59 protein-coding genes and 1 pseudogene (2 of these 60 running past the window's edge) are annotated in these 55,983 nt (G+C 56.1%); 47 read left to right on the plus strand and 13 right to left on the minus strand.

Features of this window, described 5'->3' with window-relative positions:
• Both OHL19_RS19300 and leuS read right to left on the minus strand, forming a co-directional pair.
• Window positions 1-255, minus strand: partial view of a hypothetical protein gene (locus OHL19_RS19300; RefSeq protein ID WP_263359461.1) — the 5' portion only. 705 nt of this gene lie to the left of the window's left edge; only the first 255 of its 960 coding nucleotides appear in the window; the start codon lies at window positions 253-255; its stop codon lies beyond the left edge, outside the window.
• Window positions 256-371: 116 nt separating this feature from the next.
• Window positions 372-2,942, minus strand: a complete 2,571-nt coding sequence (gene leuS, locus OHL19_RS19305; RefSeq protein WP_263359462.1) for a leucine--tRNA ligase — start codon at window positions 2,940-2,942, stop codon at window positions 372-374.
• A 426-nt stretch (window positions 2,943-3,368) separates the two neighbouring features.
• On the opposite strand from leuS, the gene OHL19_RS19310 reads away from it, so the two are divergent.
• A complete protein-coding gene (locus tag OHL19_RS19310; RefSeq protein WP_263359463.1) occupies window positions 3,369-3,713 on the plus strand; it encodes a hypothetical protein in 345 nt (114 codons plus the stop codon).
• 161 nt (window positions 3,714-3,874) lie between these two features.
• On the opposite strand, the gene OHL19_RS19315 is transcribed toward OHL19_RS19310, so the two are convergent.
• Window positions 3,875-4,738 carry a deoxyribonuclease IV gene (locus OHL19_RS19315; RefSeq protein WP_263359464.1) on the minus strand — a complete coding sequence of 288 codons (864 nt, stop codon included), beginning with the start codon at window positions 4,736-4,738 and terminating at the stop codon, window positions 3,875-3,877.
• A gap of 123 nt (window positions 4,739-4,861) precedes the next feature.
• Between OHL19_RS19315 and OHL19_RS19320 the strand changes: the two genes are divergently transcribed.
• Both OHL19_RS19320 and nagA read left to right on the plus strand, forming a co-directional pair.
• Window positions 4,862-5,146, plus strand: coding sequence for a hypothetical protein (locus OHL19_RS19320; RefSeq protein ID WP_263359465.1), 285 nt, complete (start codon window positions 4,862-4,864; stop codon window positions 5,144-5,146).
• A gap of 251 nt (window positions 5,147-5,397) precedes the next feature.
• Window positions 5,398-6,558 carry an N-acetylglucosamine-6-phosphate deacetylase gene (gene nagA, locus OHL19_RS19325; protein WP_263359466.1) on the plus strand — a complete coding sequence of 387 codons (1,161 nt, stop codon included), beginning with the start codon at window positions 5,398-5,400 and terminating at the stop codon, window positions 6,556-6,558.
• Window positions 6,559-6,582: 24 nt separating this feature from the next.
• Here the strand turns inward: nagA and OHL19_RS19330 are convergent, their stop codons facing one another.
• Together OHL19_RS19330 and OHL19_RS19335 are read right to left on the minus strand one after the other, a co-directional pair.
• Complete coding sequence (locus OHL19_RS19330) at window positions 6,583-7,509, minus strand: N-acetylglucosamine kinase (protein ID WP_263359467.1); 927 nt, start codon at window positions 7,507-7,509, stop codon at window positions 6,583-6,585.
• Between the two features lie 96 nt (window positions 7,510-7,605).
• The gene (locus OHL19_RS19335; protein WP_263359468.1) at window positions 7,606-8,910 is read right to left on the minus strand and encodes an alkaline phosphatase family protein; all 1,305 of its coding nucleotides are present in this window, start codon (window positions 8,908-8,910) and stop codon (window positions 7,606-7,608) included.
• A 161-nt stretch (window positions 8,911-9,071) separates the two neighbouring features.
• Between OHL19_RS19335 and OHL19_RS19340 the strand changes: the two genes are divergently transcribed.
• Both OHL19_RS19340 and OHL19_RS19345 read left to right on the plus strand, forming a co-directional pair.
• Entirely contained in the window at window positions 9,072-10,487 is a 1,416-nt protein-coding gene (locus OHL19_RS19340; RefSeq protein ID WP_263359469.1) for a glycoside hydrolase family 27 protein, read from the plus strand.
• Between the two features lie 173 nt (window positions 10,488-10,660).
• On the plus strand, window positions 10,661-11,587 hold the full coding sequence (locus tag OHL19_RS19345) for a proline dehydrogenase family protein (RefSeq protein ID WP_263359470.1): 927 nt from the start codon (window positions 10,661-10,663) through the stop codon (window positions 11,585-11,587).
• A 71-nt stretch (window positions 11,588-11,658) separates the two neighbouring features.
• Here the strand turns inward: OHL19_RS19345 and OHL19_RS19350 are convergent, their stop codons facing one another.
• From OHL19_RS19350 to OHL19_RS19375, 6 genes are all read right to left on the minus strand, one after another.
• Window positions 11,659-12,618, minus strand: a complete 960-nt coding sequence (locus OHL19_RS19350) for a DUF3106 domain-containing protein (RefSeq protein ID WP_263359471.1) — start codon at window positions 12,616-12,618, stop codon at window positions 11,659-11,661.
• A gap of 100 nt (window positions 12,619-12,718) precedes the next feature.
• On the minus strand, window positions 12,719-13,270 hold the full coding sequence (locus OHL19_RS19355; protein WP_263359472.1) for an anti-sigma factor family protein: 552 nt from the start codon (window positions 13,268-13,270) through the stop codon (window positions 12,719-12,721).
• Complete coding sequence (locus OHL19_RS19360) at window positions 13,263-13,922, minus strand: RNA polymerase sigma factor (RefSeq protein WP_263359473.1); 660 nt, start codon at window positions 13,920-13,922, stop codon at window positions 13,263-13,265. Before OHL19_RS19360 ends, OHL19_RS19355 begins: the two co-directional genes overlap by 8 nt.
• Window positions 13,901-14,170 (minus strand): hypothetical protein, encoded by a 270-nt coding sequence (locus OHL19_RS19365; protein WP_263359474.1) that lies wholly within the window; start codon window positions 14,168-14,170, stop codon window positions 13,901-13,903. Before OHL19_RS19365 ends, OHL19_RS19360 begins: the two co-directional genes overlap by 22 nt.
• A 534-nt stretch (window positions 14,171-14,704) precedes the next feature.
• Complete coding sequence (locus tag OHL19_RS19370; RefSeq protein ID WP_263359475.1) at window positions 14,705-15,925, minus strand: tyrosine-type recombinase/integrase; 1,221 nt, start codon at window positions 15,923-15,925, stop codon at window positions 14,705-14,707.
• A 55-nt stretch (window positions 15,926-15,980) separates the two neighbouring features.
• The gene (locus OHL19_RS19375) at window positions 15,981-16,313 is read right to left on the minus strand and encodes a helix-turn-helix transcriptional regulator (protein WP_263359476.1); all 333 of its coding nucleotides are present in this window, start codon (window positions 16,311-16,313) and stop codon (window positions 15,981-15,983) included.
• Window positions 16,314-16,469: 156 nt separating this feature from the next.
• On the opposite strand from OHL19_RS19375, the gene OHL19_RS19380 reads away from it, so the two are divergent.
• From OHL19_RS19380 to OHL19_RS19505, 26 genes are all read left to right on the plus strand, one after another.
• A complete protein-coding gene (locus OHL19_RS19380) occupies window positions 16,470-16,751 on the plus strand; it encodes a hypothetical protein (RefSeq protein ID WP_263359477.1) in 282 nt (93 codons plus the stop codon).
• Window positions 16,744-17,664, plus strand: a complete 921-nt coding sequence (locus tag OHL19_RS19385) for an AAA family ATPase (protein ID WP_263359478.1) — start codon at window positions 16,744-16,746, stop codon at window positions 17,662-17,664. Before OHL19_RS19380 ends, OHL19_RS19385 begins: the two co-directional genes overlap by 8 nt.
• Window positions 17,661-18,134 (plus strand): lytic transglycosylase domain-containing protein, encoded by a 474-nt coding sequence (locus OHL19_RS19390; RefSeq protein ID WP_263359479.1) that lies wholly within the window; start codon window positions 17,661-17,663, stop codon window positions 18,132-18,134. The genes OHL19_RS19385 and OHL19_RS19390 overlap by 4 nt, the downstream gene beginning before the upstream one ends.
• 4 nt (window positions 18,135-18,138) lie before the next feature.
• Window positions 18,139-19,086 carry a hypothetical protein gene (locus tag OHL19_RS19395; protein ID WP_263359480.1) on the plus strand — a complete coding sequence of 316 codons (948 nt, stop codon included), beginning with the start codon at window positions 18,139-18,141 and terminating at the stop codon, window positions 19,084-19,086.
• A 17-nt stretch (window positions 19,087-19,103) separates the two neighbouring features.
• The gene (locus OHL19_RS19400; RefSeq protein ID WP_263359481.1) at window positions 19,104-20,405 is read left to right on the plus strand and encodes a hypothetical protein; all 1,302 of its coding nucleotides are present in this window, start codon (window positions 19,104-19,106) and stop codon (window positions 20,403-20,405) included.
• Window positions 20,406-21,642: 1,237 nt separating this feature from the next.
• Window positions 21,643-22,077: a hypothetical protein gene (locus OHL19_RS19405; RefSeq protein WP_263359482.1), complete on the plus strand. Its 435-nt coding sequence runs from the start codon at window positions 21,643-21,645 to the stop codon at window positions 22,075-22,077.
• A 15-nt stretch (window positions 22,078-22,092) separates the two neighbouring features.
• Window positions 22,093-22,755, plus strand: a complete 663-nt coding sequence (locus OHL19_RS19410) for a hypothetical protein (protein ID WP_263359483.1) — start codon at window positions 22,093-22,095, stop codon at window positions 22,753-22,755.
• Between the two features lie 10 nt (window positions 22,756-22,765).
• Complete coding sequence (locus OHL19_RS19415; protein WP_263359484.1) at window positions 22,766-23,215, plus strand: hypothetical protein; 450 nt, start codon at window positions 22,766-22,768, stop codon at window positions 23,213-23,215.
• Window positions 23,216-23,225: 10 nt separating this feature from the next.
• On the plus strand, window positions 23,226-23,567 hold the full coding sequence (locus tag OHL19_RS19420) for a hypothetical protein (protein ID WP_263359485.1): 342 nt from the start codon (window positions 23,226-23,228) through the stop codon (window positions 23,565-23,567).
• 4 nt (window positions 23,568-23,571) lie between these two features.
• On the plus strand, window positions 23,572-23,775 hold the full coding sequence (locus OHL19_RS19425; protein ID WP_263359486.1) for a hypothetical protein: 204 nt from the start codon (window positions 23,572-23,574) through the stop codon (window positions 23,773-23,775).
• Complete coding sequence (locus OHL19_RS19430; protein ID WP_263359487.1) at window positions 23,772-26,414, plus strand: VirB4 family type IV secretion system protein; 2,643 nt, start codon at window positions 23,772-23,774, stop codon at window positions 26,412-26,414. The genes OHL19_RS19425 and OHL19_RS19430 overlap by 4 nt, the downstream gene beginning before the upstream one ends.
• On the plus strand, window positions 26,411-27,253 hold the full coding sequence (locus tag OHL19_RS19435; RefSeq protein ID WP_263359488.1) for a hypothetical protein: 843 nt from the start codon (window positions 26,411-26,413) through the stop codon (window positions 27,251-27,253). The genes OHL19_RS19430 and OHL19_RS19435 overlap by 4 nt, the downstream gene beginning before the upstream one ends.
• An 11-nt stretch (window positions 27,254-27,264) precedes the next feature.
• Window positions 27,265-28,176, plus strand: coding sequence for a hypothetical protein (locus tag OHL19_RS19440; protein WP_263359489.1), 912 nt, complete (start codon window positions 27,265-27,267; stop codon window positions 28,174-28,176).
• Window positions 28,177-28,183: 7 nt separating this feature from the next.
• Entirely contained in the window at window positions 28,184-29,590 is a 1,407-nt protein-coding gene (locus OHL19_RS19445; RefSeq protein WP_263359490.1) for a type IV secretion system protein, read from the plus strand.
• Window positions 29,591-29,600: 10 nt separating this feature from the next.
• A complete protein-coding gene (locus OHL19_RS19450; RefSeq protein WP_263359491.1) occupies window positions 29,601-30,341 on the plus strand; it encodes a hypothetical protein in 741 nt (246 codons plus the stop codon).
• A complete protein-coding gene (locus OHL19_RS19455) occupies window positions 30,338-30,640 on the plus strand; it encodes a hypothetical protein (protein WP_263359492.1) in 303 nt (100 codons plus the stop codon). Before OHL19_RS19450 ends, OHL19_RS19455 begins: the two co-directional genes overlap by 4 nt.
• Window positions 30,641-30,875: 235 nt before the next feature.
• Window positions 30,876-33,452, plus strand: coding sequence for a hypothetical protein (locus OHL19_RS19460; protein WP_263359493.1), 2,577 nt, complete (start codon window positions 30,876-30,878; stop codon window positions 33,450-33,452).
• A 78-nt stretch (window positions 33,453-33,530) separates the two neighbouring features.
• On the plus strand, window positions 33,531-34,376 hold the full coding sequence (locus OHL19_RS19465) for a TrbG/VirB9 family P-type conjugative transfer protein (protein ID WP_263359494.1): 846 nt from the start codon (window positions 33,531-33,533) through the stop codon (window positions 34,374-34,376).
• Between the two features lie 2 nt (window positions 34,377-34,378).
• Window positions 34,379-34,615 (plus strand): hypothetical protein, encoded by a 237-nt coding sequence (locus OHL19_RS19470; RefSeq protein WP_263359495.1) that lies wholly within the window; start codon window positions 34,379-34,381, stop codon window positions 34,613-34,615.
• Window positions 34,612-36,408, plus strand: a complete 1,797-nt coding sequence (locus tag OHL19_RS19475) for a type IV secretory system conjugative DNA transfer family protein (RefSeq protein ID WP_263359496.1) — start codon at window positions 34,612-34,614, stop codon at window positions 36,406-36,408. The genes OHL19_RS19470 and OHL19_RS19475 overlap by 4 nt, the downstream gene beginning before the upstream one ends.
• Before the next feature lie 2 nt (window positions 36,409-36,410).
• The gene (locus OHL19_RS19480) at window positions 36,411-37,169 is read left to right on the plus strand and encodes a hypothetical protein (protein ID WP_263359497.1); all 759 of its coding nucleotides are present in this window, start codon (window positions 36,411-36,413) and stop codon (window positions 37,167-37,169) included.
• A gap of 10 nt (window positions 37,170-37,179) precedes the next feature.
• Window positions 37,180-37,854: a hypothetical protein gene (locus OHL19_RS19485; protein ID WP_263359498.1), complete on the plus strand. Its 675-nt coding sequence runs from the start codon at window positions 37,180-37,182 to the stop codon at window positions 37,852-37,854.
• 517 nt (window positions 37,855-38,371) lie between these two features.
• Entirely contained in the window at window positions 38,372-39,151 is a 780-nt protein-coding gene (locus tag OHL19_RS19490) for a replication-relaxation family protein (protein ID WP_263359499.1), read from the plus strand.
• Between the two features lie 255 nt (window positions 39,152-39,406).
• Window positions 39,407-40,228, plus strand: coding sequence for a phosphoadenosine phosphosulfate reductase domain-containing protein (locus OHL19_RS19495; protein ID WP_263359500.1), 822 nt, complete (start codon window positions 39,407-39,409; stop codon window positions 40,226-40,228).
• 162 nt (window positions 40,229-40,390) lie between these two features.
• Window positions 40,391-40,648, plus strand: coding sequence for a hypothetical protein (locus OHL19_RS19500; RefSeq protein WP_263359501.1), 258 nt, complete (start codon window positions 40,391-40,393; stop codon window positions 40,646-40,648).
• Between the two features lie 33 nt (window positions 40,649-40,681).
• A complete protein-coding gene (locus tag OHL19_RS19505) occupies window positions 40,682-41,047 on the plus strand; it encodes a hypothetical protein (protein WP_263359502.1) in 366 nt (121 codons plus the stop codon).
• Window positions 41,048-41,085: 38 nt separating this feature from the next.
• Here OHL19_RS19505 and OHL19_RS19510 read toward each other — a convergent pair whose 3' ends face one another.
• Window positions 41,086-41,337 (minus strand): hypothetical protein, encoded by a 252-nt coding sequence (locus tag OHL19_RS19510; RefSeq protein ID WP_263359503.1) that lies wholly within the window; start codon window positions 41,335-41,337, stop codon window positions 41,086-41,088.
• An 80-nt stretch (window positions 41,338-41,417) separates the two neighbouring features.
• On the opposite strand from OHL19_RS19510, the gene OHL19_RS19515 reads away from it, so the two are divergent.
• From OHL19_RS19515 to OHL19_RS19570, 12 genes and pseudogenes are all read left to right on the plus strand, one after another.
• Entirely contained in the window at window positions 41,418-42,365 is a 948-nt protein-coding gene (locus OHL19_RS19515) for a TOTE conflict system archaeo-eukaryotic primase domain-containing protein (protein ID WP_263359504.1), read from the plus strand.
• 9 nt (window positions 42,366-42,374) lie between these two features.
• On the plus strand, window positions 42,375-43,025 hold the full coding sequence (locus OHL19_RS19520; RefSeq protein WP_263359505.1) for a hypothetical protein: 651 nt from the start codon (window positions 42,375-42,377) through the stop codon (window positions 43,023-43,025).
• Window positions 43,022-43,273 carry a hypothetical protein gene (locus OHL19_RS19525; RefSeq protein ID WP_263359506.1) on the plus strand — a complete coding sequence of 84 codons (252 nt, stop codon included), beginning with the start codon at window positions 43,022-43,024 and terminating at the stop codon, window positions 43,271-43,273. Before OHL19_RS19520 ends, OHL19_RS19525 begins: the two co-directional genes overlap by 4 nt.
• A gap of 24 nt (window positions 43,274-43,297) precedes the next feature.
• The gene (locus tag OHL19_RS19530) at window positions 43,298-43,588 is read left to right on the plus strand and encodes a hypothetical protein (RefSeq protein WP_263359507.1); all 291 of its coding nucleotides are present in this window, start codon (window positions 43,298-43,300) and stop codon (window positions 43,586-43,588) included.
• A 96-nt stretch (window positions 43,589-43,684) separates the two neighbouring features.
• On the plus strand, window positions 43,685-44,155 hold the full coding sequence (locus tag OHL19_RS19535) for a single-stranded DNA-binding protein (RefSeq protein ID WP_263359508.1): 471 nt from the start codon (window positions 43,685-43,687) through the stop codon (window positions 44,153-44,155).
• A gap of 63 nt (window positions 44,156-44,218) precedes the next feature.
• Window positions 44,219-45,127, plus strand: a complete 909-nt coding sequence (locus tag OHL19_RS19540) for a Rad52/Rad22 family DNA repair protein (RefSeq protein ID WP_263359509.1) — start codon at window positions 44,219-44,221, stop codon at window positions 45,125-45,127.
• Between the two features lie 52 nt (window positions 45,128-45,179).
• Complete coding sequence (locus OHL19_RS19545; protein WP_263359510.1) at window positions 45,180-45,407, plus strand: hypothetical protein; 228 nt, start codon at window positions 45,180-45,182, stop codon at window positions 45,405-45,407.
• Between the two features lie 68 nt (window positions 45,408-45,475).
• Entirely contained in the window at window positions 45,476-45,862 is a 387-nt protein-coding gene (locus tag OHL19_RS19550; RefSeq protein ID WP_263359511.1) for a hypothetical protein, read from the plus strand.
• Window positions 45,863-45,908: 46 nt separating this feature from the next.
• Window positions 45,909-46,661: pseudogene (locus OHL19_RS19555) on the plus strand (SDR family NAD(P)-dependent oxidoreductase).
• A gap of 69 nt (window positions 46,662-46,730) precedes the next feature.
• A complete protein-coding gene (locus OHL19_RS19560) occupies window positions 46,731-47,384 on the plus strand; it encodes a peroxiredoxin-like family protein (RefSeq protein ID WP_263359512.1) in 654 nt (217 codons plus the stop codon).
• A 120-nt stretch (window positions 47,385-47,504) separates the two neighbouring features.
• Entirely contained in the window at window positions 47,505-48,356 is an 852-nt protein-coding gene (locus tag OHL19_RS19565) for an SDR family oxidoreductase (protein ID WP_263359513.1), read from the plus strand.
• Between the two features lie 89 nt (window positions 48,357-48,445).
• Window positions 48,446-48,751 (plus strand): ArsR/SmtB family transcription factor, encoded by a 306-nt coding sequence (locus OHL19_RS19570; protein WP_263359514.1) that lies wholly within the window; start codon window positions 48,446-48,448, stop codon window positions 48,749-48,751.
• 257 nt (window positions 48,752-49,008) lie between these two features.
• Here the strand turns inward: OHL19_RS19570 and OHL19_RS19575 are convergent, their stop codons facing one another.
• Entirely contained in the window at window positions 49,009-51,345 is a 2,337-nt protein-coding gene (locus tag OHL19_RS19575; protein WP_263359515.1) for an SIR2 family protein, read from the minus strand.
• A 307-nt stretch (window positions 51,346-51,652) separates the two neighbouring features.
• Here OHL19_RS19575 and OHL19_RS19580 point away from each other — a divergent pair, with 307 nt between their 5' ends.
• From OHL19_RS19580 to OHL19_RS19595, 4 genes are all read left to right on the plus strand, one after another.
• Entirely contained in the window at window positions 51,653-52,726 is a 1,074-nt protein-coding gene (locus tag OHL19_RS19580) for a class I SAM-dependent methyltransferase (RefSeq protein ID WP_263359516.1), read from the plus strand.
• On the plus strand, window positions 52,692-53,372 hold the full coding sequence (locus OHL19_RS19585) for a hypothetical protein (RefSeq protein WP_263359517.1): 681 nt from the start codon (window positions 52,692-52,694) through the stop codon (window positions 53,370-53,372). Before OHL19_RS19580 ends, OHL19_RS19585 begins: the two co-directional genes overlap by 35 nt.
• Window positions 53,373-53,465: 93 nt before the next feature.
• Window positions 53,466-55,766, plus strand: coding sequence for a helicase-related protein (locus OHL19_RS19590; protein ID WP_263359518.1), 2,301 nt, complete (start codon window positions 53,466-53,468; stop codon window positions 55,764-55,766).
• Window positions 55,767-55,861: 95 nt separating this feature from the next.
• Window positions 55,862-55,983: the 5' portion of a hypothetical protein gene (locus OHL19_RS19595; RefSeq protein WP_263359519.1), read on the plus strand. It continues 109 nt past the right edge of the window; only the first 122 of its 231 coding nucleotides appear in the window; the start codon lies at window positions 55,862-55,864; its stop codon lies off the right edge, out of view.

The following is a 55,983-nucleotide window of genomic DNA, read 5'->3' on the forward strand; positions in this document are numbered from 1 at the left end:
ATTCTGGCCGTCAAGACGATCGAGCCCTGCGCTTTCCGGGGGAATTTTGATGAGGATTTGCTGCGCCTGAATCCGAAGAATATAGAGAAACGGTATCCCAAAGAGCCAGCGCCAGCCCACCTCGATGGCGACCAGGGATGGATGGCTCCACGCAAAGCCCATGAAGCTCACAATGTTCTGAGTCGCGCGCAGCTTCCGCATATCTGACTGCGAAGGAATGTCGCCGCGATGGCCGGATGCGGAGAGAGAATTCATCTTGCCCCGAAATTCCTGAAACGGTGATTCGGAGCCTCTGCGCCCCAATTCCTCGCATGCGGATACTGAAACGCCGACCGCCCCAGTATCCGCACGACAATACCTACTTCACGACACTACTTAACAACCAGATTGACCAGCTTTCCCGGCACCACGATGATCTTCACCGGAGTCTTGCCCGCAAGCCACTCCACCACTTTTTCATCAGACAGGGCCGAGGCTTCAAGCATAGCCTTATCTGCTCCCGCAGGCAGACGCACCAGCGCGCGCAGCTTGCCATTTACTTGAACAGGGACCTCGATTTCATCCTCCCGGGCGAGATCGGCATTGGAAACCGGCCAGGGCTCGCGCAGAACTTCGCTGGTCTCGCCCAGTTCCGACCAGAGTTCAGCCGTGAGGAACGGAGCGAACGGAGCGAGCAGCAGGACAAGCGAACGCAACAGCTCCGCCACAACCGCAGGCGGCACTTCGCCGGAGACGATCTGCGCCTCAGCCGCATAGTATTCATTCACCAGTTCCATAATCGCTGCAATGGAAGTGTTGAAATGCCAGCGGCCAGCGAAGTCCTGCGTGATCTTGGCAATGGTCTGGTGCAGCTTGCGAAGCAACGCGAGCGAAGCCCCGGTTGAGACTTCTGCAGCAGTTGCATCCGTAGAATTAAAAGCTGTGCCGACTTCGCCTTTATGCACGCTGATCGCAACCGGCGCAAAGCGATTCACAAAGCGAAAGACGCGGCCCAGGAAGCGGCTTATGCCCGCAACACCATCTTCCTGCCAGTCCAGATCGCGATCCGGTGGAGCAGCAAAAAGCGCATACATGCGCGTCGCATCGGCTCCGTAGCGCGCCACCATATCGTCCGGCGAAACCACGTTGCCCTTGGACTTTGACATCTTCGCGCCGTCTTTGATTACCATGCCCTGCGTAAACAGTCGGCGCGCCGGTTCGTCGTTGGTAATAAGGCCAAGATCGCGCATCACCTTTGTGAAGAAGCGCGAGTAGATCAGATGCAGAATGGCGTGTTCGACGCCGCCGATGTACTGATCAATCGGGAACCAGTACTGCGCCTTCGCCGGATCGTATGGCGCTTCGCTATTCTGCGGATCGGTATAGCGGTAAAAATACCAGCTTGAATCGACAAACGTGTCCATCGTATCGGTCTCACGCGTTGCAGGACCTCCACATTTCGGGCACGTCGTGTTGAGAAAGCTGGGCACGCGGCTGAGCGGCGATCCGCCTTCCTGCGTGATCTCGATCTGCTCCGGCAACAATACCGGCAACTGATCGTCCGGAACAGGAACCAGCCCATCGACAGGGCAGTTGATCATCGGGATAGGCGTACCCCAATAACGCTGGCGGCTTACGCCCCAGTCCTTGAGCCGGAAGGTGACGGTAGGCTCGCCAAAGCCTCCTCTGACTGCAATCTGCTGCAAGGCTATCTGTGCCTCTTCGCACGTGTAGTCGTCGAACTCACCTGAGTTGATCAGCACTCCATCTTCTGAGACGAAAGGCAGCACTGCCTCTTCGGCATCGGCTGATTCAGGATTCGCGACCGGTCGAATAACCGGGCGAATCTCCAAGCCGTACTTGGTCGCAAATTCAAAATCGCGTTCGTCGTGCGCTGGCACGCTCATGATCGCGCCGGTGCCGTAATCCATGAGGATGTAGTTAGCGACCCAGATCGGCACCCGCTCCTGGTTATAGGGATTAAGTGCGTAATACCCGGTAAAGACGCCGTGCTTCTCAATCGCTCCAAGATCGCCCGACTCGCGGGCCTTCTTCTGCTGATCGATGAGCGCATTGACTTCATGCAGCAACATTCCATTGGTTGCAGTGAGGCTCGCGACCAGCGGATGCTCAGGCGCAAGCTGTACACTCGTGGCGCCAAAGATCGTGTCAACGCGCGTAGTGAAGACGCGGATTTTCTCTGCGGCTGCGCCGGGCTCGTGAGTGCCGCCTTCTAGTGTGAAGTCGACTTCCGTGCCTTCGCTGCGGCCAATCCAGTTGCGCTGCATGGTGCGAACTTTTTCAGGCCAGCCGTCGAGTTGGTCGAGACCTTCGAGCAGTTCCTGCGCATAAGCCGTGATGCGATAGAACCACTGCTCAAGGTTGCGCTGCTGGACGATGTTGTCCTCATGGCGCCAGCAGCAGCCGTTCACGACCTGCTCATTCGCAAGCACCGTCGCGCAGAGCGAACACCAGTTCACCTTGCTCTGCTTGCGGTAGACAAGCCCCTTCTCATACATGCGTAGGAAGAACCACTGGTTCCAGCGGTAGTAGTCAGGCAGGCAGGTCGTAACTTCGTTGGCCCAGTCGTAGGCCAATCCGAGGCGCTGCATCTGGCGCTTCATGGCGGCGATATTCTGCAGCGTCCACTGGCGCGGAGGAGTGTTATTTTTCAGCGCAGCATTTTCCGCCGGCAGTCCGAATGCGTCCCAGCCCATCGGGTGCAGCACGTTGTAACCCTGCATCCACATGTAGCGGGCAAGGGCGTCGCCAATCGAATAGTTGCGCACATGGCCCATGTGCAACTGGCCACTAGGATAGGGCAACATTTCGAGCACGTAGTACTTAGGCTTGGGCGTACCTGCCGGTTCCGCTGAATAGAGCGCCGGATTGGCCGCCCAAATATCCTGCCAGCGAGGCTCGATCGTCGCCGGGGTGTAACGAATCTCTTTTTCTTCCGCCATAAGTCTCTAGTTTAAACGGGCGGAGAAGATGAGCCAATTTGAAAGAATTTCCGGCACTTTCCGGCACTGGATCAGTCCACAAAACAGCACAGCAATTCCGAACTTTGTTCCCGCCCTTGCCTCAGCCGTTGATTAGCTTTTGCAGTTGCCCTTGCAGCTCTGGCTGTCATTCCCGAAGGGAATCTGCTTCTCCCGTTTCCCACCCAAGGACAATCACTAACCCAAAACCAAATCTCTGCGCTGAACTCAAAAACGACACAAGACAACATCAACCAATCTCAACAGTTGTATTGGAAAACCCACGATCACAAATCGCAGATTGAATTCAGCACAGAAAACCAGCCGAAGTGCATGACCTGGCAGTCACACGCCGCTCTGAAATAAAACTCAAACTCAACCGATAAACCCTTCTTGCAAGGCTCACCTATGATGAGCAGTTCCGTGATTCATTGGATGATGCGCCGCACGACCAGCCAGGTACGCGACTTGCCGCATCCCCTTGGGCACAGCGAACGCCGGTGGTTCCGGATAACATTCGTCGCAGAAAGTCCCGTAGCGACTACGACGAACATGGTTTTCGCAGACGTAGTGTTCACACGCAAACGAGCACTCAAAATAGCCCGCGCATTTGTGAAGGGGAGTTCCGGCCGGGCTGCAGCCGACGCCGTGGTGCAGACAGGATTCCATTTCACCCTCACTTTCAACCACGGCACAAAGCGTAACATGATTTCAGCGAGAATCCTGACCAAAGTTACTCATTTTTATTACTAATTAGGGATGAGATCAAAAGAAATCTAAAACCCTATAAAAAACCTAAGAAACCCGAAGATCGTAGCGCCAGGCGCACCGTTGCGCTAAGTCACCTCTCCGGCATCGAGCGAAATATCGGGCGAATAGTTAGGCATTTTTAATTAAGTTCAGTTCAGTTCAGTTCACTTCACCAGACTGCGCAACGTGCTTACATTGCGCAAATCATCTCCCGGCTCATCGACAGGAGTTTCAGCAATAAACGCCGAGTGTGCGAATCGCGGATCATTCAACAGTCGGCGAAAAGGTTCGAGGCCCATCGTGCCTTCGCCGATGTTTTCATGACGATCGAGTTTCGATCCGCGCGCCGCTTTCGCATCGTTGCAGTGCCAGACGCGAACAGCCTGCGTTCCGATCGTCGACTCGACCAACTGAATCGTTGCCTCATAACCCTCTGGCGAAACGAGATCGTATCCAGCCACGTGCGTGTGGCAGGTGTCGAGGCACACACCGACAGGAGCGGTGGCCTGCAAGCGGGCAACGAGTTCCGCCACCTGCTCAAAGCTGCCGCCAAGCGAAAACTCCGCTCCGGCGGTGTTTTCAATAAGAATGTGAAAACCAGTCCCCTGCCAGGGCAATCCGTCAATGGATTCGGTGATGGATTCAGCGGCAAGCTCCAGCCCGCGATCGCGCGTGAGCCCTTTCCATGAGCCCGGATGCAGCACAAGATATTCCGCGCCAAAAGCCAGCGCGCGCTCGATCTCGCCCCGGAAGGCGACAATGCTCTTCTGGCGAACTTCCTCGTTCTGGCTGCAGACGTTCACCAGGTAGCTGGTGTGAATGACCAGCGGCCCTACATCAAATTCAGCGCGCAACGTAGCCATGCGTTTGCACTGCTCCGGAGCAGGCTTGGGTGACTTCCACATGCGTGGGCTCGAGGAAAAAATCTGGAAAGTATTCGCGCCGATTTCGCGGGCGCGCTCGACTGCAGTCGATGGACCGCCAGCCGTTCCAAGGTGAATGCCGATGCGCTTGACGTTAGCTTGCATAAACTTCAGTTTAATTGGACCGGCTACGATCTCATCACACGGAATGCATTAGGATTTAACCCCATAGGACAACAGCACTTTAGTAATGATGAAAAAGTACGAATTAGGCATAGAATTTCTTCCATGTCAGACATGTGCACACAACTTTATCGCCTGATCGTGGACGTAGTTCTGCCGAATCTCAAAGAGATTGAAGCAAGCCTGCTCCGCCAGCAGGCACAGACCGAGCAACTGCAGGAGAGCCTGGATCAGTTAGGGCTTGAGACGCGAATGCGCTTTGCCGAGATGCGAGCCGATCTCACCTCCTGTCGAATCGAGGTCGAGGACGCACTGGTAGTCCTGCGCGAACGCGAAGCAGTCGATCCGGACGAAACGCAAACCATCGCCAAAAAGAGCTTGATTCACTAAACCCAGGCAAAAGCAGCAATGGGTGTGTTAACAAACAGCATTCCACTTCTGAACATCGCCTTTGTAGTCTTAGTTGCCCTTGCCTTAGCCGGTGCCGTTGTAGTTGCCGTTCTGTCTATCATTCCCGAAGGGAATCTGCTGTTAGCTTTTGCTTTGCCTTTCTGTCTGTCATTCACAAAAGCACCACCCCACCAGCCAACACCAAAGCAATCCAGTAGACTACCCAGCGGCTCTGCTGCGATGATTCGACTATGCGTACTCTAGTGACTGCGGCGTGGCTGTGGGACAGCGATATTCTGACTCCCAGGCCGGTAATTGAGATTGAAGATGGCGTGATCGCGAGCATCCGCTCTCTGGCTGATGGCGAACTTCCCTCCACATACAACCGTCTGGATTATCCCGACGCAATCCTCGCTCCTTCATTTTTCGACGTCCACATGCATGGCGGCGCCGGGCATGATCTGATGGAAGCCACACCCGAAGCGATGAGTGCCATAAGCAGCTTCCTGGCAACGCGCGGGACAGGATCCTTCCTGGCTACAACCGTCACCGCGCCCCTGGACGACACGCTCAAATCCCTGTCTGGATTGGCCACGCTGCTCGGCAAACAACAGCCGGGCGCAAAGCCGCTGGGCATTCATCTCGAAGGGCCGTTTCTTTCGCACGAAAAGCGCGGTGTACATCCTCCGGAGCATCTGCTGAAGCCGGAGATTCCAGTCTTCGACCGCATGTTCGAGGCAGCCGAGGGCAAGATCCGCCTGATGACGCTCGCTCCGGAGATACCCGGCGCAATCGAGCTCGCCGCACATGCAACCAGCAAGGGCGTACGCGTTTCAATGGGACACTCCAATGCAACCTCGGCCGAGGCTCATGCGTTGCATGCGGCTGGCGCAACCTCGGCGACGCACACCTTCAACGCCATGCGCGCTCTTGACCATCGTGAGCCGGGAATTCTGGGCACCGTGCTTAGCACCGACTCGCTCTATGCAGAACTGATCTGCGACGGCATCCACGTACACCCTATGCTGGTCAAAGTGTGGTGGCGAGCCAAGGGCCGCGACCGCGGCATTCTCATCACCGACGCGATGACCGCAACAGGCATGCCCGATGGCGAGTACAGGCTCGGTGGAATGACGGTGCAGGTAGCCAATGGCCGCGCATCCCTGGGGGATGTACTGGCAGGCAGCGTGCTGACGCTGGATCGCGGGCTCAAAAACTTTGTCGCGTTTACCGGGGCGACGGTAGAAGAAGTGCTTCCTCTCGTCACCCGCAACCCCGCCGCCATGACCGGATTTGCCGACGGCGTAGGTCGCTTACGTGTGGGTGATACAGCCAACCTGGTTGCGCTCAAAACCGATGGCAGCCTGATCGCTTCAATCAATCACGGCAAACTGGCAATCGCAGCAGGTTAGCGTAACGGCTTTGGGCTTTTTGAACTAGCTCTCAGCCAGCCGACGTGCCCGCCAGAGAGCGCCTTCGACGGCAACTACGCCCTCTTGCGCTACTGGCAGATCCGGTGCGGCCTGCTTCAAAAGCTCGGTAAACCGCACGCGAACGATGCCTATCTTTTCAAGCACGCTGCCGGTAAAGGCCACTGGAACTTCCTCTGTGATGCCGTGATGCTGGCGCAGCTTGCTTCGCACCAGCAGTACAAAATCTGCGAGATCGGCAGCGGCCTGATGCAGCACGCGAATAGCGACTGAATCGCCCTCTTCGGCTGCAACGGACATAAGCGGCGCCAGCGCGGAAAAGTCCGGTCCGGGCACTTGATTTCCGACGCTGACCAGCTCTTCAAGGGTGTTCGTGCCCCACTCTGCGGCAACGCGCTGCAGGATGGTGCAGGGTTCGCCATGATCATGGGCCCGTAATGCCTGGCGAACACCATAAAGACCGATCCAGTAACCGGAGCCTTCGTCGCCCAGCGTCGAACTGTAACCACCGGCGTTTTCCCGCGCGCCGTCAGCACTGCGGCCAAAGCAATTGGAGCCGGTGCCTGCAATCTGCAATATCCCCGGACCTCCGCGAACCGCCGCATCGAGCGCGATCACTTCGTCGCCTACTACCTCTGAGTTGCAAATGCCGACATCTTCAAAAACAGCGGTGATCCAGTCAGCCACTCCCGGCAGCGATGCACTGGCGATACCCGCGGAAGCCGCATCGACTCGCGTCACATCCGCGGCAGTGAAAACATCCCTCAAAAGGTTGCGCAGGTTAGCTTCCGCCGCTTCCGCTCCCACGCGGAGGCGCTTGATTGAGCCGCCCTTCGCGCGTCCCAAAACCGTTGTTCCTCTGGATATAACGGCGCGGGTATTGGTTCCGCCACCGTCAAGTCCCAACACAATATTGCGTGACCCGGTACTCAAGTGCTCTTGCTCCTCAAGGTATTTGCCTTGCTCGAAACTAGTATTTGCCTTGCTCAAAACTATGGACGCATTCCTGCCTGTATCATTCGCAATTACTCATTTCGCCTCTGCACTTCCCCCGTTATCGCGCAGGGTGCCTGCAAGAATGCTGAGATTCCCGTCTGATTTAGGAGCCTGTAATCCAAGCATATGGGTAATCCACGGATAGATGTTTACATTTTCAAAAGGCGCAACCGTTTTCCCATGAACGATGTCTGGCCCGACAGCAAAAAAACTGGCCTTCATCTCTGGCATGATATGCGGATCGAAGCCATGTTGGCCAGCGATCGGCGGATTGTCCGGCTTACCCGCCGCAGGTGCACTCGCGCGAATTGAATATGGACCAGTCGGCACGATCACCGGGTCACCCTCGCGTGCATTTTCGTTGTAATGCAAATCGTAAGGTACGTCCTTCAAGCGGTAGGCATGGAACTTGTCCGAAGCCTTCTTGAGCTGGTTATAGACGCGAACCCGATCTTCCTCCGTCTTGCCATAGAGCAGAGCACCGGCCGTATCGAAATTTTTGAGATCGGCAAACTGATCCAGCGTGACCCACGGGCCTTGAATCCTGACCATGCCGTGATCGCTGACCACCACCAGATCAATGGGCAAACCGGTTGCATCCAGCTTCGAACGCAGCTTGCCGACCAACCCATCCACTCGAATGACAGCGTCCTTTGTCTCCGGCGCATCAGGGCCATACTCGTGCCCTGCATGATCGACATCCGAATAATAAAGTGTGATGAAATGTGGCCTCGTCGCTTCAGGCTCCTTGAGCCACGCAAACACCTGGTCAATGCGAGCGCTCTCGTCGACCTTGTCATCAAACTTAAGGTAATCGGTAGGGCGCTGGCCGGCGATCTCCGCTTCCGAACCGGGCCAGAACAGGCAAGCCGTGCGCATCCCCTGGCTCTCCGCCAGAGACCATAGCGGCACACCCTTGTACCAGCTTCCATCGGTCACAGTAGCATCGTCGCCAAGACGGTAGCGGGCATCCTTCTGCGCGTCATAGAAATAGTTCGCGACCAGCCCATTATGCTCCGGATAAAGACCCGTCACGATCGCATAGTGGTTAGGAAAAGTCAGCGACGGATAGCTCGGCAATATGCCTTCCGGAGCCCAGACACCCTGCCTGCCGATACTCAGCAGATGGCTGGCTCCATACTTCTTCGTATAATCCCAGCGGAAACCGTCCAGCGACACCAGAACAACATAATGAGCCTTCTGCGCCTGCGCAGAATTAGGCCCATGATCAGTATGAATGACCGGGAGTGTGCTCTGGGCCGTTGCCCGCTGCGAGACGCAGAGGAGCGCCAATACAGCACCGATGGCGGTTACACGGAAAATCTGCTGGATACGCATTTCGGCTTGTCTCCAAGGAACAGACTACCAGCCGGACAATAACAGCCCGGCTAACGGATTGTCACAATCCAGTCTTAACAGACGTCAATGGAGCTCGAACGTTGGCCATATTCATACGTGCCGCCTGTATTCAAACCCGTCGCCGTCCTATACGATTTCCCATGTTTTCGCGAAGACTTTTTCACGCATTCTGCGCCGCCTTCTTCGGCGTGTCCATCGTTGCCGTAGTTGTTGCCGGGACTATTACCGTGGCCAGCGCTCAGCCCCCGGCAAGAATTGTTGCGCCGATCGCAGCGCCTACGCCGCCTATGGGTTGGAATAGCTGGGATGCATACGGATTGACCATCAATGAAGCCGATTACAAAGCCAACGCGCAGGTACTCGCAAGCTTCAAGAGCTATGGCTGGAATTACGCTGTCATTGACGAGGGATGGTTTCTCGAAAACCCTCTCAACGCAGGTAAGCCCGATACGCTCAAGTACACCATCGATGCCTACGGACGAGTAACTCCAGCGCTCAATCGCTTCCCTTCCGCAGCCAACGGCGCGGGCTTCAAGCCCATCGCCGACTACGCGCATTCACTCGGACTCAAGTTCGGCATTCACATCATTCGTGGCATTCCGAAGAGAGCCGTGAAAGAAAATCTGACTATTCTCAACACCAGCTTGCACGCCTCAGATGCAGCAGATACCACCGATACCTGCTCGTGGAATCCGGATAACTTTGGAGTAAAAGAGAATGCAGCAGGGCGCGCATACTACGACTCCCTGATTGCCTTGTATGCAGGCTGGGGCGTGGATTTCCTCAAAGTCGACTGCATCGCCGACCACCCTTACAAGGCCGATGAAATTCGCATGATTTCTGCTGCGATCCAAAAGACGGGGCGGCCAATCGTACTAAGCCTCTCGCCCGGACCAACGCAATTGGAACACGCGGCTGAGATCGGCGAGCATGCACAGATGTGGCGCATAGCCGACGATATCTGGGACGGCTGGGAATTCCCCGGACAGAAGTGGCCCAATGGATTGCTGTCTGCTTTTGACAATCTCTCCAGGTGGTCAAGATACGCGAGGCCCGGTAACTGGCCAGATGCCGACATGCTTCCATGGGGCTACCTCGGCCCCGAACCAGGATGGGGAAAAGCCCGTCAATCCGCACTGACTCAGGATGAGCAGCGAACACAATTTACTCTGTGGGCCATCGCTCGAACGCCCATGATCCTGGGCGCGAATCTTACTCGGCTTGATGACTTCACCAAGTCACTCCTGGCGAACAAGGAAGTCATTGCTATCAATCAAACCGCCATCAAAAGTGAGGAGCATTCCACGTATCCCGAAGACCCTCTGCGTCCGCGACGGTGGTCAGCAATAACAGGTGGCACTCATCCGCAACACTACGTCGCAATCTTTAATTTGCATGACAAGCCACTTAAGGACGATGAGCCGTGGCTCCTGTTCGGACTTGCAGATAAGGCCCATGCCGGTTATGACGTGTGGAATAAGAAACACCTGCCGCCCTCTGCAAAGCTGCATGTGGAGATTCCCGCTCACGGCTGCATGTTAGTGCGCGTGGAATAGCGAACGGGACGCACCTATCTACCATATTGTCATCTACGCCCGCTACCTCGTTGTGAGCACTGACGAGCGGTGATTTCCACTGCCCCCTAAGGTCGATATGCGAAACTATGATTTCAGGCTAAGGCACAATCAAGGCTGTGCCAGATCCCTAATCCCCGGGAGAATCGACCTCCATGCCGTTGCTGCGTTCCCTGCTGATCGGACTTTCCACGAATAAAACTTTGCGCCGGTCCATTGAGAACTCAGGTGCGGGGCGCAAGCTCAGTTCACGCTTTGTCGCCGGTCTTGAAGTAGAAGACGCTCTGCGCGCCGCTGAAATGCTGAATAACTTCGGCATGACCGCCACACTGGATTCCCTGGGCGAAAGCGTCGCCACCGAGGCCGAAGCGAAGACCGCAGCCGAGGTCTATCACCGGCTGTTGGACGCCATCGCCACACGCAAACTCAGTGCCAATATCAGCGTCAAACTGACGCAGATCGGCCTCGATCTTTCGCCGGACCTCGCCTACACCATCGCAGCAGGCCTCACCGAACACGCACGTGCGACCAGCAACTTCCTGCGCATCGACATGGAAGGGTCAGGCTTGACCCAGGTAACGCTCGACATGGTCCGCCATCTGCACGCTCGCGAGGAGTATCGCGGCCACATCGGCATCGTGATCCAGTCCTACCTCTACCGCTCCGAAGCCGACATACAGCAGTTGATTGAAGAAGGTATTCGCGTCCGCCTCTGCAAAGGCGCCTATCAGGAGCCGCCCTCCGTAGCCTTCCCACAAAAAACCGACGTAGACACAAACTACGTGCGCCTCTCCGGAATCCTGCTTTCAAGCCCCATCTATCACGGGCTCGCCACACATGATGAAGCCATGATTGAGGCCGCAAAAAACTACGCGCGCAACAAAGGCGTCGCACCCGATCAGTTCGAATTTCAAATGCTCTATGGAGTTCGCCGCGACCTGCAAAGACGCCTGATTCGCGAGGGCTACAACGTGCGCGTCTATATCCCGTTTGGCCGCGAATGGTATCCCTACTTCATGCGGCGACTGGCCGAGCGACCGGCGAATGTAATCTTCCTGCTGAAAAATCTCGTCCGCTCGTAGCCATCTGAAATCCAAATGCAATAACGAAGCGCCGCATAGTTATTGCGGCGCTTCGTTATTGTGGGCAATTTTTATTGAGGAGCCTCGTACGGCTCTATACGCAGCATATTTGAAAGAATCCCACGCTCTTCCGGCGAAAACGTCGAAGTGTAGCGCGCTGAATTCAACACCGTCTCCCGTTGCTCCGGCGGAACACCGCGCAGGTCGCGGAAAGCTCCGTGCACCATCAGTTGCCGATCTGGAGCAAGCGTTTGCATCCGGCGCACAGCCTGCTTTACCTGCATCTGCTGCGCTGGCGACAGCCGTTCCAATGCCTCCGCACGCGCAAGGCGGCGTTGGCGTTGTGCCTCAGGCAACTGATTCATGCGATGCAGTTGCTGGACAAGACGCTGTTGATCTCCCGGGTTCAGTCGATTAAAGCCCGGCTCCTGCCGCAACAATTGCTCCTGCTGGCCGACTGGCATATTTTGATGCTGCGCCATCCACTCCGGCAGATGCCCCGTATTTCTATCTCCCGCATAAGGCCGCCCGCCGTATGGATTAGGATTTGCGCGCAGTGAAGGAAACTGCGAAGCGTTATACGCCGGACGCGCAGTATCTCCACCCGCTCCGTAGCGTCCCGCTGGATAACCAGGCTGGCCACTCACCCCACCCGCTCCATTGGGACGAACATATTGCGGACGCGCTCCCGTATTTGGTCCAGCGTTCCCAACATTCGGCCTCGCATACGGATTGCCCTGGGGCCGCTGCGGTCCTGTCTGCATACGCCCCGGAGCATTGTGCTGAATAACATGCTGCCCATTCCCCTGCACCGTTCCAGGCCGATAATGAGGCGCAGGCGCAGAGTGCGGAGCCTGCCCGCCGAAGCGCATGCCGCCAAACCCACCGCCAAATCCGCCACCACGCGGGACAGCAAAAGGGCGTGCAAACGCAAGCGGCGCCAGAGACAAAGCAATCCCCAGAAATGCAGCCATCACTGCATAGCGAGTAATCGCCGCTCTGGAAACCGCTTTGGTCTGCTTCGTCTTCATCGCCAATCTCTTCTAGCTTCTTCTTCCCTTACAACCAACGCGGATAAATGTGTTTCTCATCCTAATCGACGGAGCTGCAACCACTCAGCCTCATGCCGGATTAGTCGTTCTGATCCGAGATCGACTCAAGCTGATCGAGCAGTTGCGCATTGCTATCGAGCGTCTGCAGATCGTTCACCACCGCTGCCTGCGCAGGCGGCGGTGGCGGCTGCGTCCAATCGGTAAATCCCAGATAAGCCCCACCGCCAAGCAACAACGTGACCGTCATGGCCATCGCCGCTACCGGCCTCAACGACATGCGTGAGCCATAAGCGAACCGGGCCCGCATTCTCTCAAACCAGCTCGCCGGAACCGCCTGCCGCTCTTCCTCAAGCCGCGCGTTAAACCGGGTCAGGAAGTACGGGTTCGGCTCCGGAACCTCCCAGGCATCCAACAGCGCCATCGTCGCCCGCAACTCATCCAATTGGGTGCGGCAGTTGTTACACTCCGCCAGGTGAGACGCAGCCTCGGAGTTGCCCTCGCCATCCCCCTGTTCGGGATCGAGCAGCAGATCTGCCATCTTCGAGTTCATATCCTTGCAGTTCATCTCGGTACTCCCTTCTGTGCCGGTGTGCCCCGGCTTCGTACTTTCGTGCTTCTTGCTCTCAGGCATATGCTTTCAGGCTCTCGCGCAATGTCTGATAAGCGCGGAAGAGGAGCGACTTGGTAGCCGATTCGCTCAACTTCAAAACTTCGCCAATCTGGCGGTAATCCATCTCCTGGTACTTGTGCATCAGCACCGCCATGCGTTGCCGCTCAGGCAGTGCTGCCACTTGTGCCCGGATGGCCGCCATACGCTCCTCGCGCAACATCCGCTGCTCCACGTTGGGATCGTCATCGGCAACCTCCGGCGTGCTGCCCGTCTCCGAATCCGGTTCATCCAGATTCACCGTCTGCGCGGTTCGTTCATACTTCGTATCCCGCGCATGGTTCACAGCGAGATTGGTCGCAATCCGATACAGCCACGTACTGAACTTCGCCTCGGCCCGGTAACTTTCCCGCGACCGGTAGACACGCAGAAAAACCTCCTGCGCCAGTTCCTCTGCAACCGCCTCATTGCGAACCATCCGAAATAAAAAGTGGATGATCTGGCGGTGATATTTGCCCACCAGGTACGTGTACCCAGCCTCATCGCCGGCGGCAACAGCCAGCATGATTTCGGCGTCCGTCCGCTCCGCAGAGGCAGACGAAACAGCCTCAGCGCCTGACAGTTCCCGATTGGATTCCCTTGCTGAGGCGTCATTCACCGTGCGATTTCGTCCCAAACGCGATCTCTGCCCCGAATCCAATCCCCGCGAAGCCACTCCCGGATTGTCGATCGCCAGGGTTGCCATATCTCCTGAAACACCACCGTGGACAGAAGGTTGCGCAGATGAGCCGGCGTCCTGCTCGGAATCCGGCTTTTTTGAATGATTTGCACCAGAATTGCCGCTTCCTGAATCGCCAGTCCCAGCTTTACCCGCTCCAGCCCCGGCCCTGCCAGTCCCGGCACCTTCTCCAGAATGTGCCGCACCCAGCCCCCCTTGATCAGGAAACTCGGCCGCGTGACGGATTGGGAGCAAGCGTAAGCGCATCGTGCGAAGCGAACCGTTCGGGGGATCAACAGCGGATACAAACTCCGCAACCAACTGGCAGATCGAGCAGAAGACCGCCCCGCGAAGGGCAATCCAGGCAAACACAAGGGCAATTCAAGCAACCGCAAAGAGCAATTCGAGCAAGCGCGAAGGGCAATCCAGGCAAAAAACTCAATTCCACTGCGAGTCTATTGCAGGATTGTCCGACTCGTAGAGTATCCCAGGTTTCCCATGTGCAGACCTGCATCCTGCCAGACCCACTCCACCAGCCCCAGCCCATCTGCCCAGGCCAATTGAAGCCCGCGGCTCGCTGATGATACTCTACCGTAGTAGACCCCGCCTGAGTCCTTCAGTGCTCAGTACCCGTTTGGACCTCCTCCAGACGTGCTCCAAGGGGCGATTAACTCAGCGGTAGAGTGCCACCTTCACACGGTACTGATCTTCAACAGTGACCGCTTCTAACTAACATAAAATCAAACACTTACAGGCACCGTTTCGAAGCCGTTGTTGGCGTTTTGCGGCAATTCGTCAGAAACAATTTTTTCCTCTCCTCCTTTCGTCAACATCAGGTACACCGAGCCGACCATCTGCTGCACGCTTTCCGGCAGCTCCTGCATGTACTCGTGCGCCGTGGTATCGGGACGCGAGTGCCGCAGATGGGCTTGGATGTCCTTAACCGACCCCATCTTCTGGGCCTGAGTCGCCATCGTCCGACGAAGGATCTGGAAGTTCAACTTCTCCAATCCCAAATCTTCCGCCATAGGCTTCAACACCCGATAGAGGTAGTTGTTTACATGCAGGAAGCCGCCATCCGCGTTCGGGAAGATGAACGCGTCCGGTGAGACCTCCTTGCCATCCTCTCCTTTGCCGTCCTCTTTCCACTGCCGGAGTTCCTCGGCAAGACCGTCCGGCAGGTGGACCTTGGTGAGGCTGCCCGGTGTCTTGCCATACGGACGCAGCTTGGCTCGATAGATGGTCTCAGTAAGAACGAGGGTGTTCTCCCCGTCGAAGGAACGCCAACGGAGAGCGAACAGTTCGCTCGGCCGTAACGCTTCCGTCATATCGAGGGCCAGCAAGAGACGGTCTCTCCGGTTGGCCATGGCTAGCACTGACCACAGCTGCCCCCAGGTCAACACCCGCTTGTCCTTGGGCCGAAGATTTTTCGGGATCTTCAGCTTCCGGGTCGGGTCCTTGATCAGGAACTCCTGCTCCAGGGCTTCGTCGAAGATGGATTTCAGATACGACCTCGCCTGCTTGACGCGATCCTGCGAGTACCGCTCCGCTAGATGGTTCACATGCGTTTGCAGCATGAACTTATCGAACGAATCGAGCGGCTGCCTGCCGAATTTGTCTATCAGGTCGAATTCGATCTGGGCCATCTTCGTTACCGCCGTATCCGGCCGCCAATCCCCTTTCCGAAGTGGGAAGTAGCGGTTACGGACAAACCACTCGAAGGTCACAGAGCTGTCTTTCAGCACCCTGCCTCCGAGGTTTTGACCAGTTCGCTTGGTGATTTCGGCGCGCAACGCATCGCGCGCCTCGAACTTGGTCATCTGGGACTTAAGGCCGAGCTTAATCCCGAGCTTTCTGACTCGTTGCGTATCGGCCTCAGGATCAAGTACGGTTTCTCGGAAGTAGCCGTACCATTGCTTTCCGCGCAGGGATATCCACCCTGCCTGGTGTGACTTGCCCATGTGTTCCTCGTATTTCTGTGGTGGAAGAACCGCGGGCTTCCACCATTTTATGGCTTTATTTGCGTCTCCGGCGCGCGGCGGAGAGCTGCTCCTGTTCGCTGATGAACCCCTCGATCCCGCTGAACCGATACCGGAGCGTTCCGTCTCCCATGCGGATCACCGGGAGGTGCGGCAGCTTGCGCGAGGAGTGATCCCAGACCCAATCCCTGCTTACATTTAGCCGCCGAGCCACATCGTCCACGGTAAGCAGAGGATCGTGATCGGATTGGGATTCTAGGGGAGGTCCCGCATTGACACTGCGCACCGGCATCGGTCGGCTGGGGTCGTTGGAGGGAACCGGCGGACGTTCCATCACGCGAAGAGTTGAGCTTGGTTGGGGCTGAGGCATATGTCCTCCTGCTGGTTTTCGAGACTGTCGAGCAAATGCTTTGTATGTCGAACTCGAAACTCGGTCAAAAACGCATCCGGCCGTGCCGACAACTTCCAAATTTGACCGAGTTTGCGAATCACCCCATGCTGGCACCGCGTTTGACAGGAGGTGTATATGGGCAAGCCAACGAAGTGGATCGGTGTTGCAGTATCCGTCACCATGCTCGACGCTGTAGCGGTCACCTACTACGGCGGTGTGGTCTGGAAGGCATTTGCCGTAGTCATCTGGAGCAGGTTGTTGTTGCTCCTCTTAGCCGCCGTGTGGGCTACGTCACTCCTGCACATTTGGGCTCACGCATGTTCCCACTTGCGGCGGGCAATACGGGAACATCGTTTTGCAGTCTCGATCCCAGTGAGCGGCCTATCGGCTGAGATGGCGGAGGAAATCGATGTTTGATTCCCTGGCTGACCTATCGACCAAGTTATCGGCCACCGGATACTTCATTGACCCGGTGATGGTCCAGGTCGTTTTTCTTGCTGCCAAGCTGAAGAAACCTCTCCTGCTCGAAGGTCCGGCCGGTTCTGGGAAGACGCAGCTTGCCCTCTCCGTTGCCGCGGCAGCGGCTACTCATGTCGAGCGGCTCCAGTGCTATCGCGGCGTCACGGAGTCCCAAGCCATCGGGAGCTTCGACGAGGGGCTGCAACGGCTCTACATGGAGTTCTCGAAGAGCCAGCACGAGAGCTGGCAGATCCTCCAGGCCAGTCTGAAAGGGCGCGATTTCTTTCGTGCCGGACCATTGATGCGCGCCCTCGAATGCGAGCGGCCATGCGTTCTGCTCATCGACGAACTCGACAAGGTAGATGACGGTTTCGAAGCGATGCTGTTGGAAATCTTGTCTGCCTGGCAGCTTTCGATTCCGGAATTTGGAACGGTCGAAGCCAGAAGTATTCCGTTCGTAGTTCTCACCAGCAACGAAGAGAGGCGTCTCGGCGATCCGATCCGGAGACGCAGTCTCTATGTGCGAGTTGAGCACCCAACGCCACAGCGTGAGTCGGAGATCATCGCGAGCCGTACGCCTAACGCCAATGCAGAGTTTCACCGTGAGATGGCCGGGATCGCCCTTTCATTCCGTAACTACTCATTGGAAAAGCCGCCTTCGGTGTCCGAGATGATCGACTTTGCCAACGCTCTGCAATTGCTAGGCGCCGACCATGTGACCGAAGAACATCGCGACGTTCTTTTGCCCTTTCTTGCGAAGACCGAGAAAGATCGTCGACACCTCCTCCTTCGCGAAGGCTTCAAGAGCCTCCTCGATGACGGAGCACGTTTCGCCCAGAAAATGGCGGTTGAAGGAGGGCCTCACTCATGAAATGGCTGCTCCCGCTATTGCTCTTCTTACCGATTCGTTCCGCTAAAGCCGACGTTCCTCCCTCGGAGGCGGAGCGATGCGTCCAGCATTATGCAACGTACTACCGGGTGCCACCGGAGTTGATTGGTGCCCTGATCGATGTGGAATCGCGATGGAATCCTCGCGCGCTTTCAAATAAGGGCGCAATGGGGTTGATGCAGCTCATGCCAGCAACGGCCCATCGCTTCGGCGCGATGCAGCCATTCGATGTGGAGCAGAACATCGCAGCCGGCACCCGCTATGTGACGACCTTGATGTGGGAGTTTCGTGGCGATCTCCGCCTAGTTGCGGCGGCCTATTACGCCGGCGACCGATGGATAGGAAGGAAGCAACTCAACTACAGCAACCCTGATGTCATCGCCTACGTCGAGGCGGTTCGACGTCAGTACCTGATGCGAAAACAGGCGGCCAAACGGCCGCCAAGGAGATAGACAAATGAAACTTCGTTGGCTCATTCCCATTGCAATATTGCTTCCGCTCCGACTCGGAGCCGCCGCACAAGCCGTGAGCGCACGCGTTGCCACGATCACGATCAATCCAAACGAAGTGACTTCTCTCCATCTCAGACCTGAGTTTGAGTCGACGATCCGCATGCCCGAAGAGATCACCTCTGTCATTCTCGGAAGCCCGACTTCCTTCAAAGCCGAACATAGTGAGGGCGAGCCCGAATATGTCTACGTCAAACCCATCACTAAGGAACCCGCGCAATCAAACCTCTTGATTGCAACAAAGTCCGGTCAGCATGTCACGCTGGAACTTGTCAGCGACGGGGCTGTCAACAATCCCACCCAACCGGTTGACTTCCTGATCCAGTACCGCACTTCGAGCAGCTTCTTGGTCACATCGGACGAGCCGCTGCCGGTCGCGAAGAAGCCCGCAGATCATCCACGTCGATCTGAAGTGGCCGAGGAGCACTCTCCGTCCGTTGTTCCTTCGGCTCTCGATCAGGAGTTCGAGCAGCAGACCAAGCTCAATGCACCGAGTTGGAGCAAGTGGGAGGGCAAACAAATCGAGACCTCGATCGGTGACATTCGTCAATGGAGCAACGAGACGGTCGTCTCGTATTCGGTTTACAACAGCTCGGACCAGCCGGTTGAGATCGTGCCACCGCAGATACAGATCACCGGACGTAAGACGGAGAAGAAGAAAAAGAAGCAAGGTAAGGGCATCCTCTCCGACCAGCTCGAAATCCGGGACTACAAACTCAGCTTGACGAGGCTGGAACCGGGTGGGCGCGCGGATGGTGTCGTGGTGTTCGACCGCCCGAACTTCAAGCAGTCGACGGAGAAGTTATTTCTGCAGCTTGCGCAGGCGGATCAAGTGGATCGTCCGATCTTGGTTCGTCTACCGTTCACCCCGCCCATCGCGGCACAACGCCAATAGAGAGGATCGTGCAGAGTATGAACGTTCAGGACAAAGATTTAAACGGCAATCGCCTTCAGATAGATGAATCTTCCGATCAGATGGCCCCTCACGCAGCACCTCCAGCGCCAAACTTGATCGATCCAGAATTCAAGGACGTGCCTGAGATCGCCAACGTTGACGGCTTCGCGACGCGGGCAGGCATCAACGGAATAACGGGAATCGGCAAGAACAAGCTCATTCTTCTCGGCGGCGGTCTCGCGGTCGCCGTATTGTTCTTTGTCTTTACTGCGCTCGTGGGAAAGTCCCCGAAGAAGCAGAATGCCGCGAAGCCGAACACTCTACAGACAAGCTCGGCGGCGGCAAAACAGCCCAAAGGCAGCGTGACACCTGTGATGGAAACAGTCCGCACCCCAGCCCCAGACAACTCGAGCGGTCAGCTTGGCCCGGGAGACATCAAGCGCACCCGCTCCCTGGATGGGAAGGTCACGCCTACAACGAACTCTCAACTCGCGCAGAAGCCGGCGACGGGTGGCTCTCTCGGGAGTGTCCCCTCATTCGCCGACACGCAGCAGAAGTGGGAAGAGCCTCAGCCCTACGGCGAGGCTACACCAGCCAGCGCTACTTCCCAGACGGCGCAGCAACAACAACAAAATACTCTCAAAGAACCTTCGCTCATCTTCGTTCGCAATCAGGTTCAAACGCAGGTTTCGTCAGCGACCAAACTTACCTTCGACGGTGACGACGCGCCATCGTTGGAAATGACGCCAGGCATGCGCATCCAAGCCAAGCTCGAGACTCAGATATCGAGCGCCGTTCAGGAACCGATTGTGGCCGTGGTGGAGTACACCTACGCTATTGGGGATAAGATCGTCGTTCCCGCCGGAGCCCGTATATACGGCAAGCTGGTACAGGCCGATCGGACTGGACTCATCAACGTCCAATTCGATGAAATTCGGCTGTTGGATGGAAACCGGGATGAGAAGCGGGAGAAGATCGATGCGATTGGTCTCGGGCTCGATCTTGGCCCGATCAAAGGAAGCGTCTCCGGAAAAAACACAGGCAAGAACTTTTTAGTGCGGGCGGCATCAGGAATGGGTTCGGTGCTAGCGGAGATCGCCGGCAACAACAGCAGCGCCGCGTTCTCAGAGGATGACATGTTGCGAGAGCGGCTGGCGGAAAATATCGGAACTGCCGGCGATTCGGAGGTCATGAACCTCAGCGCCAACAGTCGCATCGTCGTCTCCGTTCCTGCGGACACGAAGATCTACGTCGTGTTCACAAAGCATCAGGAGAAGAGCTCCGCCGAGCTACACAAAGTTGCCTCTGCGACTCAATAAACGCGACGTGGACGTTCTCTCAGCCCTGGCCGACGGCCAGGGTTTTTTTGCGTGCAGCAGGTGCCGATGTTTCGCCCCGTGCGCCATTGGAGTGCGGGGCTTCGTTCGATAGAGGCCGTGAGGTCGGGATGAGAGTCGGACACGATTTGGATTGTTCGCCCGATGAGGTCTCACGCTAGAACTTGAGCCGAGAACGATCCCCACTACCCGATCCGAAAGCGAGCAGATAGCCGCTGCTGACCCTTCCCAAGAATGAGCAAACGGCGGTCCGTGGGGCTCAGTGCGCATGTGGGCACTCTCGGCCGATTGCCCTTTGCTCAAATGAGTCAAGATTGTGCGTTGTCCTTGGTTGAGAAGGGGAAAGATAGACTCCACAACCCCATAATGCGAACGGGCAATTGGCGATCTCTATATCCTTTTGGAGTTGAGTCAGGGGCGTTCCCAATGGCTTTCTATGCGAACGGGCAAAGCGCCTCGCTGAATATCCCGTTGGAGCGGGATAGCGGAGTGAGGAGAAGCTATGAGGGGATCAGACGAAATTTACCGCAACGACGGCACATGTAAGTATGACTCCAGTCCCAACGGAGCCTTGGGTAGACTTCGCGGTTATATCGAGCGGTTCGAAGGAGATTAAAGATCAAGCCAGCCAAACAGATCAGGCCAAGAACAAGAAATAATCCGACGGCGTGACCTAAGTTCGATCTGGTAGATGGTTCCTCAACGATCTTGCTGAAACCCGCCCCGCCCCAAAAGACGAAGAAAAAGATCGCGAATCCCCAGAGTACGAAAGGCCGGATGTAACCCCTCGGGTTGGGAGGAGCTGCAATCTGTGCGGAATAAGACTGGCTGCTTCCGTGACTAAACGTGCTCGAGAAAGTCCGTGTGCCTTGCTGATACAGAAGCGGGACAGCTACGATCTCGCCAGTTCCACACTGGTCACAGCGATACGAGTTCTGGTGGGGTAGTGTCGCCATTGCCTGAGCCCTGAACCGGCGAAAGTTTCATACGCGGTCTACTCAATCCTGACGGAGATTTTAGCTCTTTCGTTTGAACACAGCCACTTCGGGATTTACTTTCAAGGTCGCCGAAAGCGCTACCATTTCGCAAATCTTACGAAGGATTGGAGATAACTCATCCTTCATCGTTTGGCACGTCAATTTGACCGAGTTTCGGATTCAACCGATTCTCTTCCTCGACGCGGAGGCCTTGAGCAGCCGAGTCCAGGAGAGATAGAGATATGAGAACCGCACCAGTCTTCTGGCGTCGCTCCGAAGGGGCCGCCCAACCACTCACCACCGTCATTCATCGTCCCGATGAAACCAACTGGGTTCGAGCCGCTCTGATGTTCGCGTTGGCTCTCGTGCTGCTCGGAAGCCTTCTCACTCCAGTCGCTGCGATCGCTCAGAACCTCGGAACGTCTCCACAATTCGGTCAGGCGGTTCAAGGCCAGCAAGCGACCACAGTCGAAGGCACTGTCCTCAACATCGTGAACTGGGGCTGCAACGTCATCGCTCCGGTCATTGCGGTGGCTTGCCTCGGTATCGCTGGTTGGCACTTCAAGAGCGGCCGCGGATACATGGGCTGGGGCGTCAGCGGTGTCGCACTGATGGTGATCTCCGGTCTGGGACGTATGGCCGAAGGATTTATCACTCAGGCGCAGGGAATCCAGTAACGAGGTCTCATCGTCATGCCAGTGCCGCAATTCCTTCTCGATCTCCTCCAGATGCTGCTCGACCTCGCTGTACCCGCGGCGTTCCTGACGCTGACCGCCGCGGGCGTGAGCTTGCGGCATGAAGGAGGGACCAACTTCCATGTGAATGGCAGGACTGGAAAGTGGGTGTTGTGGACCGTGGTCCTTCTGACGCTTCCACAACTGTTGTCCTGGATTGCGGCACAAGGCATTACCGTTCCCTCCGGGAGCGGTTCGGTAGGAACAAGCTGGATCGCAAGTATGGAGACGGTGTTCAAAGCGTTCGTCAATCAGATCGTAGTCGCCAAGCTGGTTCCGGTACTCGCGGCATATTTCGTTTTGAAAGCGACGCTCGATGGAGCTGCTGGAGAAAATCCGCTTCCCTCGATCATCGCCGCTCTTTTTCTGATGTCACTTTCCGCCACCATGCAGCTCATGCAGGGATGGAATTCGGGAGACCAGTACGCAACGACCGATATGCTTACGTCCCTTTGGAATTACATCGTTGGGCAGATCATGCCAGCGGCAGCAGGACTGGCATGCGTAGGAGCGGTCATCAATTTCGTTAGGCACAGACCGTGGACGCGGATGGTCTTCGCCGCAATTTCATTTTTGAGCGTGAGTGGATTACTCACACTCTTTCAGGCCATGGCGGCCTGAGGAGCGACCGATGAGTTTGAATGGCGCAATCACGAATCTCGCCTCATGGGCCGGTAACACCATCATGCCGACGATGGCCGGCATGTTCTTCGCGGGTGCTGTTTACCGCTACAGCAAGAGTCATCCGTTTGAGCACCTGCTCTATGGCGGCTTCGCTTCGCTGATGTGCTCAGGCATGCTTCGCGCTCTTGAGGGCTTCGTGCAAAACGCAGGTGCGACCAGTGCCGACGGATTCTGGATGGCAACGATGAGCCTGGTGAATTGGACGGCCAATGTGATTCTGCCCATGTTCGCGCTCACGCAGCTTGCAGCAATGGCCCTACATATGGGTGGCGTGCTCGATCAGATCTACCCAGGCTCAAGCTGGATTCGCAAGTTCATCGCCGCAGTAGCGGCGTTGATGGTCTCCGGCATACTGCGCTTCGCCGAATCGATGGTGACGCAGGCACATGGGATTTGAGGAGAATGTCATGAGTCTAGATCTGACCCCTGTTCATCGCAATTTGCATACCAAGGTCACATTCCTTGGTCTTGAGTTTGAAGACCTCATCCTCGTGCTCGCGTTGGCGGCACTCATGAATCTTCTTGCTCACTTTGCAGGCAACAATGCTCATTTTCTGGGAATGCCACTCAACATCTTTATGGAGTTCGTTGTTCCGGTTTTGACTGTTCCGTTCCTGATCCTGTTCAAGTACGGCAGGCCACGGGGCTATCTGACAGATCTTCTGCGTTCGTTCTTTGCTCCGCGGGCGTGGTGCGCACTTGAGCGAGATTCCCAATTGCGAGATGGTTACGTGGTCGAGGAGGAGTAGCAGTATGCGGGCTTCGATCAAGACAGAGGCGGACGGGATGGTCAACTTGCGGCTCGACCCAGAAGCAGCCCAGGCCGTGTTCGCAAGCGTGGTCTTCGCATCCCGATTTCACGAAGGGATTACGCCTCTCGCGGTGATGGCGGCCGAGAGGTTAGATGGCGACGGCAAGCCCCCCGTGACCAAATGGAGAAGAGAGCTATGCCAATGACATATGCAGAACACGAAAAGAAGCTTAAGGCTCCAGCGGTCTGCGAACTGCTGCCGCTGCGCGATCTTCCCAGTGGCGATAACGTGATGGTGCGAACAAACGGCGCCTTGGCCGCGGGATACGAGCTGCGAGGCATTCTGGCCTACTTCGCTACCGACGGCGACCGCAATCAGACCAAGTCGATGCTCGAAGCCCTCTTCCGCAGCGTGCCCGATGTCAGTATGCGCATCCAGTTCCGCTACGAGATCTCCGAACACCTTGGCGACTTACTAGAGAGCTATGTCGGACAACAGAGAGCAGAACAAGCCGAAGTCATGGCTCTCGATACCCACCGTCTGCGCATGTGGCAGCAAAAGGAGAAGAACGGCTTCTTCTTTGAGAACCGACTCCATGTCTATCTCATCTGGGACCCGCGTATTCACGCGAAGCTGTATCACTCCATGCAACAGAACCGAAAGGTTGGCGGATTCACGGTCAGCCAGAAGAAGGCAATTCAGCGAACCCGCAAGGAACATGAAACATACCTTGCCGAGTTCGAGTCAATTCTCCGGGGTATCGAGGGGTCGATGGAGGCGGCCAACCTTGGTCCCCGGAGGCTCTCGACGCAAGACCTGTTCGAGGAGCTGAAGCACTCACAACATCCGATCCGTCGTGATCATCGCCCCTATGTGCCTGGTGAGGAGATGTTTGAGTATCGGAGCGCGCGGGAACAGGCGACGCAGGCGAGCATTCTCAATGAAACTGAGACGTACCTGAACATCGATGGCTACCTCTATTCAGTCATCAGCCTCAAAGAGCTTCCGGACGCGACATTCCCTGGAATGTTGCAGAACTTCTCCACGCTCGGTTTTCCTCTAGTCATCAGCGGGCAAGTAGTTATTCCCGATCAGGTGAAGGTACTCAAATCCTACAAAAGGCGCCTCCAGAAGATGACCGCAGCGCAGAAAGATGCGAACGGCAACTTCAAGTCGAACCCGGAAGCTGAGGTGGCACAGGCCCAGCTCATTCAAGTGCAGCGCGACATTATCTCGTCATCTCTGAAGACCGCGAAGCTGAGTCTCTCGGTTGTAGTCCGCACCTCGCAGCCAGCGGTGACATTCGCCGACCTCGAGCGATGCGAGCGCAATCTCGCCAACCGGACGCAAGAAGTGCTCAACGCCTTTACGCATATGAATGGCTCGAAGGCCGTGATGGAAACGATCGCCAAGCGGCGCATCTTTCTCGGAACGTTGCCGGGCATGGCTGAGGCGGACAAGCGAGACCAGGACATGCTCACCTCGAACGTCGCGGATCTGGTACCGGTGGAGATGCCATGGACCGGCACGCGCAGAAGTCCTTTGATCCTGTTTGAGACCCCTTTTCGCCAGCTCATTCCTTTCTCGATGTTCGACCCGGACCTCTCCGACGCGAATGGGTTGCTGATGGCGAAGAGCGGAGGGGGTAAGACCTTGGCCGCTCAACAGATGCTCCTAATGGCGGCTCGCGCGAATCCACTAATCTCCATCCTCGAACGTGGCGATTCCTATCAGCCCCTTGTTGAATTGATGGGCGGCGAGATGATCGAGATGTCGCTCGATAGCGACCAGACCATCAATCCCTGGGACCTTCCAAGGGGAGAGACGAAACCCTCCAACGATCAGATTTCGTTTTTGAAAAATCTGACCCGGCATATGCTCGGGGAGAACACCCCTCCGGACCTGGACATTGACCTGCTCGACAGCGTTCTTCTCGAGGCAATCACCTCCACCTACAAACGCTGCAGCGCAAAGACGTCGAACCCAACTCCGCTATTCGGGGATCTGGCCGCAGAACTTGCACACTGGCAGGACCGCGACAGGAATCAGAAGATCAATGCGATGGCCCAAATGGCATCGACCAAGCTTCGCGCTTGGGTCGATGACGGACCTTATGCGCGATTGTTCGACCGGCCAACCACAGTCAAGCTGGACAATCCATGGCTGTATTTCAACGTCGAGAAGCTGAAAGACGATCCGCGCCTCGAACGCGCCGAGAGTCTTTTGATTGCGCACACCGCCACCTATCGAGCATCCGGACTCGCGGGACGGCCGAGCATCGTTTTGCTGGATGAGTGCTGGGCGCTTCTCGAGTCTCCCATCCTGGCAAGCGTGGTGGTGCAACTGTTTCGCACGGCGCGCAAACGCAACGCCAGCGTTTGGGGTATCAGTCAGACGCCCGAAGACTTCGTAGGCACGCCCGATCGGCCGAATGAGCACGGAGCGGGCATCGTCAAGAATGCAACGACCAAAATCATAGGTAAGCAGCCCGGTGATATGACGGCTCTTCGAGAGCATGTTCACCTGAATGAGACCGCACTCAATCAGATCAAAACCTTTGCTCACCCTAAAAAAGGCCACAGTGCCGAGTTCCTTATTGCGATTGGAGAGAAGGCAGAATCCACACACTCGATTCGTGTGGTTCCCAGTGCGGTCGACTACTGGATCACGACGACCTATGCGCGCGAACGCAACTATCGCAAGTGGTGGTTGCGTCGGCATCGGCAACTTCCGCCGATCGAAGCCTATGAACGACTCGCTGAACAGTATCCAAGGGGATTAGCAGAGATCGGACCTCTCCCTATCGAGTTGTCCGGAGAAATGCACGAGGCACTGACGCAATGAACGACACGACGAAACCTACCGATTTGCGTCCGAACGACGCGCCCGATGCCGGGAACGACCCATCCCCAAGAGCGCCTCGTCGGACTCGCTGGAACAGGAGATTGGGAATTGCTGCGCTGACTGTGGCAGCCACAGTTGCGTTGCCGACGCTGGGACACGCTCAATTCCTAACAGTCTTTGACTCTATCTTTAGTTCCATCCAGAGCGACATCGGGACTTCATTGAGTTCCGTCAACCAAGTTATGCAGCAGGTTACGAAGCTCTACCAGACGACGGTTGCTCCCCTGGCTGCGCTCAACCAGGCTCGCGGCTTCGTTTCGACATCAATCTCTAGTTTCCGCAACTCGATGAACCAGATATTTACGACATCGTTCACCAGTGCAGTTACTCCCGGCCCGCAGCAATTCGAGTCCATCTTGCATAGCAGGCTGGCGACGCAGATTCCTTCGCTTCAAGCCAGTTTCACGACGAACTACGGTGCGATTCCACAGGTCAATGCCGCATCACCACAAGACCGCGTGATGATGGACATGGACGACGCCTTGGGTCAACAAAACCTCAAAACCACTCTTGTCGCGGACCAAGGCCAGGATCTCATCCTCCAGACCGCAAATCAGATGGAAAACCAAGTCGCGGTGAGTACGCCGGGCTCGAATCCATATCTGACTGCACAAGCACAAGTCGCGAACCTTCGGTGTCAGGCCTACATGCAAATGATGCTTGCGGCAGAGTTGCGGCAGGAGGCGGGCCGCATCGCGCACGACAATGTTCTCGTAAAGCGCCGAACCACTTCGACGGGTGGCATAAACAGCCTCATCAATGGAACGCTGACCCGATAAGGAGAGCCGCTATGACAGACCCAAAGAACAATCCCGACAAGGTGCGCAAACCATTCTTCTGGTGGAAGAGGCGGCAACCTGTGTCCGAATCCGCGAAGCCGATAAGAGCGAGCGATGCAAATGTGAAACTCATTAGGCGCCCCTGGTATCGATCGACTGCTCTCAAGATCGGTTGTGCAGCTCTCGGTCTCTTGATCGTCATTCCGAGGCACGCGCACGGCCAGCTTGGCATCGACACGGCAGCCATCATGGCCGCATTGTCAAAGATGCAATCGCTGATGAACACCTATATCGCGGCTCCCCTCAAGACGATCAACCAGTACGAACAAAGCGCAGCGAAGTACGAGCAACAGGTGATGTATCCGCTCACGGCGATTAACCAAGCCAAGAGTTCGGTAATGCAGGCGGAAAGCCAATTTACTCAGATGAGCAATATGTTCCGCACCATGAATGTGTCCAGTGCCACGTTGCCACAGTCGCAAAATCTTGAATCGCTCCTACTCTCGCGCAATTCCGCCAATGTGCCGACGGTATCGACCCAGTTTCAGTCGGTCTATGGCGTGGTGATGGCGCAGAACTCGTCGTCACCCGCCGTTCGGACGATGACGGACATGACGGACGCCCAGGCTCAAGACGCGATGAAGAGAGCCATTGAGATCGACGCCTTAGCGACCGCCGAACTCAATGAGGCGGATCAGATGGGGCAGCAGATTACGCAGGCTGCACCGGGGAGCGCTCCGATTCTTGAGGCAGAGGCAGATGTCTGGGTCGTGCGCGCGAATGCTTACACGCAGGCTGCACTCGCAGAACTGATGCGGACTCGCGGCATCGACCTTGCTAATCAGAGCAAGGTCTCGAAGCTTGCGACTACAGACAATACAAGCAATAACAACCTGATCAACGGATCGCTCACGAACAGGTGACACACTCATGACGTTCCTTCACCCCAGCCTCGCTATGCTCGCATTCTTTCAGGGGACTCAACTGAGCCTGTTCGAGCGTTTTCTGACGCAAGCCGTGTCCGGCATCAACTCGACCAGCATCACCTCCGGAATGCAGAACGCAGCCTATGTCGTCCTGCTGGTCGGGTTCCTTTGGCAGATGTACCAGTCGGCGCTGCATGGGGGTGATGTACGTGGTTTGGGAACAAATCTCATCAAGTATGTCGTCACCGCCCTTGTAGTGATGAATTACAGCACGGTCTTCACTGCGGTCAATCAAGGTTTTGTGAACGCAGGTAATTGGGTCGGTAATGCCTCGGGCGCAGGGAATCTCTTTGACAATTGGGCAACCGACATCCAAACCCAGTTTAGTCAAGATGGCGCGCAGCAAATGTGGGGTTTGATTACTGGCTCGATTGCCGGGTTAATCGACGCCGTCCTCATCTTGGTGGCGTACATCCTGTATCCCGTCGTTATAGCGATCTTCGGATTCTTCTACATCTTCTACGGGAGCATCCTGTATATCTTTGGCCCAATCGTGATTGCCCTCATGCCTCTCGGCGCAACGAATCGTCTTGCCAAAGCCTACGTCGAGAACGTGATGATCTGGAATGCGTGGCCCATTTTGTATGGGGGCTTTGGAGCTCTTCTGAGCGCAGTGCAAATGGGCCAGGTGGGCCAAATGTTGAGTCAGAATAACTTCCTTGGCGGCTTGGGAAATCTTGAGGGTTCGTTCCTCATTGGAGCGACAAGCATCATCTACTCCCTCGCAATCGCAGTTATTCCGTTCATTGCGAAGAGGATCGTGAGCGGCGACGTCGGATCTACCGCTGGTGCGCTGATCGGTGCTGCCGCTACCGCATTGACAGCGGGCGCAGCTGCAGTGGAGGGTGCGGTGGCGGGTGCAACGGCCGCGGGAGCCAGCGGAGCAGCAGGAGCTTCAGGAGGTGGGTCGGCTGCAGGCGCAGCCTCGAGCGCAGGGGGATCGGTCGCGACTTCACCAGGCGCGAACCAGCCGGCTCCTCCGCAGAGCAGCCCTGGATCCTCCGCAACCGCTCGCACGAGTGAGGGGGGCGGAGGGCTTGGCGGCGGTCCCACGATTGAAGGACACGCAGAACAAATTCGCAACTCCATGAGCGAAGCTCTGGGAGAAGGCAACGCGGACACGAGTGGGCAGAGTGCAGGCGAATCAGTCGCGGCTGCAACCGGCTCGAGTTCATCCGGCGGTGGGTCCGCTAACAAATCCACCAGTGGCGCTCGCTCATCGCAACCGGCGAAGAGAGGCCCCACCGTGCATCGCTACAACATTGGAACCTGGGGAACTTATCATGCCGCGCGGCTTGTGGCGCGCGGAGTGGCGAGTACAGTGCGGAGCAAAGACGACGACAGGAAATAGGAGGTAATCCATGAAGAGCAATAGCACTGCGACTGCGCCCATCGCGGTCCCGCCCAAATATTACGAGGTCGATGGCGCCTTGAAGGCCAATGCCAATAAGGCGTGGCTCCTTGCATTTCTAACTGTTCCCATCGCGCTGCTTGCCATCGGGTTTGCGATCTTTGTCCGTCTACAGCCACCGACGGTTATTCGCATCGGTCCCAACGGTGAAGCGGCAGTGTTAGGCAAGACCGCGAAGGGCGCGCCTCTTGACGCGGCTATCGCTGGCACGGATCAGTTTCTCGATGAGGCGTTTGTAAAACGATTCCTCGGGACCTACCTGAACTACTCTCCGGCGGACGTCGACGATCATTGGGCCAATAGCCTGAACATGATGACGCGGAATCTCCGCGCATACACGATCAAGGCGATGGCGGATGACAATACACGCGGAAAGATTGACGACGATCAGATCGAGTCAGTGTTCCATTTGCGCGAGATCAAACCCGTGTCCGGCGAGCCTCTGACCTATCTGATCTACGGAGTGAAGGACGTTCACCGTCTCTCGAAAGGGGTGGAGTCTACCGATCACTTCGTAAACGAGTACCGGGTGCGGTTGATTGCGGACCGCCGGTCAGATGTGAACCCCGACGGACTTTGGATCGCGGAATATACCGAGCGCCCAATCGACGGTGAGCGTCGTGACCGGATCCTCGCCGCGCCGAACGCCATGCCGGAAAGCGATGGCGCACCAAACAAAGGAGGTCAATGATGGACGCCCAACTGACTAAAGTCGCGGAGACTCAGCCGGCCCTCAATCAGTCGGCCGAACCCAGACGGACCCGGCGACCGCGTCAACAGACGGAAGAGATCGTTCGGTACTTCCTCGCCAAGGAGGGATCGTCTGCCGAGAAGCCGGAGCTTGGAGTTGAAGTGGCGACTGAAGGCGAAGCATTGATCAAAGCGTTCCAGTCGAAGAACGGAGTTATTTATACCCTCCTTGCCTACAAGGCGGAGGCGGAGATACAGGGAGGATCTCCGACATTGGTAAAGCGGCCTCTGCGTAAATAGGGCCGCACGGTCACGGGATTCAAAGAGGAGACATACCTGAAACACGGCTAATGTCAACCTCCTTTGACGCCTTATCGCACTGCGATGAGGAATTCCGCTGACCCGGTTTGCAATCTCGAGCCTGGTTCGGTCCACATCCACCCCTAACCCGGGCGGCCAGGCGAAGAGATACAGGAAACCGGCATCAGCAGGTCTCTTGTCACTTCGTTGGAAGCGCCAGACAAGTGAGGAGAAAATGACAGCGACTAGGACACAGAACTCGGCCATTGACCATCAGCTCATTCTCGAGCTGAAGATCGACGCGTCCGGAAACGTGACCCGCAAACAAAGCAAACTGGGCCGGAAAGATACGCTCGAGGGAAAGCTCCTTGCGCAGATCTATCCAGGCATTCAGGTAGCGCGTGTAAGTGTGCCGCATGAGTTGACGTCGTATGAGCAGTCTGTGGTGGAAAACCGCATGGCCAAGCTCATATATGACGAGGTCGAATACAAGCTTGTGGGTGCGAGTGGTTCTGCGAAGGATGGCAAGTTCTACTTCGTCGACCAAAAGCACGCCAAGCAGATAGCTGAGCGCTTTCAGCATTGGCCCGAGGCAGCGATCGTGTACTTTGCGATCCTCGTCTCCGACTGCAAGTTGATGATAGAGGAACCCGATCTAAACATCGTCGTGGTCAAGGATCATGTCCTGGGCACCAACGATTGCCGCGGTTGGGTGCGTGAATCTCTCTATCGGAAGCTGAAGATCGGCACAAATCGTTTTTGCCAGTTCCGCATGGCATTCGATACGCGAGAACCGAAGCAGGCAAAAGGCGCATTGAAGGCGATGAGCGATCGCGTGGCCGACAGGCTCGGGGTCGATGTCATCCTGCCGGAAAGCGCCTGCAAACCAGCTCTGAAAGGGGGCGAACGCTTCTTTCCTCAACTGGGCACATCAGGACGGCTGTATGAAGGTCCAGCGATTCTCGGGATTAAGGAAGTGTCCCGCGAATCGGAGTTCGGATCGAGCTATACGCTGGTCGAACATGCTTCGGAAGAGAGCCTTCAACTTGAGATTATGCCTCGGATGATCGAGCAGATTCGCAAGGTGAGGAAGGCCTGGGACGAGGGTGACTACGGTGCTTTGTTAGAACTCTTGGGCAAGTCCGAGGTTGCCACGTTCGAAGATGATGCCAGCTTCGATCCTGAAACTCTGGAACAGGATAGTCCTGCTTCGGAAGGATGGGAGCCGGCGGAAGCGGTACTTCTGGCGGACAAATTTGGACACAGCATCAGGTTTCCTTATGTTGCCAACCAGATCAACCGCAAATTAGCGCGTTGGGCGTTTCGCACATGCACAGGTGGTGGCTTCCGGTTACCGTCGTTCGCTCTCGCAGATGACGGCATCCTGATCGAATACCGAGGAAAAATTCTGTCGGCGTCGGACTGGATACCGGAACATACCGCCATTACCTCGTTGACGGCGGAAAAGGGCCTTTGCATTCGCTATCCCATACGAATGCAGGAGGATCTGCTTCCGGTCCGTCATCTTTCCAACGACGAGCTTGTTCCGATGATGAAGCAGGCATTGGGCTTGCCCGAACTGGACGATTCGTTAGTCCGATACGTTCTTGAACGTCAGCTCCGCATGCAGGGAACATACATCCTTCATTCGGAGACGGCGAGCAAGAATGGAGGCGACTTTGACTTCGACACCATTTGCGTGATGCCATCCGATCGATTTCCCAAGTTCATTGCGGGAAGGATCGCGTATGGAGAGAAGTACCAGCAGGAAAAGACAAAGCTACCTAAGGCCAAGTCTCCCTGGTGGAACGTGTATCTGGTTGCAATGAAGGCGCGGGGAAATCGAATCGGACAGATTACCGACTTGAAGACCTCTTGCCTTGCTGCGGGTCGGCCTGATCTTGCTTATAGGCTGGTCAAGCAACTGCAGAACGCACTCGACGCATTGAAGCACAAGGTCGAGGTCGATGAAGCTGAGGTCGGCGGTGTCAGGAAAGAGGTTAGTCCGGCACCTTGGCTCAAGTACAAACGCGAGCGAAGGATTTCGGATTTGCCACCGCACCTGGAGGTTGCCGATACAGACAAAGTCGGCAGACTCTATAACGTCGGACGCAAAGAGCTTGGCTTCCTTCCCAGGGAGCTCGATGGCGGCTTCGATGAGAAGACGTCGATTGAGGACTTTCGGGGACTCTTCACTGGCGAAGTCGTCAAGAAAGAGATGTTCGAGGAATGCCAGCTAGTCAACTCGATCTACGCTGATGTCGCAAGCAAGATTGTTCAGCGTGAGGACGAGCTGAAACTACAACTCAAAACTGCTCAATCGCACTGGGAAGCTGTTCGCCAGAGCGAAGACAAAGAGCAACGAAGGGCTGCTGTGCTGGCACGCAATAAAGCGCAGACAGCGCTTTGGGAACATGAACAAGAAGCGAAAGACCAGTTCCATTCGCTCCACTTGTTCATGCACTACTGGGCGCAAGGCAAAGAGGAGAACCGACCGGCATGGGTCCAGGCGATGGGTACAGTCGTCACTGGCGGCACAGGCTCGGGGGCCGTCCTCTTTCAATCGTTTTCGCAAGAGATTGTCGATGCCCTTGCGGAACTGACCGGCGGCCAGCGGGTTCGTGTACGCCTTCCAAAGATCATCAACGGACACGTTCGGTTTGATCATGAGCAGAGAGCATGGCTCGTCGAGCGCATCGTCAATCCCGAAGGACCTGATGGTGAAAAGAAGGTCTTCCTTTTTCACTATAAGGGGAAGCGGAACCTGGTCTTCGAAAACACGAGTGATCCGGCAGTGACGGAGAACTCATAACCGGTAAAGGAGAAGCTCTGGCATTCTGCCTGGCTTCTCCTTTGCTTTTGTGATGAGAGTGCGCCCGAGGAGGCCGCTATGAAGATGCTGACCATCATTCCCATTGCCCTGGCAATCGCCTCGGCAGGGGCGCAAACCACCAGCCAAAATCAGATTCGTCATGTTGAGACGTCCCTCAATCATCTGACCGTTCTTGAGTTCGGCGAGCCTGTATCTACCATTGCGGTTGCCGATACGGACAGCTTTCGGGTGGAACATCACGACGACAAAGTGTTCATTGAACCGCTCCGCGAGGGGGTCGCAACCAATCTTTTTATCTGGACAGCGTCTCGGCAACTCACCTATGAACTTGATCCAGCCGGCAAGCTCGCGATCATGGATGTCCTAATTGAGTCCGCACCCGCGCCCAAACCACGTCCTGCAGCGTCCGCCTCATCCGAACCCAGCGATAAGGAGATTCGCAAGATCGCGTCCCTTGTGCTGGCACAGGCCATGATGGGCGTCGAGGACATTGCGCACGAGGGAACGAAGCCCTCATCCGATCGACCGCAAATCAATCTTGAACAGGTTTATAGGGCGAAGGATCAACTTTACATCCGCTACTCTGTGACCAATCCGACCAAAGCGCCATTTCGGCTGACTACCCCAGATATATTTGCGCCACTTCCCACACAGCAGCCGATCTCTCTCTTGAGCTTGCGGAATCATCAGCTCTCGACAGAGAGGTTTGGGGAGTTCAAGGCGAAGTCCGGCAGCAGCCTCGCGATCGTACAAGCGGAATCTGTGACACGCGATCTGGCCCCGGGAGAGAAGACGACAGGGGTTATTAGCGTCGGAAGCTCTCAGGGAAATGCTCCGCAACTCTATCAGCTAGTCTTTGGGACTTACGAGGGGAAGCCTCTTAGCGTTGAGGCTGTCCTCTAATCATGGACGCACAGGGTCATGTCACGTCAGAAGAAGTCCGCAAAGCACTGGTCTTGATATTCCGCAACGACTCCGAATCCGATCTGCAGCAAGCCCTTCTTCGTGTTCTTGCCGACGATCTGAAACCCACCGATGAAAAGGGACGCTGGAGACCCAGCCCGCTACTCATTCTGGTAGCGGTGTTGTTGTGCGGTCTGCTTGGGGTCTTCTTCTACTTTACGATTGGAGGTCCCCGATGAGTCCAGCCTATGATGCGCCGCCGCGGCGGTATCAACCTGGCCCCGAGGACTTGACCGGCCTGCTTGTCTTGCTCGCATGTGCAGTCCTGGCATTCTGCTGGTATGTTGCGGTTTCCCGACTACATCTGCGCAATAGCCAATGTCTCGAAATCTTCATGGACTTCGCCATTCTCTTCTTTGGCGGAGGGCTTGTCATCGCTCAGATCGTCGGCCGGAAACAGAAGCGCGAGGACAATTGGCCACATCCTCCCCTCTTCGTTCCGTCGCTGGCAGACGGCGCAATTGCTCGCGATGCCAATCAAGAGTCAGCGACGCTGCTCGGATATAACGTCCACAAAGAGCCATGGCTTTGGCCAGACGTCGTGAGGATGAAGCACGGGGTCATCGTTGGTGGGACCGGCGCCGGCAAGTCAACATTTCTTGAAAACATTATTGCTCAGGATCTGACACGCCGGTTTGGGAACCGGAAGATGCCCATGATTATCTTCGATGGCAAAGGAGAACGCGAGTTCCTTGATCGTCTTCTGCCGCACATCGAGGCTGCGGGCAGGCTCCAAGATCTCCGAGTTCTCGATCCTACGCATCCCACCGAGTCCGCCCGTTACAACCCCTTCTACGCCCTCGACGACGCCTACCAGGAACACGTTAACTTCATCTTTCGTTCGTTCGGGCTGCGGGAGGATTTCTTCAAGGGACATCAGGAAGCCTATCTCTCCGATCTTGTGCGTATTCTCCAATACACCGGCAAGCTATTCAACGTGTACGACGTTCTGGTTATGGCCCTCGACGAGAACGTACTTCAAGAGCAGATTGCGATTGCAAAGACGCGACTCTCATCTCTCCCTGATATCTCGATGCAAAAGCGTTTGAACTTCGAAATGTCGGTCCGGATGTTGCAAAGATCGCTCGCGGATCGGGAGAGGGTTGAGAAGATTCAAGGTCTGTTGAATGAGCTTCTGAGCTTCCTGGAAGACGAGCTTTCGATCGTCACTGGGTCCTACCAAGATCTGCTGACGCTCGATGAGGTGTTCGAGCAAGACCTCATTCTGTTTGTGTCGCTGAACACGAACCGCAATCAACGCGCTGTAGAAGCGCTGGGGAAAATCCTGCTGCAGAACATCCAGCTCATGGTCGGCAAGCGCTACGCCCGTGCTACGGGCGAGAGGGATGCAGATGAACCGATGTTCTCCGTCATCCTTGACGAGTTTGCGCCATTCGCCTATCCGGGATTTACCCAGGTCCTACAGACAGCTCGCGGAGCCAGAGTATCGTTCCTTTTCTCGTTCCAGAGCCTGCCTCAGTTGCAACGAGTAAGTCAGGCATTTTCGGATGAAGTCTCTTCCGCTCCCGGCACAAAGATGATCATGAATGTCTCGGAGGAGAACACGGCACAGTGGTTCCTAAAGGCGTCGGCCAAGATCGCAACCAAGCGTAGAAGTCTGTCGGTACGCAGAACGGGCCTCTTCTCGGCAAAATACACCGAGACCGGAACTGGCAGTGAAAGTGACATCAAGGAAACGCGGGCTCGGGAAGATCACATCAAGAATCTTCCGGTGGGCCAAATGGAAATCCTGATGGTCGACAGCCGGGAGGGCACGCGATACTCCCATCTCCACGTTCGGCGTGCTCCGAGCTTCCGGCTGGAAGGACTTGCTCCACGGCTCTATCCGAAAATGCACAGCTACCTCGACCCACAAACAGGCGTGAACCTCCGGTTCAAAGAGTCGGAGAACCGTAAACAGCGCCGCAGGCGCATGGCGGGAGTATCGCTCGACGGTTCGGCGGGAGAGTGAATATGAAGCGGCTCTTACAACGAATTTTCATTGTTTCGATTGTCCTTGCTGCGCTCTCGGCATTTCCATCCTTGGCCCAAACGCCGAGTCCGTCGGCAGATTCGAGACCCAAAACAAACAGGCGACAGGGATTTTTCGACTACGTGCTTGGCAAAGTCAACCCGAGCGGCAACGATTACGGCGCGGCCTTGCAATCCGGTCGAGACTCAATGGTTGGGAATACAGTGGACGATTTGTACTTCTGGTCGAACGCCGTGACGCTCGTTTTGCTTACGGGATCGGTCGCTATCGTCTTCCTGCAATGGCGCTCGGAGGCGAAACGCGAGATCATCGCCGCTGCTCTTATCGCCGAATTATGGAATGGTCGTGTCAGCGATAGGGTCGAGCTTGACCGCCGGACAGCGCAGTTCAATGAGCTTGCAGCAGCTCACAATGTCGAGGTGGAACGGGCGTTGACGCTCAGCCAGCAACAGGCGGAAAAGCAGTCGGCGGGCAATCTGAATCGAAGCGTTCGCAAGCTTAGCGAAGCACCAACAGGCGCGAGCCCAAAGGATGCTCCACGCGTGACGACGGCACCGGAAGCGCCGGTTGCGTCTCCGCCAGATGCCAGCGTTGCCAACCTCCAGCAGAGCAATGTATTGCTCCAACGGCGGATCGAAGCGATGCAGAACACCAAGCAAAATCTGGAGCAACGTCTCAGTCAGACCGCAGCCCTTCTCGAACAGGAGCGCCGTCGGAACGCTACGCTCAAGGGCGCTTAGAAAGGAAGCCATGTCGATTAAGAGCCGAGCCGAATTTAGCAAACAGGACGAGTGGATCTCGTATGTCCACGACTGCGTACCTGTCGCCGACCGTGCCTACGCGCTTGCAAGCGGCCGCACCGAGCTATTCAAAAGCTTTTACGACGTGCGGAGACGGACATTTCCTGTCGAGTTTGCTACCGCCTTGGAACGGATTCATGTTCTTTCCGAGCCCGAGCGCACGATCCGTCTTGAGCAGTTGAATGAACAAATTTTCGAAAGCCTTACCGGATTGTTGTTCGATGACGCGCAGTCAAAGAGAGTGGGAGATCAGTCAATAACTCCCGCTTCTCCGAAGAAACAGGTAGAGGAACTGCTCGATCATTTGATCAAGAAGAATCCCTACTTCGCATTGTGGACCACCTACAAAAGCAGTGTCGCGGAAGAATCCGGCGCACGAGATTGGGACGAGCACCTCTGCCAGGAGCTGGGAATGACTGATGGCGAGGAGGTAGAGTTCACCCGAGCCATGGCGGATTTGGACAAAGTTCTTCGTTACTTCCGCGACCACAACATTTCGCTGCCCCGTCATTTCTTTGAACGGACATGGTTCCTTCACTATCTTCGCGGGCCAGAACGAATGCTCCAGACGCGCGCTCTTCTGAACACTCTTACTGCGGAGATCAGGGAATGCACGTCCGAGTGATCGGCTTCGGAACCAATTGGTGGGCGATGCACTCGCCCGACAGAAGCGATCCCTATTGCTTCCGTCGGCGTGCGGCTTACTTCAATGCATCTGCCCTGATGTGCGGAAGGCGGCTTCATCATAGCGCGATCTTCCCCGGCCAAGTCAGGTTCAATGCGCGGAGCGGCTTTGATCCCGAGTTCCCATCCCGCGCTATCGGGAAGACATTTCTGTGTAGCGGTCCAAACCATTTCGCAGGAAAAGTTCATCTTCTGTTCCAGCAATTGGCCAACGATTCCCATCCAGACGCCTATCTCGCTGTGTTGAATTCGCTCGAGCATGGCTCCATTCGGTTCCGACAACCCGGCTGGATGTCCACCGGCGTAATACCAATCTCGATCAGCATGAGAGGTCCGAGATTCGAAGCGATGCTGCTGATAGGCCCTGACGATTGGGTCCAAAGCGATGTTGGACGCTGGCGGGTGAGCGCCGATAGGAACAGCCTGTCGCTTTCGTGCGACCTCGACGGGAGGATCAGATGAGATATTACAAAGGCTATATGGCTCTTTCCGAGGCGTGCGATGTGCCAGTCTTGCTGCACATCCGCAACGCCCGTGCGATCTGCTTCGATCAGCTTTCAGAACTGATTTCGTTCGAGATGGAGAAAGCGCTCTCGCGATCGCTCCGTTGGAGGGTCGCCCGTTTGGAAAAGGCCGGTCTCCTATCGCGCCTGGATATCTATCGCTATTTGGGCAAACCAGTTTTCGGAATCACGCAGCAGGGCCTCGAATGTCTGGAGGCTCGCGGCCATTATCTTCTTTCCCTGCCCAGCAACACCGAACAGATCCTGCACTCATCGCAGGTTCCCCATGCGTTGGAATTGGTGAACATCCGAATCGCGTTGGCGAAAGCAGGCCTGCTCATCTCCTGGAAAAGCGAGTTGGAAATCACCTCTCGGAACCTCATTGTCGAGAGTATGGCTACGAAGGATTATGACGCGGTCGCGGAAATTGAATTCGAAGGAAACAGCAGAAGGCTCGCGATTGAGTACGAAAGAAACCCGAAGGCCGCCCATCGTTATCGCGCTATTCGTGACGTACTCGATAAAGATGAGACCGCGGACACGGTACTTTATCTGACCGCGAACGATGACATCTTGTATCTTCTAGCCGTCGAAATGCGATCCTGCCGGCGGCAAATAGGCTTCGCACTGAGCGAAGCTTTCCGGCGGTCGCTCTTAGAAACGCGCACGTTGACGAACACCGAAGACTCCGAGGTTGTGCTCTTGCGCGATCTTCTGAGAGCTAAACGCCCATAAGTCCCGCCGTCGCCTTAGCCAAATCTTTGACTACCCATTGTGGAGCGATTGTGGTTGTAATGGCCCTCCATTGCTGGTCGTTTGATGTGGTTTGCCTTGTTTTTGACCAGAATCGACCCCTCCTAAGTCTCGGCTCTTCTATGAGTTGCTTCTTGACTATCCCCTTGTACATGGCTCCGATTTGAGGGGTTGTGGATGAGGTGATCGCAGGAAGGGGTGCAGCGGAACACGGATGTCCGCAGCAAGGAGGCAGGTATGAGTCAGTGGCTAGGAGAAGTACGTCGTCTCGCGCAGGAACATGGGAACGATCTTGCGCTGGTTGTGAACCATTCCGGTGGTAAAGATTCCACACGGATGTTGGGTTATATCCGGAAGAAGTTTCCGGATGTTGCTACCTACGCGGTGATGGCAGACACGGGATTCGAACATCTTTGTCCGATCTCGGCGGCAGATTTTGCGCGTTCCCGATGTGCAGAGTTTGGCCTCGATCTTACCGTGGTGCGAAATCCGAAGCGCACCTACCTTGAGATGGTGGAGCAACGCGGGATGTTTCCGTCCCCGCAGTACCGCCAATGCACTTCCGATTTGAAGCGCGGTCCAATCGACAAATTCATTCGCCGTCTGGCACACAAGGTGATTGTGAATTGCATCGGTATACGGTCGGAAGAGTCCAACCCTCGCTCCCGCCTGTTGCCGTTGACCTTGAACAATGCGCTTTGCTCACGTCACAGAACGGTCTACAGCTGGCTCCCCATCTTCGAACAAACTCTCCCCGATGTTCTCGCATGGCATTGGGTAAACGCGATCCGACTCCATCCCATGTATGTCCCGGAGTTCCACAAGGATGGAACAACTGGCGGTTATCTCCGGCGATTATCTTGCCGGGTTTGCATCTTCTCGACCAACGCAGACCTCGTAGCAATCCAGCAACATGACCCCGCCGCCTTCGAGGCAATCGCATCTCTCGAACAGAAGTTGAAGTTCACGATGCGTCCCGGCGCCAGCTTGGTCGAGATCGTGGAATCTCATTCTTCGGTTCGCAGGGAACAAGCCAGACAACAGAGCTTTTGCTTTTGACCGAAAGTTCGCCAGCATCAGCGGAATCGACCCTCCCCATTTGCCCATGACAGAGCAACCCTCGCGGTTCTTCGGCGCGTACCTGCGCGATTGAACTGGACCGTATCCGCCAAATCCTAAACCCGAAATGTGAGGCTTCGTGCCGACCGGAAAGGAATTCCTATGCCCTATATCCCTCGTGTTGTCTCGGCTTCAGTCGAGTACGTTCCAGTTCTGCCAGCCCGCTTTGCCCGACAGGTGGCGCTTTGCGTCCTTGTGACTCTGCTCGATGCAGCGGTCGCCGCTTCTTGCGGTCCCACGCTGTTTCGGGTGAGCGTCGGCCATCCAGTTTGGCAGGCGGGACTCACAAGCCTGTTCGCCGTGATGCTCTTGACGCTCATTCATACCTGGGTCCACACGCTACGTCGTCGGTCCCGCTAAGAAACAACCCCAACCAGAGAGAGGAGAACCGCCATGAAACGCATATTGGGAAAGATGTCCATCCACCACCTGTTCGACTGGCGCAATCGCGTCGGCGACACCATTCAGGAAACAATCGCAGCATTCCTCACGGACGGTGATGTTGGAGAACACGTCGCGGCGCGGTGGGTCGAGACACCAAAAGCCGTGATCATTCTGCAAATGATCAAGAACGATCCAGAGTGCGGCGGCATCTTCGCCTTCGACCGGGAAAGCTCGCAGTGGTACTTGCTGGACTTCGAACGGTTCGATCGTCCTCTCACTCCGAGCATCTTCGACCGCCTCTTCCGCGAATACAAACTCTTCAACTACCTTGACCAGCCGGGCTTGCTGTCCAAGTCGCGGCAAGCCAAAGCCTGACCCATCCTGCACGCCCACACCACAACTCAAGCCAACTTCTACTCCAGAGGAGGAACCGTCATGCGCCTTTCCGCAAGCCGTATTCGTTCGATCAACCGCAGCATAGCCAGAGTGAACGGGATCATCTGTGGCGCTTCCGACCGGATGCCACGCCGTCCACTCGAATCTCCTAAACCCACTCCATTCGGAATTCCCCCACACACCACCAGGGTGGTCGCGGTCCCGAAGTCCATCGCGGCGTAGTTCCAGGTGCCAGCGGAATCGGTGAGTGGACGTGCCCTAATCGGCACGTCCAGCTCGCCGTTTCCGGGAATTTGACCGAGTTTTGGGACCGGGGTACAACCACACAGCTAAGAAAGGAGCCCCGGCTATGCCAACCCACTTTTGCGTAAGCCGCCAGACCGCCGAAGACTTTATGCGGCTGTTCGTCAACCGTCTTGCCTATTGCATCCAGAGAGAAAAGACACCTTCGGATGGCAGTGCGCCGTACATCAAACAGAAACGTCCGCTGGACCTGGGAGCCGTCAGGATGCACCTGAATGGCGATGCAACGATCAGCTTGTATGCAATCAATCCAAATACCCAAAGGTGCAAGTGGGTCGCAATCGACGCTGACTTCGACGGTGCCGTCGACGCGCTCTTCCAGCTAAGGCATGAACTCAAGCAGGATGGCATCGAGGCTGCACCCGAACAGTCACGTCGCGGGGGGCATCTCTGGATCTTCGCGGAAGAGCCGCTGCTGGCGTCCCTCTGCCGTATCTATATCTACAATGCCGCTCTGCGTCTCGGCGTTCCAGTCAAAGGTGGTGGCCTGAAAGAAGGGATCGAAGTCTTCCCAAGGCAAGACCAGATCGCTGATGGTGCGTACGGCAACGCAATCCGCGCGCCGTTGGGCGTCCATCGCAAGAGCAACCGCCGCTACTGGTTCTATGACGCAGATGTCACCCCTGAAGCGCAGTTGGCTTACCTGCAAGGCCTGAAGAAACTCACGGCAACGCAACTCGAGACGCTCACGCAAGGGATGAAACTACCCGAGGCCTACAGGCCACCTGAACCGGTTCCGTTCGTCCCGCGGACTCCAATCCTGGGTCAACGGGAGTTTCGCATCCTCGATTACGTGCAGACCACGGGCAAGCAAGACAGCCGCAATTGGAAGGCGCAGTGCCCGTCATGCGGTGAAGCTGGTCGAGACAGATCTCGAAACAACTTGGGGATCAAGATATCCGACCCCCGCTTTTATGTATGTCGTGCGGGATGCACCAAGGAGGAAATCCGCGCGGCCCTCGGTCAACCCATCCGCAAAGCGGCAATGGCTTAGGGGGCGATCATGGCGAATCTCTCGGAAATCCACCGTCGTTCACCAGAAGCTTCGTCCCACTTACTGCACGGTCTTTCGCTTCCGGTGGCCACGCTCCAGGCACTCCAGCGTCGCGGCATCTACTGCACGTCCGGAGTTACCGTCGAACACCAGCACCTCGCGAAACGTTATGTGTTGCGCGGTGTCGAGTCGGGCGGTGCGGTGGCAGACATGGGACGCACCTGCGCTTTCCTGTCACCTGATGGGCTGCCTCTCCCGTGGCTTCAATCCATCGACTCGCTCGCCGTGAACGGTAGGCACGCGATCATCCTCGCCGAAAGCCTTGTCCGGATCGAGATGTTACGCACGGTCCGAACTTGCGAATTGTCCATATCCCTGCACACGTTGTCTTTGCAGCCAGGCAGAACCCGGCCAGAGATCACATCAAAATCCGTATTTCGCGGACGCGACGGTGTTCTCTCCGTAGAGCTATGGAAAGAGGAACACAGGACATTGCGCGGCGAACTGGCTCCGATCTTCTACACGCGTGCCGGAGAGCCAATGCAAGTGCCGCGACGTTTTGAGGAGGCCATCCGAAAGGTGACAACGGCAGTCTGCTGCGTCGGGTGCAAGCACGCGCATGTCAGCATTTCTCCGCAATCTAGCGAGGTCGCGTTGTGAATTCTTCCACCGATATCCAAATCAGCTTTGAGGAGCCGAACTGGGAGCCCTTGGAGCGCGTTCTGCCGCGCTGCCAGTGTTCGGACTTCATGTACATGGGACGCGCAGGCGAGATCGAGCTCTACAAACATTACATGACGCGCCGCTATTTGAACATCAGCCGCGACGCGCAGAGCTTCTACCGGTACACCAATGGAACCTATGTCGAGATCTCTCGGGGTATGGCCCTGGATCACGTATACGGCTGACTTATGGCAGGAAGGGTGTGCTTTATGACAGACGACACAACAGATTTCATTCAAGAGATGAACCTCCAGCGAGCACTCAGCAGTATCCGGGCTTTGAGCGAGGGTTCAACGACGTTTCTGCGCGCACTTGAAGATGTCGATCTTGCGGGCCGAGGCGCGAGGGCGACTGAGCTTATAAACGGCGAAATCGACGCGCTTGAGGCCAGCGTCGCTATCAGGTTTTCAGAGTGGCGGTTCGCCTCCTCTACGAGGGGATGGGCAATCCGCAAACCATCTCGTTGGATGCGGAGGTCGTTGCGCGAAGCCGCGGCGTAACGATCAACCTCTGACGCTCCACAACAATTCGTAGCAATGGCTTCGGATCTGGGCCAATGAGTCGAGATCTCGGAAAGGAAAGAGAGGAGCATCAACATGGCAAAGGGCGTCAATAAAGCAATTCTTCTCGGACACGTAGGAAAGGACCCCGAGATTCGATCCACTGCTGGCGGAACAATCGTCGCCAGTTTCTCGTTTGCAACCTCAGACCGGCAGAAGGATAGCCAGGGCAACTGGACGGACAAAACCGAATGGCACAACCTCGTGGCTTTCAATCGTACCGCCGAAATCGTGCGGGAGTTTGTGAAGAAAGGCACCCCGCTATTTGTCATTGGCAAAATCCAGACACGCTCGTGGGACGACAAGGCCTCAGGCCAGAAGAAGTATCGCACCGAAATTCTGGTCAATGAACTGAGCCTGCTCGGCGGCCGCGGAGACTCAGGCGCTTCCAGCAGTGGCGGAGGATATTCGCGGGGTAATGCGCATGGCTATAGCCAGGCGCGCCCATCTACCAACGACGACGATTACGCCGATCAGGGAATCACCGACGACGACATCCCGTTTTGAGCGGGACATAAACCCAGTTCACGGGCGCTCTTCGGAGCGCCCATTTCTTTTGAGGAGAAAGCGATGGCAACCGAAGCAGTTACGCCAAACCCCGAGCTCAATGCTCTGTTTGAGAAGTTAATGGACCCTTTTGATCCTTCCGAGATCAAGTGGCGTGTCACGCATACAACCCGAGATGGGAGCCGCGGAGCCGTGATCGCGTTCGCTGACCCCCGCGCCTATAGCGATCGGCTCAACCAGATCTTTACCCCCAGCGGCTGGACCCGGACCTATGAGGTTAACACCGTCTCGCCAATCACCCGGATGAAGAAGGACAAGCTCATCCCGACGGGCAAGGTCCTTGTGACCTGTACAGTGACCATCGCCGGGTTAGGGACACACGCAGACAACGGAGAAGAGTGGGCGGACGAAGAGAACGCCATGACAAGCGCGCAAGCTCAGGCATTCAAGCGTGCCTGCACTTGCTTCGGTCTCGGACGCTATCTCTACAACTTCACTGAGATGTGGGTGCCGCTCAACCAACACCGACAACCTCTCCACTTTCCAACGTTGCCCCAGTGGGCGCTGCCGAAGTCGATTGCAATGGCGGGAAACAGCAACGCCGGTGCAGCTCCTCGCGCTACAGAGATGCAGCGTGGTCCGATCGACCAAAAGGTCACTGCCAAGATCGAAGCCTTCCGGCGAATCCTGGGGCAGCCCATCTACGGCGAGATCCTCTGGCGGATTGCGCGGGCGAAGCGGCCGAATGCAATCCCCAATGCCCAATTGCAGTCGGAGGTCTCCGATGCTATGGAACGGGCTGCGCGTGGAATCCGCAAGGCTCACTCGCTCTCCGAAGAGATCGGGGACACGCAATTTGTCTCGGTGCTGGACCACCTGAACGTCCGGTCGATGGAGACGATTCCCAATCTCGACACGCTCAAGCGACTCGTCATGGCACTTGAGGAATTTGCGGCGAGGCAGGCAGCGTAGTCACGGACAACAGGGCGGCAGCAATGCCGCCCAGATCGGAGAGGAGCGCCCTATGCGCAACGTATTGATGATTCGACAGGAGCCGGGCCTTGTATCGATTCCCGTTGAAAAGGCGGTTTACTGCGAAAACTGCGAGACGGTCTCCACCTCATCGCGTAGCTGCTGCGGCGTCTGCGGATCGGAAAGAATCCTCGACCTCGCGGTTCTGCTCGGAGGTCCGTGGGAGCCTGGCCCCGTTCCTCCGGCCAGCTCCTGTGTCGTATTACCGGTTGCCGCATGAGTTCGTTCGATTGCGGCCGCATAGCGATAGCCTCGGCAAAAACGCGTTGCGCTGGGAGGCGCGATCCAATGACTCCTGAAGACAAGTACCCGGCGCTCATGGCCTACATCAGGGAGCGCAGCAGCCACGGCGAAAATACGGCCTGGAGTATGCTCCGCGCAGATGAAGCCGCCGCAGTTCAGGGCGGCTTCGCAGAGGTTGCGAAACAGCTCAAAGACGCGCAGACAGAGTACGCGGCTGCTGAGATAGATAAAGAAAGAAGCGGGTACCCCTACAACAGTGATATGGGCATCTTCCTCGGTTTGCCACTTCGCAGCAACCACGAACCAGCCTCACCGGTTGCGCAATCGTTGGTGGCTTCAGCACCTCGTTGGGAAAGATTTTACGACAACGTACCGTACCAGACAGCGATGGCGCACCACACCTTTAGGGGCTTCAAAACCATCTTCCCGTGATACGATATGTATACACCTATCGATCTATTGGTGAAAAGGAGCCACCATGAATTTGAGTTTGGAAGGCAGAGTTGCAGTGGTGACAGGAGCTTCCAAGGGAATCGGCGCTGGCATTGCAAAGACACTCGCCGAAGCTGGAGCGACCGTCGTTGTCAATTTTTCAGCCGATCAGAAGGGTTGAGACGCCGTCGTATCGAGCATCGTGGCGAAGGGCGGTAAGGCCATCGCTGTTCAAGGCAACGTCGCCAAAGCCGATGAAGTTCAGCATCTGTTTGCGGTAACGAAGCAGGAGTTTGGAAAGCTCGACATCCTCGTCAACAATGCCGGAGTCTAATCGTTTGCTCCGATTGCGAATCTTCAAGAGGACGAATTCCATCGCCAGTTCAACACGAACGTTCTTGGTTCGCTACTGACAATCAGGGAGTCGCTCCAGCTCTTCGCCCCAAACGGAGGGACCATCATCAATATCAGCTCGGTCGCAAGCACTGGTCGCGCTCCGGCTATGGTCATCTATGCCGCCAGCAAAGCCGCAGTGGATTCCGTGACACGGGTGCTGGCTGCAGAACTCGCTCCAAAGAAGATCCGTGTGAACACCGTCGCACCAGGCGCAACAGAGACCGAAGGGCTTGCTGCCGTGGGTTTTAGCGGAGCAAAGTTGGAGCAGGCCGCTGCAGGCATTCCGCTGGGGCGCGTTGGTCAACCCATCGATATCGGTCAGGCCGTCCTTTTCTTAGCCGCTGACAGCTCCTCATGGATTACAGGGGAACGCATTCAGGTGTCGGGCGGCCAGCACTTCTAACTCCTTTCCAGTCTCCATCCTCGGTACGAGGCCCGGAAATGAGCCTCCCTTCAGAAAGGTAACTAACCAATGAGTCTCGCAACTGATCTCTCGACCCTCAAAGACGCTGCCCACGCGCGAATGCCTAAGGAGCAATCCGACGCAATTTCGAAGTCCATAGAAGATTTCATGGAGACCTGGAATCCTGCGAACGCGATCAATGTCGGGCAGCCGTTTCCGGACTTCAGCCTGTCGGATGCAACCGGCAAGCAGGTGTCCATGAGGGAGTTGCTCGCAAAGGGACCTCTGCTCATCTCGTTCTACCGGGGAGGGTGGTGCCCCTACTGCAACTTGGCTCTGAAAGCTCTACAAGACAGTCTGTCGGACATCAAAGCCAGAGGTGTGACGCTGGTCGCGATCAGTCCCGAGTTTCCCAATCAGTCCCTCACCACGCAGGAGAAAAGCGAACTTCATTTTCCGGTCCTCTCGGACGTGGGAAACAACCTCGCCCGCAAGCTCGGAATTCTGTTTCAACAGCCAGAAACAGTGCGGCCCATCCTGAAAGCCTACGGTGTTGATCTACAGGCGCGAAACGGAGACGACAGCTTTGTGGTTCCGTTTCCCGCGTCTTATCTCATCGACAGTAAAGGCATGATCCGATATGCATTCCTCGACCCGGACTACACCCACCGCCTGGAACCATCGACTGCTCTGGGGTGGATAGACGAGATGCAACAGCTGTAAGTCGTTGGGCCCATCAAGGGCGTCCGCAACGATCTGCCATGAAGCCGAGTCGACAATATAACGCCTGAATCATGGGCAAATACCGATGTAAACATCGGACAGCGCACAGGAGAGTAACCGATGAGTGGAGATCTGCAAGGAAAAGTCTTTCTTATCACGGGGGCAACGGAGGGGATTGGTAAAGCAGCCACGCGCGAGTTCGCGAAGCGAGGGGCGAAGATCGTCCTGGTCGCGCGAAACAAGGAAAAGGGCGAACGCTTCGTTGCCGAATTGAGGAAGGCGACGGGGGACAACGACATCAGTTTGATCGTGGCGGACATGTCGAGCATCGCCGATATCAAGCGCGTCGCCGCCGAATTCCGCGCCAACCACACGAAGCTTGACGTGCTGGTGAACAACGCGGGAGCGCTCTTCAAGGATTACCAATTGAGCAAAGACGGACTTGAGATGACATTCGCGCTCAATCACATGGGCTACTTCGGCCTTACTTTCTCGCTGCTCGATCTCCTGAAGAGCACCAAAGAGGCGCGCGTCGTCTCGACCTCGAGCGTGGGGCACAAAATTGGGAAGTTCGATCTCGGCCGGATCGCCAGGCGTGAACCGGGGCATGCTGGCTGGCCTGCGTACGGAGAGTCAAAGTACGCGAACATACTCTTCACGCGCGAGCTTGCACGAAGGCTCGAAGGCTCCGGCGCCACCGCCAACTGTTTTCACCCGGGCTTTGTGCACACGGGCTTTGGACTGAACAACGGCGGGTTTCTCAAGTGGGCGTTCAGCGTGGTAAGTCCCATTTTCGCGCGAACCCCGGAGAAGGGGGCCGATACTCTGATCTGGCTTGCCACAAGTCCCGAGGCCGCGTCCCACACAGGAGAGTACTTCTCCGACCGCAAAGTTACGAAAGTGGTAGAGCCTGGGAACAACGGCGAACTGGCCAGAGGCTTATGGGAGCTCTCTGAGAAACTCTACAACTGACATCACTTCTGCGAATGCACCGGAGCGTGTCTAATGAAACGTGAACATGTTTAAGTGTGCAGGCATGTAGCCAGGGGCGAACGAAGAAGATGTCAACAAAGAAGGCGAACAATTCAAAGGACCGGCTGCCCGCAAAGCAGTTCGCCCACGTTGCCAAGGTGCTTGCGGAGCCGCGTCGTGTGGAGATTCTTAAGCAAATTGCCGCGAACGGAGGGCAAATCGCGTTCAGCGACCTGGTCACGTTGCACAACATCACCAGCCAGACGATCTCGCACCATGTTCACGAACTGAAGCTGTCCGGCCTCATCGAGATCGTTCGCGAAGGAAGATGCGGCACCCTCCACTTGCAACGGAACGTACTGCAAGCTTATTTGAATGAGTTTAGTGACATTTAGCCTAGACGCCGGAAGCTATGTGCCCCTGATTCTAGGCAAGTAAATGTAACGCGCCTCTCGAGGACGCGTCTGGGCGAGTGCCAGATCGCCGATGCGCTTATCGAGCAAATCTTAGCTTCGAAACGCACATTGGCCTGATATCACCATTCCAGGACCAACCGCGACGTGATTCCTCAACACAAGCTTGTTGCGACTATCTATCGCGATGAGGACCGCTTTGGAGCACCTAAAATGAGGACAGCCCGGCGCTGACTAGGTCAGCTTGCTTTTTCGAAGGTTTCTGACACTTCCTTTAGGAGCTGTCCAATTCTGCGGTTCCATGGCGATTTTCGCTTTTCCTCTACTAGCCATTTCTGGGACGTGCTCAGGTAGCCCTTAGCAGTTGCATCTCCGTAGGCCTGCCAATACTCCAACGCCTGTTCGCCGAAGCGAATCGCATGATAGTTCTTTCTCTTGTCGTATCGATAGCAATCGGCAAGTATGTCCATGCTTCGTTTGAGCGTGTCCGAGACGATCTCTGATCCTGTGTCAACCGCGCCAATGTTGGCATGAAAGAGAATCACAGCATGCGAATTCCGAATTGACGGAATCTTGGAACCGCTCATTTCTATCGCTTGGTCTATCCATCTGAAGGCTTCCCTATATTGGTGTTTTCTCGCTAAATACAAGGCAGCCTGTTGATACAAGAAAGGAGACGGATCTTTGGACACAAGCATCTCGTAATAGTGCAATCCATCTTCCCATTTCGGGAAGGCCTTGGTGGCGAAGGACTCATCGAAGCCGCGACGTCGAAAAATGTCGAATCGCACGATTCGAAGTCGCGAGACCCGATCCTGGAACTTCTCTAAAACCCTGCGAAACGAGGCCGCGCTAATGTTGTGAAGCACTGCATTTGAGATGATGGAAGATCGGGGGATGAAGTAGTCTTCTTCGGTATCCACCGTAAGATCAAAGCTGGATATGACGAGCGAGTTGAGTTTCTCAACCAAGTCATAGACTTCTTTATAACTTCCGATCTCTTCTTTGAGGAAGGCCAGTGCCATGTCGAACGAGACGGGTGTACGGCATTCATGCACATAACAGCAAAAAGCTAAGAAGTCGTGTTCCAACTCCGACTTCTTCTCCAACTCACGGAGTACTCCGCCAAACCTCTGCATTATCTTCGGCGCTATCATGTTCGTCTCTACCACCTCAAAAAGCGAAGGTGGAGTTCCGTAAGCTGTCTGCGGCACAACTAATCGGTGCTTGCGTAGTTCCTTCGGTATGGCGTTGTAGAGCCCCTGCAAGTCCTCGCCTGTGAGTTCCGTGCAATCATGGATTGTCAAGTCGGTGTCTGAAACCAAATGGGAGACTATGTCGAAGCTGTATGTGCGTTCGAATCCAACCACTTGAACATTTGATTGGGATCCCAAAAAATTGAAAACCTCAACGCTTTCTGCGAAGTCATCGAGGAAGATCAGTGCCCGATTCCCTGCTAGTGCATGAACCATCAGTTCGGCATTTTCGATGGTAATAGATGAACAGACAAGCTTAATCCCATCGAAGGGAATAGCTACAGCGACCTGCATCATCAGGGTGGTCTTGCCGGAGGCGAACATTCCCAACACGATGACGTCGCTCTTGCCAAGGATTGCTTCGACTACGCCGCGGAAATGAGTCGTCTTGAATATGCGTCTGGAGAAAATATCATCCCATGTTGGCGGCGCCCCAGAGTAAAAGTCTCGGATAGGCCTAACCGGCACAGAATTTGGATCCGGGATCAAGTGATCTTTTAGTGCAGAATGTCTTGTTATTGGCGCGGTGGTAGCTTCCTTCTTTTGCTCTGGGGCGTTGTCGCCCAACCAGTTCAGTAGGCTAAGGGTGTCTCCAATAATGAGGTTGAAGCCAAGGGCCGAAAAGTAAGCTTCAGTCGCGTCATCATGCTCCCTAACCAGTAGCCACTTGTCCTGGTGTTCGCGACCCGCGATCGTAACGGGGTTGAGCGCTTCAAGTACTCCGGCGTCCTCAAGCCCATAACCGCAAAAGATCGTTGGCGATTTTTGAAGTCGCTGCGTAAGGAAGTGCCATCGATCCCGGTCACTGGAAAATGCCGATGCGATCTTAACTGGATTAAATGTGAAGCCTTCTGGATGTATGACGCTTCCGTGCAACGGGATATAGTCGACTGCAGTCTTATTAGCAAATGCCGGGCCAGTCTTCACAACGTCGTTCAAATAACATTCATCGCTGTCTTTGAATACGAGTGGTATCAAATTATCTATATTTGTTGTGAATATCGCCGCGAGCTTCAGGTCGGTAATAATGCTATAGGCGGGGTCGAAACTCACAACGCTGAATACCTCGCGAAGATACCGCTCCAGTAAATCCGTTCGCGTCGCCTCTATTATCGTGCAGACCTTGGCAAGCGGAAGGGCCTTCAAGTCGGAACGATGAAATGCCTCAACGAGATCGTCTCGCAAGGCGTTGCCAGTTGGCAGAAATTTGTCCGACGCGTTCTTTGCGAGAACGGAGAAGCCTGCACCCAAAAAGAGATTTATCGGGCTTCGGAGCGATTCTTTCAATGTGTTGGCATTCTGGATAACCAATTCTGACAAGAAAATCCCTCCGCTGTTGGCTATTGAATCGCGTTTATATCTTAGCAGCGCATAGACATAATTGGGCAAACCAGTGAAGTCATGAGCCGATCACACGCGGATAGGCATTGATAGAGGGGCTTAATGTCAGTGAAACCAGGGTCGAGGCATGTGGTTTTCAGCGAGCGCATCATCGCCGAGTCACTCAGCGAGCCTCATCCCGCTTTCGTCAACGCGGAAATACCGTAGCTCGCATCGCAAGGTCACGCTTTATTTCCAGCAAAGATATGCCTTAAACCACAAATAAAAACAACAATGAGGTGAACCGATGCGCAATATCGCGCGCCTGAAAATGGGGTACTACCCATTGCCTGAGAGCGAAGGGACCAAGCTCCGCGCTCTTCTGTCATTTTCCGAACGGGCTTCGGTCATCGATCCTTGCGTTGGTCAAGGGACTGCTCTGCACCTTGTCACCGGCAATGCAGACGTCCGGTGTTATGGTGTGGAGCTCGATGCCGAGCGTGCGCGGCTTGCGACTTCAAGGGGGATCGAGACGACCCAGGGCAACGTCTTTGATGCGGTTGCGAAATCCGAATCCTTCTCGTTGCTTTACCTGAACCCGCCATACGACTCGGAGATTGGTTCGGTCGCAAACAACCGCATGGAACGCTTATTCCTCGATCACACCTATCGATGGCTTGTGCCGGAGGGAATCCTCGTCCTGATCATCCCATTCGAACGCCTGCATGAGTGCGTAGGTCTCCTCAGCTCGCACTTTGGAAGATTGGCCGTTCTGCGCATGACCGACGAAGAATCGGTCCGGTTCCGGCAGATCGCGGTCCTTGGCGTGCGCCGAAACGTTCGCGGCACGGTGCTCGAAGACAATAAGCGGATATTGCAAAGCATCAGCCCCTATGGCAGCTTCCATGCGCTACCGGAACTGACTCCAAACTCTTGTGCCCCATATGCCGTTCCTCCCTCCGGTGAGACGTCGTTGAGTTATCGCGGGCTTCCATACGATGTGCTTGAGGATCTCTTGCCCCAATCCGGCGCCTGGAGGCAGACGATTCCTTTCCTCATGCCGCGCGAGGATGTGGCGACGGGGCGGCCAATCACTCCGCTGCATGGAGGCCATGTCGGTTTGTTATGCACTGCGGGCCTCCTAAATGGGGTTTTCGGCAATGGCGACGAACGGCACATCGCACGCTGGCGATCGGTCAAGCATGTAACAACCTTCGTTGAGGAGGATGGCGAGACGCAGATCGTTCACCACCGGGAGCGGTGGACCAACGAACTAAGGCTGGTCTATGCGGATGGCAGAACTCTGAAGCTGACAGAGACGCCGGCGAAACCGGAAGGAGAGGCCGATGCAGAACGCACATCTGAGGCTCGGGCTGCTTGAATATCAGCGGGCCACGGAGAAGATCTCGACGCGCATTCGGGTTCGAGTGGATCGCTATGTTGGAGAAGACCGCAAAGCGCATTTGCTGAGCGTCTTCGGCAACGATTCGGACATTGGAGCGATCACTGCGGCCGTACACGAGAAGGCTACATTCACGTTGACCCTTCCTGACGGCCGCAGCAAAGAGGTTTCTCTCGGAGAAAACCTCTCGTGCTACAAGGGGTCGATCAATCTCGCGGATCGGAAACATCCTGTTCGCCACTTGGTGGCAGCCTCGCAAGAGCTTCACGCCAATGGAGGCGTTGGCCGGACAATCCTGCTGCGCTATCAGAGGGAGGAAGCCTGGGCAACCCTTGTGAGCTTTCTCGGCTTGCCCGGAGAACCGACCTGGGCGGATCACGTTCTCGGAGTCATTGAAGACGAAGACCGCGTCAAGGAACTCGACGGTATCGGCTGCAGTCCCGTTCTCATCTCGGCGACGACTGAGGAGATTCTTGAGTGGATTGGCGATGGGTTGCGTTCCCAAACGCTGACCTTCCGGGAGAAGAACGGGCCGATTGCTTGGCCACGATACTCGTTGGGACAGCTATTGCGGTCAATTCCGACAAACAACATACCAGAATCGACCGAGCATTCGGCTGATTAGATTGCCAGCACTTCGGGCGCTCTTATGAGAGCCCCCATTTCGCCTTCGTAGTCCATACCAACCTACCAAATCCAGATTCCACGAGGTATCTCTATGGAGACCACCTTCGACTACCTGCGCGCTCATGCCGCAGAGTTAGGCGCGCACATCCTTGAAACCTATCCACCTCTTCAGAGCACCAAAGACCCCGTCGAACCGGCGGTTGCTACATTACTGCGCAAGGCATTACCAGCACAAGGCCTGGCGATTACGGGCACTGCGAAGTACCTACGTCAGGCAAAGGCGGCTCGCATCGTTGCCGAATGCGGAGCTGGGAAGACATTCATGGCCTTGGGGACCATCCATGTCCTGGCAGCGGGGAGGCCAAGCACGACGCTCGTCATGTGCCCATCGCACATCACTCACAAATGGGCTCGCGAGGTGTTGCTGACGATCCCACGCGCCCGTGCCTTCTTGATCGAGGACATGCGCAACGGTGGAGATCCCAAGAAGCAGCATGGAATCTGCGAAGTGAAGCTCAGTAAGGGCAAGACCGTGTATGAGGGCAAGCACCTGACACTCGCAGAGATGCGGCACATGGGCCGAAGCGAGTGGCGTAAGCGCTTCTCCGGACCGGTCTTCTTTATTACCGGCAAAGACAAAGGCAAGTTGGGCTACTTCTGGGACCACGCTTATCTCAAAGCGAAGTCGGGTCCCAATCTTGGTTCGATCGTCAATCCAGACTCGGGCCTCGCGATTCTCGATTCCGAGCGGCAGAAGCTGACGCACCTCGACTTCGACGACAAGGTCAAAGTATCCGAGACCCTCACGTCGCCCAAGCTGGGTACGACGCGATTCTCCGCGCTGTGGCAGGCCGACCGGAACCGTATCCAGCGTATGGCCCCGATCGAATACATCGGCCGGTACATGCGTGGGTGGTTCGATTTCGCGATTGCGGACGAACTCCATCAACTTGCCGGCGATACCGCGCAGGGGAACGGCCTTGGCGTCCTCGGACGCGCAGCGCAGCGGTTGATTGCTCTCACCGGGACCTTGATGGGCGGCTATGCCGACGACCTCTTCAACATCTTCTTTCGTATGGAACCCCGTACGATGGTCGCGGAAGGCTTCGCTTATGGCGGGCAAGGGCGACGCGACTTCCAGGAGCAGTACGGAGTCCTCGAAACCGTCGAGAAGGTCAAGGAGGCCGATAACGCCTGTTCGCGGGCGACCAAAAAGACGATCCATGTGCTTCGCAAGCCCGGAGCCTCGCCCTTGCTGTTCGGCAAGTTTCTGATGAACACGACGGCGTTCCTATCGCTCGAAGACATCTCGGACAACCTCCCGCGCTACGACGAAAGCGTGATCTCCGTCGACATGGATGCCGGGCTGCAGGCGGCCTACGAACAACTGGAAGAGGACATTCGGAACGCGATGCAGGCCCATCGCGGCAACAAGAGCCTGATGAGCATCCTGCTCAACACTCTTCTCCTGTATCCCGATCACCCCTACGACTTTAAGGAGATCTGGGCGCGGGCCTTCGATCCGACGACGAAGGAGTACGAGAAGTTTCTGGTCACGACCCCTGAAAACTTGGCACAGGATGTTCTCTATGCCAAAGAACGCGAGGTAATCGCCGACGTCAAAGAGGAGTTGCGCCAAGGACGCCGTTGCCAGATCTACGCGACGTTCACAGGAGAGAAGGACGTCACGCTGCGTCTGGAGACGGTTCTGCGGCAGGCAGGCATTCGCGTGGCTGTTTTGCGCTCTTCGGTTCCCACCGACAAGCGCGAGGACTGGTACGACCGGCAGCTGAAAGCCGGTATCGAGGTCGTCATCTGTCACCCCAAACTGGTGGAGACAGGGCTCGATCTATTGGCCTTTCCGACGCTCTATTTCTATGAGACCGGCTACTCGCTGCATACACTGCGACAAGCAAGCCGACGCTCCTGGCGCATCGGGCAGCGGCATCCCGTCAAGGTGAAGTTCGTCACATACGCGGGCACGATGCAGGAGACCTGCCTTCGCCTAATGGGCAAGAAGATGCTGGTCGCGCTGATGATGGAGGGCAAGTTCTCCGGCGAGGGACTGCAATCGCTCGATACCGACGAAGACCTGATGAGCGCGATGGCGCGCGAGCTGGTCGAGAAGGCGGGTGTCGGCGAATCAGCCGATGCCATCTGGCGAGAGTTGGATCACGAGCGCCAAAAGGTGCAACCGCGTCCTACTGTCGTGGAAATCGAGGAAGACCCAACTCCCACATTGGATCTGCCAGCGGTCATGGCTTCTGAGCCAGCGCCCGTCTGGACAGGCATCCATCTCGTCGAACCTCCAGTCGCCGTGAAGAAGCGCAAGAAGGCTTCTCTCTGGCCGACGGCAACCCAGGACGACGCGCAGCTCAAACTCTTTGGCTGATCGTTCTAGCGAACCCAAGTCCGAAGAGCACGAGCGATGTTCATAAAACGACGATCTATGAACATCGATGCTAAAATGGAAATGGAGGGGCAAGTATGGCTACGGCAAAGGGAAATGTCATCCACAAGCACTTCCGTCTCGATTCAAAGAAGCTGAAGCGTGCGCAAAAGGTGCTTCAGGCTTCTACCGAGACGGAGACCGTGGAGCGAGCATTGGA

Source organism: Acidicapsa ligni (assembly GCF_025685655.1).
Lineage (GTDB): Bacteria > Acidobacteriota > Terriglobia > Terriglobales > Acidobacteriaceae > Acidicapsa > Acidicapsa ligni.

What these genes read in the sequence shown, in the direction of transcription:
- OHL19_RS19505 (WP_263359502.1), top strand. Translation starts at nt 40,682, where the DNA reads ATGAAACGCATATTGGGAAAGATGTCCATCCACCACCTGTTCGACTGG.
- OHL19_RS19355 (WP_263359472.1), bottom strand. Translation starts at nt 13,270, where the DNA reads ATGCCTGAGAGCAAGAAGCACGAAAGTACGAAGCCGGGGCACACCGGC.
- OHL19_RS19310 (WP_263359463.1), top strand. Translation starts at nt 3,369, where the DNA reads ATGATGAGCAGTTCCGTGATTCATTGGATGATGCGCCGCACGACCAGC.
- OHL19_RS19350 (WP_263359471.1), bottom strand. Translation starts at nt 12,618, where the DNA reads ATGAAGACGAAGCAGACCAAAGCGGTTTCCAGAGCGGCGATTACTCGC.
- OHL19_RS19445 (WP_263359490.1), top strand. Translation starts at nt 28,184, where the DNA reads ATGACGTTCCTTCACCCCAGCCTCGCTATGCTCGCATTCTTTCAGGGG.
- OHL19_RS19440 (WP_263359489.1), top strand. Translation starts at nt 27,265, where the DNA reads ATGACAGACCCAAAGAACAATCCCGACAAGGTGCGCAAACCATTCTTC.
- nagA (WP_263359466.1), top strand. Translation starts at nt 5,398, where the DNA reads ATGCGTACTCTAGTGACTGCGGCGTGGCTGTGGGACAGCGATATTCTG.
- OHL19_RS19405 (WP_263359482.1), top strand. Translation starts at nt 21,643, where the DNA reads ATGAGAACCGCACCAGTCTTCTGGCGTCGCTCCGAAGGGGCCGCCCAA.
- OHL19_RS19465 (WP_263359494.1), top strand. Translation starts at nt 33,531, where the DNA reads ATGAAGATGCTGACCATCATTCCCATTGCCCTGGCAATCGCCTCGGCA.
- OHL19_RS19315 (WP_263359464.1), bottom strand. Translation starts at nt 4,738, where the DNA reads ATGCAAGCTAACGTCAAGCGCATCGGCATTCACCTTGGAACGGCTGGC.
- OHL19_RS19340 (WP_263359469.1), top strand. Translation starts at nt 9,072, where the DNA reads ATGTTTTCGCGAAGACTTTTTCACGCATTCTGCGCCGCCTTCTTCGGC.
- OHL19_RS19520 (WP_263359505.1), top strand. Translation starts at nt 42,375, where the DNA reads ATGGCGAATCTCTCGGAAATCCACCGTCGTTCACCAGAAGCTTCGTCC.
- OHL19_RS19585 (WP_263359517.1), top strand. Translation starts at nt 52,692, where the DNA reads ATGCAGAACGCACATCTGAGGCTCGGGCTGCTTGAATATCAGCGGGCC.
- OHL19_RS19415 (WP_263359484.1), top strand. Translation starts at nt 22,766, where the DNA reads ATGAGTTTGAATGGCGCAATCACGAATCTCGCCTCATGGGCCGGTAAC.
- OHL19_RS19560 (WP_263359512.1), top strand. Translation starts at nt 46,731, where the DNA reads ATGAGTCTCGCAACTGATCTCTCGACCCTCAAAGACGCTGCCCACGCG.
- OHL19_RS19470 (WP_263359495.1), top strand. Translation starts at nt 34,379, where the DNA reads ATGGACGCACAGGGTCATGTCACGTCAGAAGAAGTCCGCAAAGCACTG.
- OHL19_RS19515 (WP_263359504.1), top strand. Translation starts at nt 41,418, where the DNA reads ATGCCAACCCACTTTTGCGTAAGCCGCCAGACCGCCGAAGACTTTATG.
- OHL19_RS19580 (WP_263359516.1), top strand. Translation starts at nt 51,653, where the DNA reads ATGCGCAATATCGCGCGCCTGAAAATGGGGTACTACCCATTGCCTGAG.
- OHL19_RS19420 (WP_263359485.1), top strand. Translation starts at nt 23,226, where the DNA reads ATGAGTCTAGATCTGACCCCTGTTCATCGCAATTTGCATACCAAGGTC.
- OHL19_RS19530 (WP_263359507.1), top strand. Translation starts at nt 43,298, where the DNA reads ATGACAGACGACACAACAGATTTCATTCAAGAGATGAACCTCCAGCGA.
- OHL19_RS19570 (WP_263359514.1), top strand. Translation starts at nt 48,446, where the DNA reads ATGTCAACAAAGAAGGCGAACAATTCAAAGGACCGGCTGCCCGCAAAG.
- leuS (WP_263359462.1), bottom strand. Translation starts at nt 2,942, where the DNA reads ATGGCGGAAGAAAAAGAGATTCGTTACACCCCGGCGACGATCGAGCCT.
- OHL19_RS19485 (WP_263359498.1), top strand. Translation starts at nt 37,180, where the DNA reads ATGTCGATTAAGAGCCGAGCCGAATTTAGCAAACAGGACGAGTGGATC.
- OHL19_RS19490 (WP_263359499.1), top strand. Translation starts at nt 38,372, where the DNA reads ATGAGATATTACAAAGGCTATATGGCTCTTTCCGAGGCGTGCGATGTG.
- OHL19_RS19385 (WP_263359478.1), top strand. Translation starts at nt 16,744, where the DNA reads ATGTTTGATTCCCTGGCTGACCTATCGACCAAGTTATCGGCCACCGGA.
- OHL19_RS19430 (WP_263359487.1), top strand. Translation starts at nt 23,772, where the DNA reads ATGACATATGCAGAACACGAAAAGAAGCTTAAGGCTCCAGCGGTCTGC.
- OHL19_RS19495 (WP_263359500.1), top strand. Translation starts at nt 39,407, where the DNA reads ATGAGTCAGTGGCTAGGAGAAGTACGTCGTCTCGCGCAGGAACATGGG.
- OHL19_RS19565 (WP_263359513.1), top strand. Translation starts at nt 47,505, where the DNA reads ATGAGTGGAGATCTGCAAGGAAAAGTCTTTCTTATCACGGGGGCAACG.
- OHL19_RS19375 (WP_263359476.1), bottom strand. Translation starts at nt 16,313, where the DNA reads ATGCCTCAGCCCCAACCAAGCTCAACTCTTCGCGTGATGGAACGTCCG.
- OHL19_RS19335 (WP_263359468.1), bottom strand. Translation starts at nt 8,910, where the DNA reads ATGCGTATCCAGCAGATTTTCCGTGTAACCGCCATCGGTGCTGTATTG.
- OHL19_RS19450 (WP_263359491.1), top strand. Translation starts at nt 29,601, where the DNA reads ATGAAGAGCAATAGCACTGCGACTGCGCCCATCGCGGTCCCGCCCAAA.
- OHL19_RS19380 (WP_263359477.1), top strand. Translation starts at nt 16,470, where the DNA reads ATGGGCAAGCCAACGAAGTGGATCGGTGTTGCAGTATCCGTCACCATG.
- OHL19_RS19460 (WP_263359493.1), top strand. Translation starts at nt 30,876, where the DNA reads ATGACAGCGACTAGGACACAGAACTCGGCCATTGACCATCAGCTCATT.
- OHL19_RS19500 (WP_263359501.1), top strand. Translation starts at nt 40,391, where the DNA reads ATGCCCTATATCCCTCGTGTTGTCTCGGCTTCAGTCGAGTACGTTCCA.
- OHL19_RS19475 (WP_263359496.1), top strand. Translation starts at nt 34,612, where the DNA reads ATGAGTCCAGCCTATGATGCGCCGCCGCGGCGGTATCAACCTGGCCCC.
- OHL19_RS19345 (WP_263359470.1), top strand. Translation starts at nt 10,661, where the DNA reads ATGCCGTTGCTGCGTTCCCTGCTGATCGGACTTTCCACGAATAAAACT.
- OHL19_RS19455 (WP_263359492.1), top strand. Translation starts at nt 30,338, where the DNA reads ATGATGGACGCCCAACTGACTAAAGTCGCGGAGACTCAGCCGGCCCTC.
- OHL19_RS19370 (WP_263359475.1), bottom strand. Translation starts at nt 15,925, where the DNA reads ATGGGCAAGTCACACCAGGCAGGGTGGATATCCCTGCGCGGAAAGCAA.
- OHL19_RS19410 (WP_263359483.1), top strand. Translation starts at nt 22,093, where the DNA reads ATGCCAGTGCCGCAATTCCTTCTCGATCTCCTCCAGATGCTGCTCGAC.
- OHL19_RS19390 (WP_263359479.1), top strand. Translation starts at nt 17,661, where the DNA reads ATGAAATGGCTGCTCCCGCTATTGCTCTTCTTACCGATTCGTTCCGCT.
- OHL19_RS19535 (WP_263359508.1), top strand. Translation starts at nt 43,685, where the DNA reads ATGGCAAAGGGCGTCAATAAAGCAATTCTTCTCGGACACGTAGGAAAG.
- OHL19_RS19550 (WP_263359511.1), top strand. Translation starts at nt 45,476, where the DNA reads ATGACTCCTGAAGACAAGTACCCGGCGCTCATGGCCTACATCAGGGAG.
- OHL19_RS19590 (WP_263359518.1), top strand. Translation starts at nt 53,466, where the DNA reads ATGGAGACCACCTTCGACTACCTGCGCGCTCATGCCGCAGAGTTAGGC.
- OHL19_RS19480 (WP_263359497.1), top strand. Translation starts at nt 36,411, where the DNA reads ATGAAGCGGCTCTTACAACGAATTTTCATTGTTTCGATTGTCCTTGCT.
- OHL19_RS19320 (WP_263359465.1), top strand. Translation starts at nt 4,862, where the DNA reads ATGTCAGACATGTGCACACAACTTTATCGCCTGATCGTGGACGTAGTT.
- OHL19_RS19540 (WP_263359509.1), top strand. Translation starts at nt 44,219, where the DNA reads ATGGCAACCGAAGCAGTTACGCCAAACCCCGAGCTCAATGCTCTGTTT.
- OHL19_RS19395 (WP_263359480.1), top strand. Translation starts at nt 18,139, where the DNA reads ATGAAACTTCGTTGGCTCATTCCCATTGCAATATTGCTTCCGCTCCGA.
- OHL19_RS19545 (WP_263359510.1), top strand. Translation starts at nt 45,180, where the DNA reads ATGCGCAACGTATTGATGATTCGACAGGAGCCGGGCCTTGTATCGATT.
- OHL19_RS19435 (WP_263359488.1), top strand. Translation starts at nt 26,411, where the DNA reads ATGAACGACACGACGAAACCTACCGATTTGCGTCCGAACGACGCGCCC.
- OHL19_RS19425 (WP_263359486.1), top strand. Translation starts at nt 23,572, where the DNA reads ATGCGGGCTTCGATCAAGACAGAGGCGGACGGGATGGTCAACTTGCGG.
- OHL19_RS19400 (WP_263359481.1), top strand. Translation starts at nt 19,104, where the DNA reads ATGAACGTTCAGGACAAAGATTTAAACGGCAATCGCCTTCAGATAGAT.